At 69.2% G+C, this 54,298-nt stretch carries 58 protein-coding genes (2 of these 58 cut by a window edge); 32 read left to right on the top strand and 26 right to left on the bottom strand.

The genetic code is table 11. The features are described 5' to 3' along the window. From E2F48_RS14765 to E2F48_RS14755, 3 genes are all read right to left on the bottom strand, one after another. A protein-coding gene (locus E2F48_RS14765; protein WP_133404727.1) for a S8 family peptidase crosses the window boundary here: on the bottom strand, window positions 1-1,173 show its 5' portion. Its footprint begins 93 nt before the window's first position; only the first 1,173 of its 1,266 coding nucleotides appear in the window; its start codon is at window positions 1,171-1,173; its stop codon lies beyond the left edge, outside the window. Window positions 1,174-1,370: 197 nt separating this feature from the next. Beyond that, the gene (locus E2F48_RS14760; protein WP_133404726.1) at window positions 1,371-2,114 is read right to left on the bottom strand and encodes an alpha/beta fold hydrolase; all 744 of its coding nucleotides are present in this window, start codon (window positions 2,112-2,114) and stop codon (window positions 1,371-1,373) included. An 18-nt stretch (window positions 2,115-2,132) separates the two neighbouring features. Continuing rightward, window positions 2,133-3,026 carry a formylglycine-generating enzyme family protein gene (locus E2F48_RS14755; RefSeq protein ID WP_342772600.1) on the bottom strand — a complete coding sequence of 298 codons (894 nt, stop codon included), beginning with the start codon at window positions 3,024-3,026 and terminating at the stop codon, window positions 2,133-2,135. Window positions 3,027-3,167: 141 nt separating this feature from the next. Between E2F48_RS14755 and E2F48_RS14750 the strand changes: the two genes are divergently transcribed. Both E2F48_RS14750 and E2F48_RS14745 read left to right on the top strand, forming a co-directional pair. Further along, on the top strand, window positions 3,168-4,076 hold the full coding sequence (locus tag E2F48_RS14750; RefSeq protein ID WP_246019057.1) for a glycerophosphodiester phosphodiesterase: 909 nt from the start codon (window positions 3,168-3,170) through the stop codon (window positions 4,074-4,076). Window positions 4,077-4,283: 207 nt separating this feature from the next. Then, window positions 4,284-4,973 carry a DNA alkylation repair protein gene (locus E2F48_RS14745; RefSeq protein WP_133404725.1) on the top strand — a complete coding sequence of 230 codons (690 nt, stop codon included), beginning with the start codon at window positions 4,284-4,286 and terminating at the stop codon, window positions 4,971-4,973. A gap of 23 nt (window positions 4,974-4,996) precedes the next feature. Here E2F48_RS14745 and E2F48_RS14740 read toward each other — a convergent pair whose 3' ends face one another. Continuing rightward, the gene (locus E2F48_RS14740; protein WP_342772599.1) at window positions 4,997-5,941 is read right to left on the bottom strand and encodes a metal-dependent hydrolase; all 945 of its coding nucleotides are present in this window, start codon (window positions 5,939-5,941) and stop codon (window positions 4,997-4,999) included. Between the two features lie 88 nt (window positions 5,942-6,029). On the opposite strand from E2F48_RS14740, the gene E2F48_RS14735 reads away from it, so the two are divergent. Next, entirely contained in the window at window positions 6,030-6,356 is a 327-nt protein-coding gene (locus E2F48_RS14735) for a GYD domain-containing protein (protein ID WP_133404724.1), read from the top strand. A 54-nt stretch (window positions 6,357-6,410) separates the two neighbouring features. Then, on the top strand, window positions 6,411-7,199 hold the full coding sequence (map, locus tag E2F48_RS14730) for a type I methionyl aminopeptidase (RefSeq protein ID WP_133404723.1): 789 nt from the start codon (window positions 6,411-6,413) through the stop codon (window positions 7,197-7,199). A 9-nt stretch (window positions 7,200-7,208) separates the two neighbouring features. Here the strand turns inward: map and E2F48_RS14725 are convergent, their stop codons facing one another. Beyond that, complete coding sequence (locus E2F48_RS14725; RefSeq protein ID WP_133404722.1) at window positions 7,209-7,580, bottom strand: VOC family protein; 372 nt, start codon at window positions 7,578-7,580, stop codon at window positions 7,209-7,211. 282 nt (window positions 7,581-7,862) lie between these two features. On the opposite strand from E2F48_RS14725, the gene E2F48_RS14720 reads away from it, so the two are divergent. Beyond that, window positions 7,863-9,305 carry an APC family permease gene (locus E2F48_RS14720; protein ID WP_133404721.1) on the top strand — a complete coding sequence of 481 codons (1,443 nt, stop codon included), beginning with the start codon at window positions 7,863-7,865 and terminating at the stop codon, window positions 9,303-9,305. A gap of 154 nt (window positions 9,306-9,459) precedes the next feature. Continuing rightward, on the top strand, window positions 9,460-10,941 hold the full coding sequence (gene cycA, locus E2F48_RS14715; RefSeq protein WP_133404720.1) for a D-serine/D-alanine/glycine transporter: 1,482 nt from the start codon (window positions 9,460-9,462) through the stop codon (window positions 10,939-10,941). A 126-nt stretch (window positions 10,942-11,067) separates the two neighbouring features. On the opposite strand, the gene E2F48_RS14710 is transcribed toward cycA, so the two are convergent. Next, window positions 11,068-11,670, bottom strand: a complete 603-nt coding sequence (locus E2F48_RS14710) for a LysE/ArgO family amino acid transporter (protein WP_133404719.1) — start codon at window positions 11,668-11,670, stop codon at window positions 11,068-11,070. Window positions 11,671-11,738: 68 nt separating this feature from the next. Between E2F48_RS14710 and E2F48_RS14705 the strand changes: the two genes are divergently transcribed. Together E2F48_RS14705 and E2F48_RS14700 are read left to right on the top strand one after the other, a co-directional pair. Further along, entirely contained in the window at window positions 11,739-12,620 is an 882-nt protein-coding gene (locus E2F48_RS14705) for a LysR family transcriptional regulator ArgP (protein ID WP_133404718.1), read from the top strand. Window positions 12,621-13,012: 392 nt separating this feature from the next. Continuing rightward, window positions 13,013-13,657 carry an NAD(P)-dependent oxidoreductase gene (locus tag E2F48_RS14700; protein WP_133404717.1) on the top strand — a complete coding sequence of 215 codons (645 nt, stop codon included), beginning with the start codon at window positions 13,013-13,015 and terminating at the stop codon, window positions 13,655-13,657. A 71-nt stretch (window positions 13,658-13,728) separates the two neighbouring features. Here E2F48_RS14700 and E2F48_RS14695 read toward each other — a convergent pair whose 3' ends face one another. Continuing rightward, the gene (locus tag E2F48_RS14695; protein WP_133404716.1) at window positions 13,729-15,042 is read right to left on the bottom strand and encodes an erythromycin esterase family protein; all 1,314 of its coding nucleotides are present in this window, start codon (window positions 15,040-15,042) and stop codon (window positions 13,729-13,731) included. A 297-nt stretch (window positions 15,043-15,339) separates the two neighbouring features. Here E2F48_RS14695 and E2F48_RS14690 point away from each other — a divergent pair, with 297 nt between their 5' ends. Then, window positions 15,340-15,747 carry a four-helix bundle copper-binding protein gene (locus tag E2F48_RS14690; protein ID WP_133404715.1) on the top strand — a complete coding sequence of 136 codons (408 nt, stop codon included), beginning with the start codon at window positions 15,340-15,342 and terminating at the stop codon, window positions 15,745-15,747. Window positions 15,748-15,752: 5 nt separating this feature from the next. Here the strand turns inward: E2F48_RS14690 and E2F48_RS14685 are convergent, their stop codons facing one another. From E2F48_RS14685 to E2F48_RS14670, 4 genes are all read right to left on the bottom strand, one after another. After that, window positions 15,753-17,099, bottom strand: coding sequence for a permease prefix domain 1-containing protein (locus E2F48_RS14685; RefSeq protein ID WP_133404714.1), 1,347 nt, complete (start codon window positions 17,097-17,099; stop codon window positions 15,753-15,755). Then, complete coding sequence (locus E2F48_RS14680; protein WP_133404713.1) at window positions 17,099-17,461, bottom strand: PadR family transcriptional regulator; 363 nt, start codon at window positions 17,459-17,461, stop codon at window positions 17,099-17,101. Before E2F48_RS14680 ends, E2F48_RS14685 begins: the two co-directional genes overlap by 1 nt. Before the next feature lie 74 nt (window positions 17,462-17,535). Beyond that, window positions 17,536-18,258: a M23 family metallopeptidase gene (locus tag E2F48_RS14675; RefSeq protein WP_133404712.1), complete on the bottom strand. Its 723-nt coding sequence runs from the start codon at window positions 18,256-18,258 to the stop codon at window positions 17,536-17,538. A 71-nt stretch (window positions 18,259-18,329) separates the two neighbouring features. Then, window positions 18,330-18,833, bottom strand: a complete 504-nt coding sequence (locus tag E2F48_RS14670; RefSeq protein WP_246019056.1) for a DUF2087 domain-containing protein — start codon at window positions 18,831-18,833, stop codon at window positions 18,330-18,332. Window positions 18,834-19,141: 308 nt separating this feature from the next. Between E2F48_RS14670 and E2F48_RS14665 the strand changes: the two genes are divergently transcribed. Beyond that, window positions 19,142-19,645: a DUF2243 domain-containing protein gene (locus E2F48_RS14665; RefSeq protein ID WP_246019054.1), complete on the top strand. Its 504-nt coding sequence runs from the start codon at window positions 19,142-19,144 to the stop codon at window positions 19,643-19,645. After that, entirely contained in the window at window positions 19,638-20,534 is an 897-nt protein-coding gene (locus E2F48_RS14660; protein ID WP_133404710.1) for a cytochrome c oxidase assembly protein, read from the top strand. Before E2F48_RS14665 ends, E2F48_RS14660 begins: the two co-directional genes overlap by 8 nt. On the opposite strand, the gene E2F48_RS14655 is transcribed toward E2F48_RS14660, so the two are convergent. Together E2F48_RS14655 and E2F48_RS14650 are read right to left on the bottom strand one after the other, a co-directional pair. Next, window positions 20,428-21,282 (bottom strand): DUF427 domain-containing protein, encoded by an 855-nt coding sequence (locus tag E2F48_RS14655; RefSeq protein ID WP_221411695.1) that lies wholly within the window; start codon window positions 21,280-21,282, stop codon window positions 20,428-20,430. The genes E2F48_RS14660 and E2F48_RS14655 overlap by 107 nt on opposite strands. 104 nt (window positions 21,283-21,386) lie before the next feature. Continuing rightward, window positions 21,387-21,791 carry a hypothetical protein gene (locus E2F48_RS14650; RefSeq protein WP_133404709.1) on the bottom strand — a complete coding sequence of 135 codons (405 nt, stop codon included), beginning with the start codon at window positions 21,789-21,791 and terminating at the stop codon, window positions 21,387-21,389. Window positions 21,792-22,177: 386 nt separating this feature from the next. Between E2F48_RS14650 and E2F48_RS14645 the strand changes: the two genes are divergently transcribed. Next, window positions 22,178-23,023, top strand: coding sequence for a cation diffusion facilitator family transporter (locus E2F48_RS14645; protein ID WP_133404708.1), 846 nt, complete (start codon window positions 22,178-22,180; stop codon window positions 23,021-23,023). Continuing rightward, entirely contained in the window at window positions 23,020-23,736 is a 717-nt protein-coding gene (locus E2F48_RS14640; RefSeq protein WP_133404707.1) for an HpcH/HpaI aldolase family protein, read from the top strand. The genes E2F48_RS14645 and E2F48_RS14640 overlap by 4 nt, the downstream gene beginning before the upstream one ends. 573 nt (window positions 23,737-24,309) lie before the next feature. On the opposite strand, the gene E2F48_RS14635 is transcribed toward E2F48_RS14640, so the two are convergent. The 3 genes from E2F48_RS14635 to ypfJ form a co-directional block, all read right to left on the bottom strand. After that, the gene (locus tag E2F48_RS14635; protein ID WP_133404706.1) at window positions 24,310-25,236 is read right to left on the bottom strand and encodes an SDR family NAD(P)-dependent oxidoreductase; all 927 of its coding nucleotides are present in this window, start codon (window positions 25,234-25,236) and stop codon (window positions 24,310-24,312) included. Between the two features lie 74 nt (window positions 25,237-25,310). Then, complete coding sequence (locus E2F48_RS14630) at window positions 25,311-26,408, bottom strand: ATP-dependent DNA ligase (protein ID WP_133404705.1); 1,098 nt, start codon at window positions 26,406-26,408, stop codon at window positions 25,311-25,313. A 54-nt stretch (window positions 26,409-26,462) separates the two neighbouring features. Beyond that, entirely contained in the window at window positions 26,463-27,365 is a 903-nt protein-coding gene (gene ypfJ / locus E2F48_RS14625) for a KPN_02809 family neutral zinc metallopeptidase (protein WP_133404704.1), read from the bottom strand. 225 nt (window positions 27,366-27,590) lie between these two features. Here ypfJ and E2F48_RS14620 point away from each other — a divergent pair, with 225 nt between their 5' ends. Continuing rightward, a complete protein-coding gene (locus tag E2F48_RS14620) occupies window positions 27,591-28,466 on the top strand; it encodes a Rieske (2Fe-2S) protein (protein WP_133404703.1) in 876 nt (291 codons plus the stop codon). 8 nt (window positions 28,467-28,474) lie between these two features. Here E2F48_RS14620 and E2F48_RS14615 read toward each other — a convergent pair whose 3' ends face one another. Beyond that, window positions 28,475-29,974, bottom strand: a complete 1,500-nt coding sequence (locus tag E2F48_RS14615; protein WP_133404702.1) for an MDR family MFS transporter — start codon at window positions 29,972-29,974, stop codon at window positions 28,475-28,477. 288 nt (window positions 29,975-30,262) lie between these two features. Between E2F48_RS14615 and E2F48_RS14610 the strand changes: the two genes are divergently transcribed. The 3 genes from E2F48_RS14610 to E2F48_RS14600 all read left to right on the top strand — a co-directional run bounded on the left by E2F48_RS14610 (window position 30,263) and on the right by E2F48_RS14600 (window position 32,577). After that, window positions 30,263-31,039, top strand: coding sequence for a thioesterase family protein (locus E2F48_RS14610; protein WP_133404701.1), 777 nt, complete (start codon window positions 30,263-30,265; stop codon window positions 31,037-31,039). A gap of 84 nt (window positions 31,040-31,123) precedes the next feature. Further along, window positions 31,124-31,408 carry a DUF427 domain-containing protein gene (locus E2F48_RS14605; protein WP_133404700.1) on the top strand — a complete coding sequence of 95 codons (285 nt, stop codon included), beginning with the start codon at window positions 31,124-31,126 and terminating at the stop codon, window positions 31,406-31,408. A 137-nt stretch (window positions 31,409-31,545) separates the two neighbouring features. Continuing rightward, window positions 31,546-32,577, top strand: coding sequence for an aldo/keto reductase (locus E2F48_RS14600; protein ID WP_133404699.1), 1,032 nt, complete (start codon window positions 31,546-31,548; stop codon window positions 32,575-32,577). Window positions 32,578-32,598: 21 nt separating this feature from the next. Here E2F48_RS14600 and E2F48_RS14595 read toward each other — a convergent pair whose 3' ends face one another. After that, the gene (locus E2F48_RS14595) at window positions 32,599-33,294 is read right to left on the bottom strand and encodes a GAF and ANTAR domain-containing protein (RefSeq protein ID WP_133404698.1); all 696 of its coding nucleotides are present in this window, start codon (window positions 33,292-33,294) and stop codon (window positions 32,599-32,601) included. Between the two features lie 197 nt (window positions 33,295-33,491). Further along, the gene (locus tag E2F48_RS14590) at window positions 33,492-34,388 is read right to left on the bottom strand and encodes a diacylglycerol/lipid kinase family protein (protein ID WP_133404697.1); all 897 of its coding nucleotides are present in this window, start codon (window positions 34,386-34,388) and stop codon (window positions 33,492-33,494) included. 216 nt (window positions 34,389-34,604) lie between these two features. Here E2F48_RS14590 and E2F48_RS14585 point away from each other — a divergent pair, with 216 nt between their 5' ends. Then, the gene (locus tag E2F48_RS14585) at window positions 34,605-35,336 is read left to right on the top strand and encodes a lipoate--protein ligase family protein (protein WP_133404696.1); all 732 of its coding nucleotides are present in this window, start codon (window positions 34,605-34,607) and stop codon (window positions 35,334-35,336) included. Window positions 35,337-35,495: 159 nt separating this feature from the next. On the opposite strand, the gene E2F48_RS14580 is transcribed toward E2F48_RS14585, so the two are convergent. Together E2F48_RS14580 and E2F48_RS14575 are read right to left on the bottom strand one after the other, a co-directional pair. Beyond that, the gene (locus E2F48_RS14580; protein WP_133404695.1) at window positions 35,496-35,753 is read right to left on the bottom strand and encodes a mycoredoxin; all 258 of its coding nucleotides are present in this window, start codon (window positions 35,751-35,753) and stop codon (window positions 35,496-35,498) included. Window positions 35,754-35,842: 89 nt separating this feature from the next. Beyond that, a complete protein-coding gene (locus tag E2F48_RS14575; protein WP_133404694.1) occupies window positions 35,843-36,277 on the bottom strand; it encodes a VOC family protein in 435 nt (144 codons plus the stop codon). A gap of 180 nt (window positions 36,278-36,457) precedes the next feature. On the opposite strand from E2F48_RS14575, the gene thrS reads away from it, so the two are divergent. The 5 genes from thrS (at window position 36,458) to pdxS (ending at window position 41,758) form a co-directional block, all read left to right on the top strand. Beyond that, entirely contained in the window at window positions 36,458-38,470 is a 2,013-nt protein-coding gene (thrS, locus tag E2F48_RS14570; protein WP_133404693.1) for a threonine--tRNA ligase, read from the top strand. Next, window positions 38,470-39,099 (top strand): HIT family protein, encoded by a 630-nt coding sequence (locus E2F48_RS14565; protein ID WP_133404692.1) that lies wholly within the window; start codon window positions 38,470-38,472, stop codon window positions 39,097-39,099. The genes thrS and E2F48_RS14565 overlap by 1 nt, the downstream gene beginning before the upstream one ends. A 3-nt stretch (window positions 39,100-39,102) precedes the next feature. Beyond that, entirely contained in the window at window positions 39,103-39,729 is a 627-nt protein-coding gene (gene pgsA / locus E2F48_RS14560; protein ID WP_133404691.1) for a phosphatidylinositol phosphate synthase, read from the top strand. Window positions 39,730-39,760: 31 nt separating this feature from the next. Next, window positions 39,761-40,726, top strand: coding sequence for a diacylglycerol/lipid kinase family protein (locus E2F48_RS14555; protein ID WP_133404690.1), 966 nt, complete (start codon window positions 39,761-39,763; stop codon window positions 40,724-40,726). Between the two features lie 117 nt (window positions 40,727-40,843). Next, a complete protein-coding gene (pdxS, locus tag E2F48_RS14550; protein ID WP_120169118.1) occupies window positions 40,844-41,758 on the top strand; it encodes a pyridoxal 5'-phosphate synthase lyase subunit PdxS in 915 nt (304 codons plus the stop codon). 87 nt (window positions 41,759-41,845) lie between these two features. On the opposite strand, the gene E2F48_RS14545 is transcribed toward pdxS, so the two are convergent. Then, window positions 41,846-42,634 (bottom strand): PRC and DUF2382 domain-containing protein, encoded by a 789-nt coding sequence (locus E2F48_RS14545; RefSeq protein WP_133404689.1) that lies wholly within the window; start codon window positions 42,632-42,634, stop codon window positions 41,846-41,848. Window positions 42,635-42,879: 245 nt separating this feature from the next. On the opposite strand from E2F48_RS14545, the gene E2F48_RS14540 reads away from it, so the two are divergent. Together E2F48_RS14540 and E2F48_RS14535 are read left to right on the top strand one after the other, a co-directional pair. Next, complete coding sequence (locus E2F48_RS14540) at window positions 42,880-43,503, top strand: hypothetical protein (protein ID WP_133404688.1); 624 nt, start codon at window positions 42,880-42,882, stop codon at window positions 43,501-43,503. Between the two features lie 212 nt (window positions 43,504-43,715). Beyond that, window positions 43,716-44,180 (top strand): PGPGW domain-containing protein, encoded by a 465-nt coding sequence (locus E2F48_RS14535; protein WP_133404687.1) that lies wholly within the window; start codon window positions 43,716-43,718, stop codon window positions 44,178-44,180. 28 nt (window positions 44,181-44,208) lie between these two features. Here the strand turns inward: E2F48_RS14535 and E2F48_RS14530 are convergent, their stop codons facing one another. The 4 genes from E2F48_RS14530 to E2F48_RS14515 form a co-directional block, all read right to left on the bottom strand. Then, complete coding sequence (locus E2F48_RS14530) at window positions 44,209-44,919, bottom strand: GNAT family N-acetyltransferase (RefSeq protein WP_133404686.1); 711 nt, start codon at window positions 44,917-44,919, stop codon at window positions 44,209-44,211. Window positions 44,920-44,925: 6 nt separating this feature from the next. Further along, the gene (locus tag E2F48_RS14525; protein WP_133404685.1) at window positions 44,926-46,935 is read right to left on the bottom strand and encodes a M3 family metallopeptidase; all 2,010 of its coding nucleotides are present in this window, start codon (window positions 46,933-46,935) and stop codon (window positions 44,926-44,928) included. Window positions 46,936-47,086: 151 nt separating this feature from the next. Further along, on the bottom strand, window positions 47,087-47,809 hold the full coding sequence (locus E2F48_RS14520) for a type 1 glutamine amidotransferase (RefSeq protein WP_133404684.1): 723 nt from the start codon (window positions 47,807-47,809) through the stop codon (window positions 47,087-47,089). After that, window positions 47,809-49,080 carry a Mur ligase family protein gene (locus E2F48_RS14515; RefSeq protein ID WP_133404683.1) on the bottom strand — a complete coding sequence of 424 codons (1,272 nt, stop codon included), beginning with the start codon at window positions 49,078-49,080 and terminating at the stop codon, window positions 47,809-47,811. Before E2F48_RS14515 ends, E2F48_RS14520 begins: the two co-directional genes overlap by 1 nt. A gap of 84 nt (window positions 49,081-49,164) precedes the next feature. Here E2F48_RS14515 and pdxT point away from each other — a divergent pair, with 84 nt between their 5' ends. The 7 genes from pdxT to secD form a co-directional block, all read left to right on the top strand. Next, window positions 49,165-49,878, top strand: coding sequence for a pyridoxal 5'-phosphate synthase glutaminase subunit PdxT (gene pdxT / locus E2F48_RS14510; protein WP_133404682.1), 714 nt, complete (start codon window positions 49,165-49,167; stop codon window positions 49,876-49,878). A 2-nt stretch (window positions 49,879-49,880) separates the two neighbouring features. Then, a complete protein-coding gene (locus tag E2F48_RS14505; protein ID WP_133404681.1) occupies window positions 49,881-50,639 on the top strand; it encodes a YebC/PmpR family DNA-binding transcriptional regulator in 759 nt (252 codons plus the stop codon). A 33-nt stretch (window positions 50,640-50,672) separates the two neighbouring features. After that, the gene (gene ruvC / locus E2F48_RS14500; protein WP_133404680.1) at window positions 50,673-51,248 is read left to right on the top strand and encodes a crossover junction endodeoxyribonuclease RuvC; all 576 of its coding nucleotides are present in this window, start codon (window positions 50,673-50,675) and stop codon (window positions 51,246-51,248) included. Window positions 51,249-51,397: 149 nt separating this feature from the next. Further along, window positions 51,398-52,021, top strand: coding sequence for a Holliday junction branch migration protein RuvA (gene ruvA / locus E2F48_RS14495; protein WP_133404679.1), 624 nt, complete (start codon window positions 51,398-51,400; stop codon window positions 52,019-52,021). Further along, window positions 52,021-53,130, top strand: a complete 1,110-nt coding sequence (gene ruvB / locus E2F48_RS14490; protein ID WP_133404678.1) for a Holliday junction branch migration DNA helicase RuvB — start codon at window positions 52,021-52,023, stop codon at window positions 53,128-53,130. The genes ruvA and ruvB overlap by 1 nt, the downstream gene beginning before the upstream one ends. A gap of 114 nt (window positions 53,131-53,244) precedes the next feature. Beyond that, window positions 53,245-53,739 (top strand): preprotein translocase subunit YajC, encoded by a 495-nt coding sequence (gene yajC / locus E2F48_RS14485; RefSeq protein WP_185149828.1) that lies wholly within the window; start codon window positions 53,245-53,247, stop codon window positions 53,737-53,739. An 88-nt stretch (window positions 53,740-53,827) separates the two neighbouring features. Further along, on the top strand, window positions 53,828-54,298 hold the start of the coding sequence (secD, locus tag E2F48_RS14480) for a protein translocase subunit SecD (protein ID WP_133404677.1). It continues 1,278 nt past the right edge of the window; the window shows 471 of its 1,749 coding nt (coding positions 1-471); the start codon lies at window positions 53,828-53,830; its stop codon lies off the right edge, out of view.

Here is a 54,298-nt window from a genome sequence, read left to right as displayed (position 1 = left end):
GACCTGCTCGGGCGGAGCGCCCGGGTTGTTGGCGAGAAGCAGCGCGGCACCGCCAGCGACCAGGGGAGCGGAGAAACTTGTTCCGCTGCTCACCGCGTATTGGCTGCCAATATAGGTGGAGCTCAGGCATGTACCCGGTGCGGTGATGTCGACCGATGGACCGAAGTTTGAGAAGGATGCAAGGCTGTCGTCCGTCTCACCGGGTATGCAGGCGTCGGCGGGCCCGGTTCCGCCCGGCTGGCCGTCGGTATCGGACATCGCGGAGACGCTGATGACAGATGAGAAGGCGGCGGGTTCCACGAAGCCCGCGTCGCGGGCCTCGTTCCCTGCCGCTGCAACCACCGTGACACCGGCGGTCGTCGCTGCGCAGACGGCCTCGAGAATCAGGTTCTCGTTCGGAGGTGCGCAGTCGATGTCATATCCGCGGAGGGGTCCGCCGAGGCTGAGGTTGGCGACGTCGACGGTGGCGGCGTTGGCGGTGACCCAGTCCAGCCCGCACAGGAGGCTTGAGTCCGTGATGATTCCCTGCGGGTCGGCCACCCGGACCGCCCACAGCCGCGCGCCGGGTGCTGCACCGACCCGGCCGATCCCATTGTCAAGGGCAGCGGCAAGACCGCCGACCATCGTGCCGTGGCCGACGACATCCTCGTGTCCGTCCCCGGGCGCACAATCAGCGCCACCGACAACGTTGAGGTCGGGATGATCCGACTGAAGACCGGTGTCCAGGACCGCAATGTCGGCGTCGACCCGCTCGTCGATGCCGTCGATCTTCGCCGTCGGGCTCCCCAGCGCCCCGACCCGTTTCACGCCGTTCGACACGAGCTGGGCCGGCTGCGGCGGATTCTCGACGGCGCCGATCTGGGGAGCAGCAACGGGTCGGTCCGGCAGAATTCCGCTGACCCGGGGATCGGCCTGCAGCTGCAGGGCCTGGGCCTCGGACAGCACGGCCGAGTAGCCCTGGAAGGCCGAGCTGTAGACAATGTCGGGCTGGATTCCGGAAGCCTGCGCATGCTCCGCCGAGACCTGGTCGGCATCAACGCTCTGGTTGAGGATCACAATGACCGGCCCGGCAGGGGCCGGATCGCTGGGCTCCACACCGCCCGCCGGCCAGGGTCCAAGGGTTACGGCGAGCAGCGCCGTGAGGATAGTTCCGACAATTCGTGAAGCGTTCACAAGACGCCTTCCTGGCCTGCAGATGGGGCGAGGTTCGGGGAGGGTCGCTCACCGTTCTGCCCATCTTAGGTGCGTCGGCGCTCCGCAACAACGGCCAAAAGGCCCACCGGCTTCCCTGGACCTCCGTCGGAACGTTCCCGCGGATGGCGTGCCAGCACGCCGCCCAACCCGACGATGGGGACGTCCACGCCTAGCCCTTAGGCCGGCACGGCAAGATGCCGGGTGAAAAACCGTGCCTCGGACTCGAGCTCGAACCGCGGCACGGCGGTGTGGCCGCCGGCGTTTGCATGGAGTGACTTTTCGGTGGAGGCGAGGGCGTCATACATCCCGAGGCCGGCTGCACGGTCCACTAATTCGTCATCCCATTGCAGCAGGAATTGGACGGGCACCCGGATGCGGCGGGCCTGCTCCCTCAGCTGATCGCTGGCGGTGAGTCCCAGGACGGCAGCGGTGATCCGCCGTTCCCCTGCGACGAAGGGAAACCCGATCGCTGCCCCCAGTGACAGCCCCCAGAACCCGATGCGGACGTCTGCGCTGATCTCGTCGAGCGCCTGGACGGCGGTGAGCACCTCGGAAAATTCGGGCAGGGCCTGGGCGGCGACGTCGGCGTTGTATTCCTCAATCAGGGTGCCCACCGGGGCACCGTCGCGTCGGGCCTGCGCCAGCTGCTCGATGAACAGCGTGTCGCGCCCGCCCCGATCCCGGTCACCATGGCCCGGGGCGTCGATGGAGACGACGGCGGCATCCAGCTCCTTCAGGTACCGCCGGGCGCGGGCCGCCACGGCCGGTGCGCCCTTATGCTGGCCGCCGCCGTGGGCCAGCAGCACCAGTGCCGTCCGCTGGCCCGGCTGGTCCCGGGTCCACATCACGCCCGGTACCGCCCCGAGCCGGAAGGGGCGTTCGAGGAGTCGATCGGCGTGGGTGGTTTCAAGAAATCTCATGGCTCTCCCGTTCGGGGATCACGGTAACCCCCGGTGCGGGGTCCAGCCAACGGGGAGCGGGCCGGTGATATCGGCGCGGCGCCGGTCGGCGGCTGCCGACCAGCCCTGGGCCTGGCGGGCACCCGGTTCACCGACCGCGCCCCGCGCCACCCGGAAACCAACATCCTCAAGGACCGCGTCCGGGGCGCTGCCCCGGCGGACCGATGCGCGGGTGCTCCACGCCTTATCGGCCCACCCACCTCCCCGCAGGGTCCGGTAGTCGCCGTACCGCGCGGTGTCGGCAAAATCCCAGCACCATTCCCAGACATTGCCGATCATGTCGAACAGCCCAAAGGCGTTCGGAGCCTTCAGTGCGACTTCACGCGGTGCCTCGACCCGGTCCGCAGCCGTCCACGCAATGTCCGGGAGCGGCCCGTAGGTCGGGGTCAGCGTGCCCGCGCGGCAGGCGAACTCCCATTCCGCCTCGGTGGGGAGCCGGTAGCCGTCCGCGCCAACGTCCCAGCTGACCTCCCGGGAAGAAATGGCGTAGACCGGGCGCATCCCGGCCAGCGAGGACAGGTTGTTGCACCACCGGACGGCGTCGAACCATGTCACCGGGTGGGCGGGAAGCTGTCCCACCCGTTCGGGGGTAGCCGGTGAACCGCCGGCCTGCACCCAGTCGGCCTCCGTGATCTGTGTCCTCCCGATCGAATACGGAACCAGGTTGACCGTGCGGGAGGAGCCGGACCGGGCATCGCGCATTTCAAGAGTGCCCCCTGGAACCGATGCCAGCGATACCGTCACGGCACGTCCGGCCGGGGAGTCCGACTGCGCCGCGAGGGCGGGACGCCGGTGCAGGGCAGCGCCGTCGTCATCACTCGCCGTCGTTTTCATTTCACCGGACCCTTTGTCGCCGTGGTCCTTATTGTCCATCGGATTTCCTTTGTCCACCCGGATTCACCCACGCGTTGGTCGCCCGTCTCCGGCTGGCCACCTGGAGCCGGGAGAGTCTGGTGGGTCAGCCGTTACGGCTGACTACCACGAGAACCGGCTTGTCGACCAAGGAGATTGCCTGTGACGCATCCCACCGCAAAAGTAAGCACACCCCGGCGGAAGGAACCCTTCCGCGCCCTCCTCACCGGCGTGATGACCCTGGCGACCCTCGCCGCAGGTATCAGCGGAGCCGCCGCCGAACCCGTCAAAGAGGGCCGCACCACCGTGATCGCCCACCGCGGGGCCTCAGCAGACGCCCCGGAGAACACGCTTCCCGCCGTCGACCTCGGTGCGGCGGTGAAGGCCGACTTCGTCGAGATCGATGTCCAGCGCACCCTCGACGGCGAGCTCGTCGTCATCCACGACACCACCCTCGGCCGCACCACGGATGTGGAGACCAAGTTCCCCGGCCGGGCCCCCTACCGCGTCGCCGACTTCACCTATGCTGAAATTTCGACGCTCGATGCAGGATCCTGGTTCGGTCCGGGGTTCGCAGGGACACAGGTTCCGACCCTGCAGCAGGTCCTCGATACCCTGCATGGCAGGGCAGGGTTGCTGCTTGAGGTCAAGAGTCCCGAGCTCTACCCGGGCATCGGCGCCGACATCGCGGCCGATCTGGACTCTAAGGGGTGGCTGAACGCCGACGCGCGGGCCGGACGCCTCGTCGTCCAGTCGTTCAACTGGGATTTCATGAGGGAGTTCAACGCCCTCGCACCCGAGGTCCCGGCGGGACTGCTGGGTGGCCCTCCCGCACCGGCCGAATACGCCGAACTGTCCACCTGGGCCGATCAAATCAATCCGAGCCATACCCGGGTCACCGGCGGCTTCGTTGACCTGGTCCACCAGTACGGAATGGAAACCTGGCCGTACACCGTCGATGACCCGCAGCGCATGCGCGCCCTGACCGCCCTCGGGGTCGACGGCATCATCACGAACAAGCCCGCCCTGCTGAGTGACCTGCTGAAGACGGACGCAGCAACCACCCGTTAGGCAGGCCGCCACCGGTACGGGGACCCTGCCGCCCCGTACCGGTGGCGTCCTCCACCGGTACGGGTGCAGCCATCACCACCGCACCGGGCGCTGCCTCCACTGGACGCCCTGAGGCGCTGCCCGACCACCGCGGCGAGTGCTGCCTTCACCACCGCGGCCCGGACGGCTATCATCCGGGAAAACGGCGGATTGAGGAGGGCGTGACCAGTGAGGACTGCTGCCGACTTCGAAGCCGCACTCCGTGCGCTCGCCACCGAGGACCAGCGGGTCAAATACCGGCGGTTCTTCCCTGGGGACGACTCCTTCATCGGCGTTCGGATGGGGGACGTCTTCAACCTGGCCAAGACTGCCCTCGACCTGCCCGCGGCCGAGCTTGAGGCACTGCTTGAAAGCCCCACCCACGAAGTGCGCGTGGGCGCCTGCTCGATCATGGGAAAGGCGGCCACGGCCAGGAGGATCCAGCCCGGGCGCCACAGGGAGTTGTATGAGCTGTACCTGCGGCGGCACGACCGCATCGACACCTGGGACCTGGTGGACCTCGCCGCTCACCAGGTTCTCGGCACGTGGCTCCTCGACAAGCCCAGGACCCCGCTCGACCGCCTGGCCGAATCCGGGTTCTGGCCCGAACGGCGCAGCGCCATCGTCGCGACGGCCGCGTTCCTGAAGCGGAAGGAGGTGGATGACACGCTGAGGATCGCCGCAGCTCTCGCCGGGGATCCCGAAGAGCTCGTGCAAAAGGGGGTTGGGTGGATGCTCCGTTATGTCGGAGACATCGACCGGGCGAGGCTGCTGGCCCACCTCGACCGGTACGCAGGTGCGATGTCACGCTCAGGAGTACGGGCGGCCATCGAAAAGCTCGATACCCCAGCCCGCGGCTCCTACCTCCGATCCCGCTGACGCGGCGGGCGCCAGTCAGGCTCCTATCCGCCCCAGGCCGATATGCCCATCACACCCAACGCCTGCAGTGCCGGGTTATCGATCCGAAGCAGCGCTGCCCCGATACCGCCCACCGCATACAGCGAGACCGGCACCAGCAGGCACCACTCCCGAAGGGATCCCGCGTTGCCCAGGATGGGCACGGCGAAATGGCCGTTCCGCTTCCACATCCAGCCCACCACCGGCAGCGCCGCCACGACCCGCGGCGGTCGGATCCGAAGCGGGTAGAGGAGGTTGCAGCCACCTGTCGTCATCATGTCGCCGACGATGTGCACCACGACGCCGAGCCCGACGGCGATCGGGAACCAGAACTGCTCCTCGGGGGCGAAGGCGGTGACGAAGGCGCCGGCGGCCAGACCCACCGCCCACGGGAACTTGCGCATGGTGTCCGGGATGATCTTCAGCGCCTTGGCGGCGAAGGAGACCAGCAGGACGGTCAGTAGGCCCGCCCCAGGATAGACGGTTCCATACGCTGCGGTTTCCGCGGTCCACATGCCTGCCAGCCAGGCCACGGCCACAAAGGCCAGGACGCCGATCAGGGAGTGGGTGCCGCGGCGGTGCCCGCCGGCGATCCTGCCGATCCCGGTGCAGAGCAGGTTCGACACGGGGGGCAGTGAATTGGCGATCGTGGCGCTGCGGTGGTCCGCGTCCGGCAGCAGCGCGGCCCCCGCGGTCACCAGGGCACCCGTGACGACGCCGATGGGGCTGACGTCGAGCAGGCCGAGCCCGAGGCTGAGGGATCCGGACGGCACGGGAAGCAGCCCGGCCACCTCGATCCGGGTGGTGACAGCGACCCAGGCGGCTGCGCCGCAGGCTGCGTGGTGGGCTCCCATCATGGTGAGCGGTCCCTTCTGGAGAAACTTCGCCCGGCCCGCAGATCTGCGGGCCGGGCGTTTGAGCCTCACCATCGTTGCCGCTGCCACTGTCATTGTGCCCGGCGGGCCATTGCCGGTCGGGCGGCCGACTGGCATTCTTGAGGGAACCGCGGCCGCCAGCAGCGCACGGGAGGAACCGAGGATGCCGCTCTATCTGTCGAAATTCAGCTATACCCCCGAATCCTGGGCCCGGCTCATCGGCAACCCGGAGGACCGGCGGGAGGCCGCCCGGACCTACATCGAATCGGTTGGAGGAAGCCTCCACGGCTTCTGGTACGCCTTCGGTTCGCACGACGGCTACACTCTCTGGGAGGCACCGGACAATGTGTCGATGGCCGCGGTGGCCATGGCTCTCAGCGGAGGCGGCGCCCTCAGTTCGCTGGATACGACGGTCCTCATGACGGTCGATGAAACCCTCACGGCCCTGCAGCGGGCCGCGGAGGTCCGGTACCGCCCGCCCGGCGCCTGACCCCCGGGAACGCCCCATGGAACGCAAGCCCCGAAGCGAAGGACCACCGACGCATTGATCGAACTGCACACGGACCAGGAAGTGGCCGAAATGGCCGCCGCCGGGGAATTCGTCTCGTCGACCCTGCAGACCCTGAAGTCCTCCGCCGTAGTGGGGACCGACCTGCTTGAACTCGATGCGCTGGCGCATGACCTGATCCGCCGGCGCGGTGCCGAGTCGTGCTACCTGGATTACGCGCCCTCCTTCGGGACCGGCCCCTTCGGCTACGTCCTGTGCACGTCCGTCAATGACGCCGTCCTCCACGGCAAGCCCCACTCCTACCGCCTCCGGGACGGGGACCTGCTGAGCCTCGATTTCGCGGCCACCGTCGACGGGTGGGTCGCCGACTCCGCGCTGAGCATGGTCGTCGGCACGGCCGGAGCCGATGACCTCGAGCTGATCGAGCTTACCGAGCGCGCGCTGGAGGCCGGGATCGCCGCCGCTGTCCCCGGTAACAAGACAGGGGACATCTCCTACGCGATCGGAAACATCGCACGGGAGGCGGGCCTGTCGGTCAACCTTGAATTCGGCGGCCACGGTGTCGGCCGGACCATGCACGGCGACCCCCACATACCCAACGCGGGCCGGCCGGGCCGGGGCTTCCCGCTCAAGCCGGGCCTGGTGCTGGCCATCGAACCCTGGTTCATGCGCGGAACCGACAAGCTGCGCGTCGACCCCGATGGATGGACACTCCGCAGCGCCGACGGCAGCCGCGGTGCCCACTCCGAACACACCATCGCCGTCACGAAGGACCAGCCCATCGTGCTCACCCGGAATCGAGCCACCGGTGGGCCCGCCGCCTGAGGGGCGGAGCTACCGCTCCTGCAGCACCGACAGCACGTTTCCCGACGGGTCCTTGAACCAGGCGATGAAGGGGCCTCCGCCGCGGTGGACGCCGGCGTCGTCCTGCTCCATGCCGTCGTAGCGTTCAAGGCGCACTCCGCGCTCGGTGAGCGCGCTGACGGCGGCGTCGATGTCGTCCACCTCGAAATTCAGGACCGTGTAGCTCGCGGGAGTGGAGTCGGGTTGCTCGTAGACGAGGGTGTCCCGTCCTCCGGCGAGGTGCAGCCACATCAGGCCGTGCTCCTCGGACGTCCTGAGCCCGAGGGTGTCACCGTAGAACCGCCGGGCATCCTCAAGACTGCGCACCGCCAGACCGGGGAAGGCCTTGGTATCAGCGAACATGGTTCATCTCCTCCTCGTCGGGGCCGCCGCACGCGGCCGGTAGCCCCAGAATGGCACTGAGCGCCGCCGCGCGACAGGGGGAACTCCCTTGCGGGCCGCACTGCCGGTCCTCCGGCCCGCAATGCCGGGCCTTTCCGTGGTCCTGCCTCGCGCCCGCCATCAGCGCGGTTGCCCAATACCTGTTGCCAAGGGGCCCGCGAAGGAGTGAAGTAGGTTCTATCCGGGTCCGGACTCCGGCCGCTGTTCCCCTTCGGGGGTGCGCACCAGCAACGGGAGGTCACCATGAGCACGACTTCTGAACCAGTAACCGAGCCGGCCCGCGAGGGGGAGGAACCGGCGCTTAAGCGGGTCCTCGGACCAAAGCTCCTGCTCCTGTTCATCGTCGGAGACATTCTGGGCGCCGGCGTCTATGCCGTCACCGGCACCATGGCCGGGACGGTCGGCGGCATCGTCTGGCTTCCGTTCCTCCTGGCCTTCGTCGTCGCGACGATGACCGCGTTCTCCTACCTCGAACTGGTCACCCAGTACCCCCAGGCGGCGGGGGCGGCGCTCTACTGCCATAAGGCGTTCGGGATCCACTTCATCACCTTCCTCGTCGCTTTCGCCGTCGTCTGTTCAGGCATCACCAGCGCCTCGACCTCCGCGAACGTCCTCGCCCAGAACTTCTTCGGCGGGCTCGAAATCAACGGGTGGATGGACGTGCCCGGTCAAGGTGTCATCACCGCGGTCGCCATCGGCTTCATGCTGCTGCTCGCGTTGATCAACCTGCGCGGGGTGGGGGAGAGCGTCAAGTTCAATGTGGTGCTCACCGTGGTGGAGATGACCGCCCTGTGCATCGTGATCGGGGTTGGCTTCTTCGTCATCGCCCGGGGCGGCGGGAACCTCGAACAGATCACCGTTTTCAACGACTACGAGGACAAGGGACTGTTCCTTGCGGTCACGGCAGCCACCTCCATCGCCTTCTTTGCGATGGTCGGCTTTGAGGATTCGGTGAACATGGTCGAGGAGGTCAAGGATCCGGAGCGGATCTTTCCGCGGACCATGCTGACGGGCCTGGGCATCGCGGTGATCCTCTACATGCTGGTGGCGGTCTCCGTGGTCACTGTACTCACCCCCACGGAGCTCGAAGGGATCCGGGAGGCCGAAGGCGCCGCGCTTCTCGAGGTGGTGGAGAAAGGCTCCCCGGACTTCCCGATCGACAATATCTTCCCCTTCCTTGCCGTCTTCGCCGTGGCGAACACCGCCCTGATCAATATGCTGATGGCCAGCCGGCTCATCTACGGCATGGCCCGCCAGAACGTCCTGCCGCGGCCCCTGGGCAAGGTGCTCCCGGGACGCCGTACGCCGTGGGCCGGCATCCTGTTCTCCACGGTTCTCGCCCTGGGGCTGATCCTGTACGTCACCAGCGACCCGGACAGCAACGTCGTCGCCAACCTTTCCGGAACCACCGCGTTCCTGCTGCTGTGCGTGTTCACCGTGGTCAACGTCGCCTGCGTCATCCTGCGCCGCAAGCGGGACCCAAACCGCAAGGTATTCTTCACCTCACCGGGCCCGCTGCCCCTGATTGCGGCAGTGCTGTGTGCCTTCCTCGCCGGACCCTGGGTCGGCCGGGACGTGATCCAGTACCAGATCGCCGGCGGACTGCTGGCGATCGGCGTGGTGCTGTGGGCTATCACCTGGTTCGTCAACAAGAAGACGAACGCCGGCGCCGAACGGCAGGGGTAACCTTCCGCACGGGTCCGCGGGCCGTAGCCCCGGCAGCGTCTGATTTGACTCTCGGTCAGACAGAATGCAGGGTTTTAGGTCTGTCATGTCCGTCACAATCACGCAGTCGGTGCGGCCTGCCTCGCACCGCCCGCCTGCGGAAGGAAACCTCTTCATGCCTGAACGCACAACCAACGCTGCGCCCTTATCGGCGCCTGCCACCGCGGGCTCAAGCAGCTCCCAACCCCATCTCTCGCGGGCACTGAGCAACCGCCACATCCAGCTGCTCGCCATCGGCGGGGCAATCGGCACCGGTCTTTTCATGGGGTCGGGCAAGACCATCTCGCTCGCCGGTCCCTCGATCATCTTCGTCTACATGATCATCGGCTTCATGCTGTTCTTCGTCATGCGGGCCATGGGCGAGATCCTGCTGTCCAACCTCAGCTACAAATCCTTCAGCGACTTCGCCGGCGATCTGCTCGGCCCCTGGGCCGGGTTCTTCACCGGCTGGTCCTACTGGTTCTTCTGGGTGGTCACCGGTGTCGCGGACATCGTGGCAATCGCCAGCTACGTCGACGAGCTCGCCCCCGGAACGCCGCTGTGGATCCCGGCCCTGATCACCCCGGTGGTCCTGGTGCTCCTGAACCTCCCGACAGTGAAGGCGTTCGGCGAGGCCGAATTCTGGTTCGCCATCATCAAGGTCGTCGCAATCATCGCGCTCATCGTCACCGGCGCCATCATGATCCTGACGCACTTCACCTCGCCCAGCGGCCAGGAGGCCAGCCTGGCCAACATCTGGAACGACGGCGGCATGTTCCCGCACGGAATCTTCGGCTTCGTGCTCGGCTTCCAGATCGCCATCTTCGCCTTCGCAGGCATTGAACTCGTAGGCACCGCGGCCGCCGAGACAAAGAACCCCGAGAAGAACCTGCCCCGGGCCATCAACTCGATCCCGGTGCGCGTGCTCCTGTTCTACGTCGGTGCGCTCGTCGTCATCATGGCGGTCAACCCCTGGCGCAGCATTGACCCGGCCACCAGCCCGTTCATCGGCATGTTCTCCCTCGCCGGGCTCGGCATCGCCGCAGTGGTGATCAACCTCGTGGTTCTGACCTCAGCAGCCTCCAGCGCCAACTCCGGAATCTACTCCACCTCGCGCATGGTCTACGGGCTCGCTCAGGACGGCAACGCTCCGAAGGCCTTCGGCCGGCTCAGCCCCCGCAAGGTTCCCCAGAACGCGCTGCTGTTCTCCTGCATCTTCCTCCTGGCCGGACTCGTGCTGCTCTACGCTGGCGACTCGGTGATCGAAGCCTTCACCGTCGTCACCTCGGTGGCCTCGGTGCTGACCATGTTCGTCTGGTCGATGATCCTGATCAGCTACATCGTGTTCCGCCGCCGCCGCGCCGCGCTGCACGAAGCATCGGCCTTCAAGATGCCGGGATCGGCGTTCATGCCCTACGTCGTGCTGGGCTTCTTCGGCTTCATGCTCGTCGCCCTGGCTCAGGCGGCCGACACGCGGCTGGCCCTCGTCGTCGCGCCCGTCTGGTTCCTGATCCTCGGCGTCGCCTGGTACTTCAACCGGCAGACTCCGGTGCAGCAGGCACGGATCGAGGAGCATAAGGCGGTACGTGCCGCCGAACTCGAAACCCTCTCCCGCTAGGCGCGCGGGCGCCCGCGCCGGTCACCGGCAAGGCACCGCGCATACGAAGGACCGCTCCGGCTCTGGGGCGGTCCTTCGTCGTTTCCGGCAGCCGCCGGCGCGACCCTCACACGCGCCGGGCAGGGCCTAGATGACGAGGAACACTGCCAGTGCCGCCATGAGGACGGCGATCGCCCCGTCAAGGACGCGCCAGGCGCTGCGGCGGCGGAAGACGGGTGCGAGGAACCGGGCGCCGACGCCGAGGGCGGAGAACCACACGATGCTGCCCAGACCCGCACCGGCGGCAAACCACCAACGGCCGTCCACGCCGTGAGAGCTCGCCAACGACCCTAGGAGCAGGACCGTATCCAGATAGACGTGCGGGTTCAGCCAGGTGAGCGCCAGGCACGTTCCCAGGGCAGCCTTCCAGGTGCGCTTCTCCTGCGCACCGGGGATGTCAAGGTGCTCGCCACGGATGGCCCGGACGGCGGCAAGGACCGCGTAGCCAAGCAGGAATGCAGCGCCGGCCCACCGGACGACCTCGAGAAGCAGCGGGGCCCGCTCGATGGCCACGCCCAGCCCGCCCACCCCCAGCACGATGAGGACCAGGTCCGACAGGGCGCAGACGGCGACCACCAGCGCGACATGGGAGCGTTGCAGCCCCTGCCGCAGGACGAAGGCGTTCTGGGCGCCGATGGCAATAATGAGTGAGAGGCCGGCGGTCAGGCCGGCAGCAACAGGAAGGATCACTCTCCCACGGTAGGCACAGCACCAAAATTAGAACAGCTCATCTTCCTAAAGCCTGATAAGAAGGTCTAATGAAGGAGATTGATCCCCATCAGGCGCGGACGCTGGCCGCCATCACCTCCACCGGCAGCTTCGAGGCGGCCGCGTCCGCCCTGTCCGTGACCGCGTCCGCGGTGAGCCAGCGCATCCGGGCTCTGGAGACCGCCGTCGGGCGCCCGGTGCTCCGGCGGACCCGCCCCGTCGAACTGACCGACGCCGGCCAGGCCGTCGTGCGCTTTGCCCGACAGCTCGAACTGCTCTCCGCCGATGTCCTCACCGAGCTGGGATCGGACGATCTGGCCGCGGGCCGCGGCCTCACGATCGTCATCAACGCCGATTCGCTCAATACCTGGGCCCTGCCGGCCCTGGCGCCGCTGGCGCGGACGCTGCAGCTCGAGGTGCTTCGCGAGGACCAGGAGCACTCGCTCGAACTGCTGCGCAACGGTGCTGCCGCTGCCGCCATCACCTCCACGGGCGCGCCGATCCAGGGGTGCACGGCCCGGCCGCTGGGCGTGATGCGCTACCTGCCGGTGTGCACCACGGAGTTTCGGCGCGAGTGGTTCGCGGACGGAGTGACTCCCGGGGCGCTCGCCCGCGCCCCGGTGGTCGTCTTCGACCGGAAGGACGATCTGCAGGACCGGTACCTGCGGGACCGGGGCGTCCAGCCTGGCAGCCCGCCCCGCCACTACATTCCGGCCGCCCACGAATTCGGGGAGGCCATTGCGTTGGGCATGGGGTGGGGGCTGCTGCCGGAACCCGAGCTGGCCCGCGACCCCCGCCGACGGACCCTTGCCGCCTTTGACACCGGGGCATTCGTCGACGTTCCCCTGCACTGGCAGCAATGGCGGCACGGCTCGGCGGCGCTTGACGAAGTGGCGGCAGCCATCCGCGGGGCGGCAGCGGTACTCCGCTAAGGGGGACGGTGAGCCGCAATCCGGGTTGCGGCGCTGTCCCGGGGTGCGGTGCGGTCTTGGGGATGGCCGGGGAGGGCTGGGTGCGGCGCGATCCGGGGGTGGGGGGGGGGGGGGCGGCCGGGGAGGTTGAGGCGGTCCTGCGCCCACCCGCTTGTGCGAGTCCGCACCCGTAACAGTGCGCCGCGGTGCGGGCGGTGCTTGGGATCTCCCGGGTGGCGGCGGAGGATGGGTCCGAGAGCACGAGGTCTGGACACCGCAACCTGGTGCGGGCATGCTGGCCCACGCAGCCGGGATCACCGCAGCCGGGATCACCGCAGCCGGGATTACCGCAGCCGGAATCACCGAAACCCTGGACCACCGGAGCCCGGACAACCGACGAGAGGGAGCAGCAGATGGCGCGCATCACCGTACTTGGGGGAACCGGTTACACAGGAAGCGCCGTCGCCAGGGAGGCGCAGCGGCGCGGCCATGACGTCGTCGTAGTGAGCCGGAACCGGCCGGCGGACCCGCTTCCGGGGGTCACCTATACTCCTGGATCGGTGCTTGACCCGGATTTCCTCGAAACGGTTGTGGCCGGCAGTGATATCGTCTTCGAGAGCGTGGCCCCCCGCGGAGAGATGGCGGGCAAGGAGGAAGGCCTGGTGGAGCGCCTGATCGCCCTGACGGCCGGGACCGGGATCCGCCTCGGCGTCATGGGGGGTGCTTCCTCGCTCCTTGTCGCACCGGAGGGGCCCCGGCTCTATGATGTCGGCACGGTGCCCGAGCCTGTGCGCCTGGAGGTGGAGACCGGCATCTCGCTCCTTGAGATGCTCAAGAATTCGCCGGAAAACGTCGACTGGTTCTACGTCAGCCCCCCGGTGAGCTTCGGCGTCTGGGCCCCTGCGGAGGAAAAGGGCAGCTACCGTCTCAGTGACGACATCCTGCTCGCCGATGCGGAGGGGAAATCGACAATCTCAGCCGCCGACCTCGCCCTGGCAGTCCTCGACGAGATCGAGGAGCCCCGGTACCGCCGCCGGCGCTTCCACGCCGCCCACTGATTCCGTGGCCCCGGGATGGGCGGCTCGGGCCAGCCGGACCGCCCCAGTATCACCCCGGCAGGGGGTATCGACTAGGTGCCGCTGGGCCAGGTTTCCAACTCGCCGGCGCGGTCCGCTCCCGTCTCGGAGGGTTCCTGCAGCGGTGCCAGCGCCGTCGTCTCATCGATCCGCAGGAAGGCGTCATACCGCCGGTTCAGCACCGTCGGCACGTAGTTTCCCCACCGCTCCGCATGGGGGTGGTAAACCACACCGATGGCCCGGTGGCACCTGAAGTCCGCTGCCCATTCGGCTTCCCCGCCATCGAAAACGAAGAGGGCCGAACTGTCTGCTCCCAGGACATTGTGAAGGAGGCGTTCGACGCTTCCCCTCCGCGCCGCCGGCATGGTCATTGAACGGACGGGTGCGCCCCACCGTGAGGCGGCGAGCACGCTTCCGGAATGGGTGCCGAAACCGACGAGCACCACCTCTTCCGGTTCATGGGCCTCGCGGACCAGCTGACCGACGTTGACCATGCCTGCGTCGGCCATGTCCGTCCAGCGGGCATCACCGATATGGGTGTTGTGCTCCCACACGATGGCCTTGGCACCGGGACCGTGATGCTTCATCAGTTCCTCGAGCGTCTCCACCATGTGCCGGTCCCGCACATTCCAGGAATCGGGTTTGCCCTTCACCATCACCCGGTAGTAGGCCTCCGCCCCCGCGGCGGACCGGGCGTTCTGTTCGGCATTGAAGCGGCCGGACCGGTCACCTCCGCCGTCATCCGCGATGGAGGACCGGAGTTCAGCCAGGAGCCTCAGGACCTCGGGTTCACACCCACCGGGCACCCACTGCATGGCCCGGGCATAGGACCGGGGGTCCTCGGCGTAGGGCTCCAGACAGCGGAAGGCCGCAAGTGCACTCTCGACGTGCTGCGGGTGGTGCTCCTCAAGGTATTCAAGGGCTGCCCGCAGCGACTCCCACAGGCTGTACACATCGAGACAATAGAAGCCGACCCTCCGATCCGCCTCGCGGGCCGCATTTCCATTCCGCAGCCACCGGGTGAAGCCCGCGACATCGTCGTTGGCCCACATCCAGGTCGGCCAGCGGTCGAAGCCCCGCAGTGCCTCACGCGGGTCCTCCGGAGCCTCCGGTGCACAAGTCGCGGAGCGGTGGACTGCGTAACAGTCCGGCCAGTCGCCCTCCACTGCGACGAAGGAAAATTCCTTCTCCTCGACGAGGCGCCGGGAGAGCGCCGCCCGCCAGGCATAGAAGTCGTGCGTTCCGTGCGAGGCTTCGCCGATCAGGACGTACCGGGCATCGCCGATGCGCTCCAGCAGCGGGTCAAGGTCGGTCTCCGAGGACAGCGGCAGCGCCGCGGCCCGGATCGATGCTGCCTCTTCAGCCATGGATCTCACCTTCCCGGTAAGGGCTCCTCGAGGGTGTGCCCGGGGCTCTGACGCTACCGACCCTAGTCCTCGCGCCCACCGCGCGTACCCTCGTTTGTTGCTTGCGCGCCGGCCGGGGAGGGCCTGGCCCGAAGTCCCCGGATCCGCGATATGGGGTACGGGAATCCGTCCGCCTGCCCGCGCACGCGGTTTCCGAAATCTGCTGGCCGCGCAGGGTGCCGCTGGTTACCGTGGTGGCCACGGGCGACCGGATTCGCCGTCCGCTCCACACCGGACCCCTGCAGAAGGAGCAGACCCATGAGCACCATTGCCGCAATGCTTGAGACGTACCCCAAGGACCTGGGTGGTATCGACCGGGACCGGCTCATCGAATGCATCACGGCGTGCTTCGAATGCGCCCAGACCTGTACCGCGTGCGCCGACACGTGCCTGAGCGAGGACTCCGTGGCGCACCTCACCAAGTGCATCCGAACGGACCTCGACTGTGCCGACGTGTGCCTGGCGACCGGCAAGGTGCTGTCCCGCCACACCGCCTACGACGCCAACCTCACCCGGGCGGTCCTGGCCGCGTGCGAGGCGGCATGCCGCGCGTGCGCCGAGGAATGCGAAACCCACGCCTCAATGCACGAACACTGCAGGATCTGCGCCGAGGTCTGCCGTCGGTGCGAGAACGCGTGCCGGGAACTCGCCGCAGCGCTTGGCTGACCCGCTCAGATGAAGCCGAAGAGTGGCGGAAAGGCCAGGACCACGACGGCCGCCCAGAGGGCATACACCGGCAGGTACCGGGTCTGCCAGCGCTCCAGGGCGGTGAACGGACGGCGTCCGCGCAGGAATCCGACCGTGAGCCATCCGGTCCGGGCAAGATGGATCAGCAGCAGCAGGTTCAGCCCGAGCGCCGCGATCTTGTTGGGACTGAAGCCGAACTCCGCAATGCGCGTCAGCATCGCCGTCAGCATCACGGCGTCGACGGCGAGGGCTGCGGCGACAAGCACCAGCTGCAGCACGTCGAACACGCCGGGGTGCGCCAGTGAGTTGCGGGCCGATATCGCATAGAGGAGGAGGCAGAGCACCAGCACGAGGATCGCATCCATGAGGATCAGCAGACCGCGGTCGACTTCCGCGAGCCCGCCGACGGCGGCGAGCACGGCCAGCACCGCCACCAGCATGGCGATCGTCAGGGGGGTGAAGACCCGGGTGAGGACCGGGGCGATGTTCTCGACGACGTTCTGCTTGGCCTCCACGAGCCAGGCCGCGACGACAAGCGCCCCGGGAACGGCGAACGGCAGGATCCAGTTTTCAAGGACCGGTTCGAGGTCGGCACCGACCAGCTGCAGGACGGCGAAGGTGAGCCCGGTCAGGACGGCCCCGCCAAGGGCCAGCAGGGTGAAGTAGATGACGAGTTCGCCGGTGAACCGGGCGAAGTCCATGCGCCGTCCATCCGAGCGCCACCTGCCCCCGACGTAGGCGATTCCGGCCAGCAGCCACAGCACCACCGGGGCGTGAAGCACGGCCAGCAGTTCGGTGGAGCCACCGGAGGTGAACGGGTAGGCGTTGAGGGCGACCGCCAGGACGGCGAAGGGGACGAGGATGCCCAGCACCACCCGGGCGCTCAACCGCCGCTTCCAGGCGAAGTATCCGGTGAGGAACGGCAGGACGAGCAGCCCGAGGTTCCGGGCCAGCACTCCGCCGCCCTCGATCCACGTCAGGCCGGCCTTGACGGCGAGGCCGGCGCCGACGGCGAGCGCGAGTACGATGGCCAGTTCGCGCCACGGTGTTGCCCCGGCGTCCGCCGGGTCCTCGGGCATCAGGACCAGCTGCTTCCACAGCCGGTCGGAGTGTTCGCGGGCGAATTCGCGGGAGACGGCATCGAGGTTGCCGAGGCGCTTGATGGCCACCAAGAAGGCCTCCTCGTCGTCCAGCCCGGTGGCCTGCCGGTCGGCGACCTGTTCCCTCAGGTGGTCCTCCAGCTCATCGACGTCGGCGGGGGAGATGGCCTGGCGCCGCTGGACGTAGCCGCGCCACCTGTCGATCTGGGCTTCAAGCTCCGCGTGCTCCATCACGCCCACCCCGGCGCGACGGCGGGCGGGCGCTGCGCTGTGTGCCAGACCTGGCGCAGGGCCTCCGCTACGACGGTCCACTGCTCCTGCCGGTCGGCGAACGCCTCCCGGCCCGCGGGGGTGATGGCGTAATGCTTGCGGCGGCGTCCGGCCTCCGAGGTGCCCCACGAGGATGAAACATAGCCGAGGCGTTCGAGCCGGTGCAGCAGGGGATAGAGCATCCCGTCGGTCCACTGCATGCCCCCGCCGGACAGCTCACCAACGCGTTTCAGGATCGCGTACCCGTACAGGTCACCGTCCGACAGGATCCCCAGCACCAGTGGGGTTGCCGAAGCGGCGACCAGGTCCTTATCGATGCGCATCGCGCCTCCATACCTAGAAGTAAAGGGTATCGAACCATAGCAGTGCTAGGTATGACAAGTTGGGGCGGCTGCTCCTAGTTCCGAGCACCGTCCGGAGGCAGTGCTTCGACGACGGCACCTTCCTCCGGCAGGCCGGAATCCCGGACGCGGGAGAAACCCCGTCGGCGTGGCCATTCCCGGAAACGGGCGAATGCCATCGGAAGACCGCAGGCGGTGGAGGCGTCCGGGCCGTCCATCACCTGGAGGTGGACGTGCGGCTGGGTCGAGTTGCCCGAATTCCCGCACCCGGCGATGCGTTGGCCCGCGGTGACCTCCTCGCCGGGGGCCACGTCGATGGATCCGGCCCGCAGATGCGCCAAGGCGACGAAGGCCGGTGTGTGCCTCAGGCGGATCACGACGTGGTTGCCCGCCACCGCGGCCACCCCCTCGCGCAGGCGCGCCGGCTGGCCCAGCGCATAGGGCAGGAGCGTGAGCTGCGAGCGCCGGGCGGCGTGGTCCGGTTCGCCGTCGTGGACTCCGACGACGACGCCGCAGCCCGGAGCGAGCACGGGCTGTCCCCAGGCGACGAACCGGTCTGGGGGTTCGGTGCCAGCAAGGGTCCGCCAGTCGCTGGAGTACGCCGTCCGGTGGCGCGGGTCGACGCCGATGAAGTCGATGGCGTACCGCCCGCCCAGCAGGTCGGTACCGTGGCTGGGCACCCGCCGTGCGGGACTGTTCCGTGCCAGCCACCTTCCCTCAAAGGGCAGCAGGAGGAGTGCCGGCGCACCCGGTCCGCCCGGCGGTTTTCCCTCGTCCATGGACGGAAGTCTAGGTCCGCCGCGCCGCCGGCGCCCGTCCTCATCCGACCGGACCTGCCCGGCCGCCGGTCTCAGCGTTCGCCGGAGCCGTCGGTGACAGGGGAGTAGACGCTGCCGGCCCGGGTCCTTTCGAGGAGCTCGGCATCCACCAGGTAGCGGCGCAGCGTCACATGGTCGGAGGTGAACCTCCCGAGGCGCTCGTTGACCTCCTTCTCCGACAGTTCCTCGCCGGGCGTGAACGCCTCTCCGGCAATCCACCCCAGCAGCTCATGGCGCTGGCGCTTGTTTGCCGGATACTGGTCGATCCGGCCGGCCACGAGGAAACGCTCGATTCCCTCCCTGCGTCCGGTGCCTCCCGAGGCCTCGAGGAGCACCCGGAAGATCGAGGGATTGGGGGACCAACCGTCCTCCCGGACCGCCAGTCCGGCGGCAGCGAGCTGGTCCAGCGCTTTGGTGCGCTTCGGACCGGGCACCACGACGCCGCGTCGGCGTGCGTCCTCAAGCACCAGTTCGGCAAACACAATGCGGAGTTTCTCATTGGCCAGGGCGGCCAGGACCTGTCGCCAGCTATTCACCGTGGATGACCCGTTCCTGGAGTGCTTTTCCCGCCCGGCGGTCCGGAGCGGCGGCACCGGCCGGTTCCCCGGCGCGGTGCGTCCCGTTAAATGTCCGGCGGCCCGACGGGAAAGTAAAGCGGCGCGCCGGACGCATTGACCCTCTGCCATTGCCCGAGCCCCGCGGCAAGGGAAATCGCGTCCACCCCTGCGGCGGGACCTGAAGGCTTTCGGCGTGCGAGGCTGGGAGGGGCCGGACCCGGTAGGCGGCCGGATGGGCGTCCGGGCGGCGCGGTGCCGCACGCGGGCCCTGGAGGGAGGACAGAGGATTGCCAACCGATGCCCAGGTAGGCCGACCGCTGCGCCGCGACCATTCGATGTGGGCGGGAGCGATGATCGGGGTGGGGATGATGGCGGCCGTCGACGAGATCGTCTTTCACCAGCTGCTGGCCTGGCACCACTTCTACGACCGGGCCGGAGGCACTGTCGGCCTCGTCTCGGACGGGGTGCTGCACGCCGTCGAACTGTTCCTGCTCATCGCCGGGTTCTTCCTGCTGGCCTCGACACTCCGCCGTGGAGCGGCGTCGGCCGGCGCCGCTCTGGCCGGGCTGTTCCTTGGCGCGGGCGGGTTCCAGCTGTTCGACGGGCTCATCAACCACAAGGTGCTCCGGTTCCACCAGATCCGGTATGGCGTGGACGTGCTTCCCTACGACCTGGCCTGGAACGCGGCGGCCCTGGCGCTGCTCCTGCTCGGCGCCGTCCTTGCCGGAGCCGTTGCCCGCCGTCGGCGGAGGACCGGAAGCGGCAGGCGGGCGGCCCGGCCCGATGCATGAGCACTCCGGCGCGGGCGCCGGCGTCCTGCTGCTTGGAGCCCTCCCGTTCCTGGCCGCGCTGGTGCTCTACCTTGCGGCGGCCGCCGGTGCACGGCGCGCCGGACGGCCCTGGCCGGTGTACCGCAGCGTGCTCTGGTCGGCGGGGGTGGCCGCGGCCGCCCTCGGATTCCTCGGCCCGGCTGCCCTCGGTTTCCTCGGCCCGGCCCCGGGCAGCTTCCCGGCCCATATGGGCTCCCACCTCCTGGTGGGCATGGCCGCCCCTCTCCTGCTGGTTCTGGCCGCACCGGTTACGCTGGCCCTGCGGACGCTCGCCGTCGGGCGCGCCCGTCGGCTCTCCGGCATCCTCAGGTCCGTGCCCCTGCGCGTGCTTGCCCATCCGGTCCCGGCCGGCGTCCTGAATACCGGAGGCCTCTGGCTTCTGTACACCACCCCGGCCGCGGGGGCCCTCGGCTCCGGCGCCGGACATGCGGGGGTACAGCTCCATTTCCTCCTGGCGGGCTGTCTTTTCACCAACGCCATCATCGGCGTCGACCCCAACCCGCACCGGGCCGGGTTCCGCCTGCGGACGGCGGTGCTCCTTGCCGCGCTCGCCGGGCACGGCGTCCTCGCGAAGTACCTCTACGCGTATCCACCGCCGGGTGTTCCGGCCGGCGAGGCCGAAACCGGGGCCTACCTGATGTACTACGGCGGCGCACTGGCCGAGGCGGCCCTGATCACCGTGTTCTGCGCCCAGGAGTATGCCCGCGCCCACCGGGGCGGGCGCGGAGCTGCCGGCGGTCCCGTCAGCTCCAGGGTGTCCGGCGGCGCGGCTGCGGCACGCCGTCCAGCAGAAGATCGGCCCGTTCCTCGTAGAAGCAGACGAGCCCCTGAAGGTCAGCGGTTTCGATGAACGGCTCAGCATAGGTCCAGGCGAGGTCGGGGTAGGTCTTCTCGGGCAGCTCGACGTTCCAGTACCTGGCCCGGCCCTTGTACGGGCAGATCGAGCGGGTCTCACTCGGGACGAGCGTCACCCGGACGGCGTCGGCCGGGAAGTAATAGCGCACCGGCAGCATCGTCTCGAACACCAGCAGCGGGCGGTTCGTCGAGGCGAGCGTGTGCCCGTCGAGCCGCAGTTCGACCTCGAGGGAACTGCGGCGCCGGTCGACCCGCCAGTAGGGATCCCGCGGATGCCCGATGATCTCCTCATCCTCTTCAAGCCACGCGTCGAGCGAGTCGAAGGAAAAGATGACGTAATCCCGCAGGTCGGCATCGTCCGGGCGGAAGGCCTCGGCGGCCGCGGCGCTTCCGGGCATCCGCGCCTTCAGCGCAACGCCTGCGCCGGCGTGGACCCGGAACGGGACGGTGGGACTCAGCAGGGGAGCACTCGTTGCGACATCGGGAAGTTCAATCGGCTGGTCCGGGCCTGCCTCAGCCGGCGGAGAGGCCTCCGGCACCAGCTCGCAGGAAACGTCCCCCACCGGGACGGCATAGGTGGGAAGGACACGCCGTGGTTCCCAGACAAGCAACGCCTTCCGGCTGTCGAAAAGGGTCTGGCCATCGAGCATCCCCCGGATGCGCTTGGCTGTCGGTTCATACCGCAGCTCGCCGAGATGCCGGCCCAGGAGGTCCCTGATGCGCACGCCCATACTCGTCGCCACCCTCCGCGATGATGGTCCTGAGCCCGGAAACCGGACCGCAAATTAAGCCTACGCCGGTTCCTCCCGGCGCGCCCCCTGATGGGGTGTTCGATTCCCGGGCAGGCTCAGGGGCAGGCGTCGGCCGCGAGGGTGATCCCGAAGTCGTACGTCAGCGTGTAGCTGCGGAATCCGGTGGAGTAGGTGACCCGGGCCCCGTCGGTGACGCCGCCGCCACCGGCACCGTCGGTGACCGCGAGGACGAGGTTCCCGGTGGCCCCGGCGGGGATTTCACTACCCACGGCAGGTTCGGCGGCAGCCCACCACCGGCGGTGCTGGACATCGCGCGGAACTGTCGACCCGGCACCGAAGGTGGCTCCCGCGCCCTCCTCCACCATCAGCAGGTGCGCCTCGACGAGGTCAAGGCCCTGCGGCTCCTGCAGTTCGACCTTCTTCAACGTCACGGGGTGCCGCGAGCTGTTCACCAGGACAATCTGGCCCGCCGCCGCATAGCCCTCGGTCGGCTTCGGCATGCATACTCCAGCACCCGAGTCATGGGCCCTTCCCAACGGGCCGGGATCAAGCACCCACGCGGCGGCGGCCAGTCCCGCAACGGCGAGCCCCACTGCTGGGAGGACCCTTCGGGACAGTGCCTTTTGTGATGAGGCATTCCGGAGGGGCGGAGGAGGGGGTGCCGGTGGAGCGCCCAAGGCCCCGCCCGCCGTTGGAGCTGTGTCGGTTCCGTGCCCTGCGCTCATGGCTTCCCCTCGTGCCAGGATGAGGCGGCGGTACGTGCCGGACGGCCACCGGACCGCCTCATCCGCTGAAGCATAACGGCATGCGCGTCGAAAGCCTACGTATCCGGGCCGCCGGCCCCTGACCCGCGCTGCCGGCAGCCGGTATCGTGTGGCGGGTGGAGATGCCAACCCATCCAGCCTTCCCCGCCGGAACAGCATCCGGCAGCCGGTCGGGCGCCACTGGCGCAGCGGCACCGCTGGCGTCCGATGGCCGACGGCGGCTCCTGGCCCGGCGGATCCGGCTCCTGGTGGCGGCGACCATCACCTATAACGTCATTGAAGCGGTGGTGGCGCTCGGCGCCGGAACCGTCGCCTCGTCTGGAGCGCTGCTGGCGTTCGGGCTCGACTCGGTGGTCGAGGTGCTCTCCGCAGCGGCCGTGGCGTGGCAGTTCGCCGGACCCGATCCCGAGGCCCGCGAACCGAAGGCGCTGCGGTTCATCGCGTTCTCGTTCTTCGGCTTGGCCGCCTTCGTCACGATCGACGCGGTGCGCGCGCTCGCCGTCGGCAGCGAAGCCCAGCACTCGCCGGTCGGCATCGCCCTGGCCGCGGCCAGCCTCGTGGTCATGCCGTTCCTCTCCCTCGCGCAGCGCCGGGCAGGACGCGAGCTCGGGTCCCGCTCGGCCGTGGCCGACTCGAAACAGACCCTGCTGTGCACCTACCTCTCCGCGGTCCTGCTCGGAGGGCTGCTGCTCAACTCCACGCTGGGGTGGTCCTGGGCCGATCCGGTCGCCGCGCTGATCATTGCCGCGATTGCCGTAAAGGAGGGCCGGGAGGCGTGGAAGGGCGAGACCTGCTGCGCGCCCCCAGTGGCTGCGGCAACACCTGCCGTTCCTCCGACACCGGTTGTTGCGGCGACATCGGCGGCGGCTGCGGTCAGTTCCAGCCCGGGGGAGGGTTCGGTCCCGACAGCCCCCGGGGAGCCATCGTGCTCCTGCTGCCCCGGCACGCCGGCGGGACCCTCCCAATGACAGCCATTGGTCCCGGGTCGTCCGGAGTCTGGTGCATCCGCGACGACGTGGACACCGTTCTCGCGCTTGCCCGGTCGGGTTTCGACTGGGTGGCCCTCGACGCCCAGCACGGCAGGTTCGACCGGCGCTCGCTGATCGACAACGGGCGCGCCCTGGCCGGCGCCGGTCTCGCCTTCGCGGTCCGCACCGCGGGCCCCGACCCGGCCGGCATCGGTCTTGCCCTCGATGCCGGCGCTTCCGCGGTGATCGTGCCCCAAATCGATACCGCCGACCAGGCCCGCCAGGTGGTGGACGCCGGCAGGTATCCGCCGCAGGGCTCCCGCAGCTGGGGCCCGCTGGCACCGCTCTGGGGCCACGAGGCGGCACCGCCTGCTGCGGCTGCTCCCCAGCTCGGTGTCATGATCGAATCCGCAGCGGCGCTGGCAAACCTCGGTGCGATTGCCGAGGTGCCCGGCGTCGACCTCCTGTTCGTCGGGCCGTTCGACCTTGCCCTGTCGTTGGGCACCACCGTTGACGCCCTGCTGGCCGACGGGGACGGCCCCTTGGCCGAAATCGCCGCCGCGTCGTCCGCGGCCGGGAAGGCGGCAGGCATCTTCGCCGGCGATCCGGAGCGCGCCCGTATCCTGCGGGCCCTCGGCTTCGACCGGATCGCGGTGGCGACCGACTCCGGCATCATCGCGGCAGGGGCGCGCGCCATCCTCGGCGGACCCTGACCGGACCGCCCTGACCGGACCGCAGCGCGGCGGCGGGCCCGCATCCAAGCTATGGGCCCGGGTCGAAAGGGGCGCCTCTTCGACCAGAGGGTGCCGCGCTGCCGGCGGCCGGAAAGATGTTCCTGCCGGAGTGCGTCCTCAGGTGCAGTAGAACCAGCCGGGTGGCCGCCACCCGGAGGGGACCTCGTGTCCGCCCGCCGTCCCGCAGCGGGTGCACGTGTAGAAGGTCTGTGCCGGCTCCGTACCTCCGTCCGGCGTCTTCGCGGGCGGCAGGTAGGAGGAATAGGTCAGGAAGTTATCCGTGCCGCACTGCAGGCAGGACGGAACCCGTGGCTGCGGCGTCGGGCTTTGTCGGGTTGGGCTTTGTTGGGTGGGGCTTTGTTGGGTTGGGGCGGGCCGGGTACGGGGCGCGGTGAGCGCGCCGTTGGAGGAGGGCATGGAAGCGGCGTCCGATCCTATGGGTGTTTGGTTCTGCGGATCCGGGTAGCCCGGATCCGCACTGGAGTGTCGACCAGCGGTCCGGTATGAGACCGGACCGGTCCCCTGCATCAGTATCGTCTTCCTGGGCGGCAGTCAGGAGGGCCATTGGTCCCGATTCGCCGTCTGCCGTGCGGTGCCCTCCGGGCGGTCGAAGGGGTTGGGGAAGGCCGCCGTCGGGGCTCCCGTGATGGCCTGGCGGTTGGAGGAGGGCAGGTGGCCGTCCTCGTCGCGCACCCCGTAGGCCGCGGCCGCCTCGGCGGCGACCAGGGCAAGTCCGCTAAGGCGCAGCACGTCCGGGTCGGCGGCCAGCGCAACGACGGTTCTCCCGACGAACAGCGGAGTTTCCCGGTTGGTTTCGTGCTCAAAGTACTGAAGGTTCGCAACCACGCTCTCGGTGAGAACAAGCCCCGGGTAGAGGGCGATCGAGGAGACGCCGTGGTCCCGAAGGTCGACGGCCATGTCGGCGGCCAGGCGATCGATGGCCGCGTGGGCGACGCCATAGGGAACCGGAGGGACGAAGACCTGCCCGGCGAAGGAGGAAAGGGTGACGATCAGGCCCCTCCCGGCGCGGACCATCAGCGGCGCGGCGCGGGATGAGGCGACGAAGTGCGCCCTCAGGCCCGCCCGGTGCATCGAGTCCCACAGGCCGAGCGGCTGTTCCCAGAACGGGCCCGGGTTGAACTCACTTCCGTCGGTGAAGCGCTCGTAGCCGCCCCAGGCGGTGTTGGCGAGGACGTCGAGCCGGCCCTGCTCCGACTCGATGCGGGCGAACGCCTCCATGAGTTGGGCGTCATCGGTGACATCCAGGCGCAGCGGGATGCCGGTGCCGCCGGCCTCGGTGACGAGCCGAGCGGTTTCGGTGATGGTCCCGGGCATCCGCGAAGGCGCGGTTCCCTCCTCGGTGGTGCGCCCACCGACGTAGACGGTGGCACCGGCCTCACCGAAGGCGCGGGCGATGCCGCGCCCCACGCCGCGGCTGGCCCCCGTGACGAAGACGATCTGCCGGTCGGTGCTGGTCATGGGACTCCCTCGTCGGTGGTGCTGGCTTCCGCACCAGCATGGCGCACCTCACTCCGGGGACCAACCCGGGCGGATCAGGGTCCGGTGGTAGGGGCGGTTCCGGCCGGTGTGCCGCCGGAAAGGACGGCGGCGAGGTCGAAGCGCACGGGTTCCTCAAGCTGGCCGAAGGTGCAGGAGGCCGGATCCCGGTCCGGGCGCCAGCGGTTGAACTGGGCGGTGTGGCGGAACCGCGCGCCCTCCATGTGGTCGTAGCGGACCTCGAGGACCCGCTCAGGGCGCAGGGGAGTAAAGGACAGGTCCCGGCCGGCGGCCCAGCGGCTGCCTTCCGCGTTGAACGGAGTGCGGATTCCGTCGTCCTCCCGGGCGGCGGCCCAGGGGTGATCCTCCGGCGCGGTGACCAGGGGCTGAAGTTCCCGGAACAGCTCACGGCGGCGGGCGGCGGTGAACGCGCCGACCACCCCGACGGCCATGAGGTCACCGTCGTCGGTGTAGAGCCCCAGGAGCAGGGAACCGATGCCTTCGGCGTCGGCCTTGTGGGTGCGGTAGCCGGCTACCACGCAGTCGGCGGTGCGCTCGTGCTTGACCTTGAACATCGAGCGCTTGTTCGGCTCGTAAGGCCCGTCGAGCGGCTTGGCGACGACCCCGTCCAGGCCGGCGCCCTCGAACTGGGAGAACCATTCACCGGCCACGGCGGAGTCGGTGGAGGCGGGCGTGAGGTGCACCGGCGGACGGGCGGCAGCAAGGTGCTTCTCGAGCAGCGCCCGGCGTTCCCGGAAGGGCCTCCCCGTGAGGTCCTCGTCATCGAGGGCGAGCAGGTCGAAGGCGACGAAGTGGGCAGGGGTCTCACGGGCAAGCAGCGCGACGCGGCGCGCGGCGGGATGGATGCGCTGCTGGAGCGCTTCGAAGTCGAGCCGCGCCCCGCTGACGACGACCAGTTCGCCGTCGAGGACGCAGCGCTCCGGAAGGTTGGCCCGGACCGCCTCAACGACTTCGGGGAAGTACCGGGTCATCGGGTTGCCGTTGCGCGAGCCGATTTCGACCTCGTCCCCGTCGCGGAAGACGATCGAGCGGAAACCGTCCCACTTCGGCTCGTACAGCAGTCCGCCCTCGGGGATCCGGGCAACCGACTTGGCCAGCATCGGGGTCACCGGCGGCATCACGGGTAGGTGCATGCTGATCGTTCTCCTCGGAAGACGGTGGCGGGGCTGCGGTCCAGCGGTCTGAGGTCAGGGGCTGAGGTCCGGTGCCCGGAAAGTGTCGCAGGCGTTGATGTCGCCGGTGCGGTAGCCCTCGAGGAACCAGGCCTGGCGCTGCTCGCTGGAGCCGTGGGTCCACACCTCGGGGTTGACTTGGCCGGTCGCTGCCTCCTGGATGCGGTCATCGCCAACGGCCGACGCCGCCGACAGCGCATCGCGCAGGTCCTCTGGAGTGAATTCCCGCAGAAAAGGCTCGCCCGTCTCCGGGTCGGGGGTGCTCGAGGCGTGGGCTGCCCACAGGCCCGCATAGCAGTCGGCCTGCAGTTCGACCCGGACGGCACCGGACTCCGGCCCCTGGGGGTCCTGGCGGCCGGCCTCGAGGGTGTTGGTGAGGTTCTGGATGTGGTGCCCGAACTCGTGGGCGATCACGTACTCCTGTGCCAGCGGGCCCCCGGAGGATCCGAACCGGGTGACGAGGTCGTCGAAGAACGCGGTGTCGTAGTAGGTCTGCTGGTCCACGGGGCAGTAGAAAGGCCCCACGGCGCTGGTGGCGCTGCCGCACCCGGTGTCCGTCTGGCCGCCGAACAGGGCCACCCCGGGTGCGCTGTACTCGACGCCGTACTGGTCCAGGTAGGGCAGCCAGAAACTGTCGAGGCTTTCGGCGGTGGCGAGGATGCGGCAGTCAAGGCGTTCATTAGCGTCGGCGCCGGTCTGGCACGAGGTGATCGCCTCCGGCGTGCCGGCGCCGCTGCCCTGGCCCTGGCCGGTTCCGTCGTCGAGGCCGAGCTGGCCCACCACCTCCGGTCCGAACAGGAGGGAGAGGATCAGCACCAGCCCGCCGCCGAGACCGCCGCCCACAGCCAGACCGCGGCCGCGGCCACGCCGGTCGCTTACGCGTGAAGGGTCCAGGCGGACGTTGTCGTTGAAACTCATGAAACCAACCATAAGCCAACTGATGATTTTATGGATGGAGCTGTGCGGCTGCCGCGCCGCCGCGACGCGGCATTGTGCCAGTGCCGTTCCGTTGCTCCAAGGGAAATTTAGCTTCGGTCCGGCGGGTTGCGGCACCGCGGGCGCCGCGGACAATAAGGGTTACCGCCCTGCGGTCTCCCGGCTCCAGGGAGCCCCGCGTGGGCCGCCGACCCGAAGGAGATCCCCGTGAACCTGCTGCACTCGATGGTCGAAGCCCTTGAGAAATTCAAGCCCCTCGATACCGTCGCAGCCCCGGTCGCTTCGGCCGTTGAGAAGACCCTGAGGCCGCGCGTCCTGCGCAATGCGCTGAGTGGCACGGCTTTGGGGCACCGGCTGCATCCGGTCCTGACCGACATCCCCACCGGGGCCTGGACCATGGCGACCCTGCTCGACCTGGTGGGCGGCCGGGACTCGGAGCACTCGGCGGACCTCCTCGTGGGAGTGGGCATCGCCTCCGCCATCCCGACGGCGATCACCGGAGCGAATGACTGGGCGGACACCGTCGGCAAGGACAGCAGGGTGGGCCTTGTCCACGCTGTCGGGAACAGCACCGCCCTGACCCTCTACAGCCTGTCGGCGGTGGCCCGGCGCCGGGGCAGCCGCACCGCCGGCACCCTGCTGGGTGTCGGCGGGTGCGGGGCCCTGCTGTTCAGCGCCTACCTGGGCGGGCACCTGAGCTATGCGCGCGGCGTGAACGTCAACCGCACCGCCTGGCGCGAAGGCCCCGAGGCGTGGACGCCTGTGCTGACCGACGGGGAGCTGGCCGACGGCGAGCGCCGGGTGGTGGAGGCCGACGGCGTCTCGATCCTGCTGTACCGCGACGGGGGCACCGTCCGCGCCATGGACAGCGTGTGCAGCCACCTCGGCGGCCCGCTCGAGGAGGGCGAGATCGCCAACGGCTGCGTCACCTGTCCCTGGCACGGCAGTACCTTCCGGTTCGACGACGGAACCGTGGTCCGCGGCCCGGCGAGCAACCCGCAGCCCGTGTATGAGGCGAGGGTCGACGACGGCATGATCACCGTCCGCCGGGCCGCTGCGGAGGAGAGCATCAGCTCCTCCTAGGCCGGAGCCTAGTGCGCCGGCACGGCCTCGGGGTCCGGCGCGTTCTCGGGCTTGCGCACGAAGATGGCCGCAATCACGGCGGCCAGCGAGATGCCCGCTCCCCAGATGAAGGCCACCTGGATGCCGCCGGCCAGGGCCGCCGTCTCCGACTGCCCTGAGGCCGCCAGGTTACCCGCGACGATGGTGGTCACCGAGATGAACAGCGCCGTGCCAACGGCGCCGGCGATCTGCTGCACGGTGCCGAAGACGGCACTGGCGTGGGAGTACAGGTTCGGCTTCACCGATCCGAGCGCCGAGGTCAGCAGCGGGGTCAGCATCAGGGCAAGGCCCAGGCTCCAGATGATGTGGGCGATCAGCACGAGGTAGATCGGCGTGGTTTCCGAGGCGAAGCTCAGGGCCACGAAGGAGGCCCCGATCAGCAGCGACCCCGGCACCAGCAGGACGCGCGGTCCCCGGCGGTCGAAGACCCGTCCCGTCCACGGTCCGAGGACACCGATCAGGACGCCACCGGGAAGCAGCAGCAGACCAGCGACCAGCGGCGACTCACCCAGCACGCTCTGGACGTAGATCGGCAGGAGGATGATCGTCCCGAACAGGGCCATGAAGGCGAGGAACGTGGTCAGGATCGCGAGGGTGAAGTTGCGTGAGGTGAACGTGCGCAGGTCGAGCAGTGCACGGTCGGCGCGCTGGAGCCGGATCTGGCGCGTGATGAACAGCGCCAGGAAGACGATGCCGACCGCCAGGGGAACCCACGCGGGAACAGCGGCTTCAGCACCGGCCTCGCCGAGCCGGCTGAAGCCGTACACGATGCCGCCGAAGGCCAGGGCCGAGAGGATCACCGACAGCACGTCGATTGCACTCTTGCGGGGGGAGGTGACGTTCGTCATCTTCGTGGCGCCCAGGATGAGGGAGACCAGCGCGATGGGCAGGACAAGCCAGAACATCCAGCGCCAGTCCAGGACGCTGAGGATCGCGCCCGCGGCGGTGGGACCGACCGCGGGGGCCACGGAGATCACGATGGAAATGTTGCCCATGGTGCGCCCACGGTTGGCCGCCGGCACGAGGGTCATGACGGTGGTCATCAGCAGGGGCAGCATGATTGCGGTGCCGCTGGCCTGGATCACCCGGCCGGCCACGAGGGTGGCGAAGCCCGGTGCGAGGGCGGCCAGCAGAGTGCCGGCGCTGAAAAGCGACATGGCGACCAGGAACAGCGAGCGGGTATTGAAGCGCTGCAGGAGGTAGCCCGTGATCGGGATGACCACTGCCATCGTCAGGAGGAACGCGGTGCTGAGCCACTGCCCGGCGCTGACCGTAATGCCGAGGTCCTGCACTAGACGTGGAATGGCGACGCCGGTGATCGTTTCGTTGAGGATGACGACGAACGCCGAGACGATGAGGAGTCGGATGACCAAGCGGTCCTTTGCCGAAACCTCGGGTCCGGCCGGCAACGGTGCCGGCTCTGCCGAAGGTGGATCTTGGGACACCTGGGGTGACGTGCTGCGAGCCATGAATTCTCTTTCTGCTAAGACCGCGCCTACTTTTGCTTCTGCCGCATACCGCGGCGGCCCCACTACTCCCGGGCGGGAGCGCCGGCGCTGGGCTGGGCCTCGTTTGCGACAACCCCACGATCCGTCGCTCTATTCCGACGGGAGAAAACGGTTCTTCGAAGGCGTGGAATCCGCGCCGGGCCGTCGCCTCGGATGGCGCGGGCGGAAGGGGTGGCTGCACTAGCATGGTGCGGGTGCGCCGGAGCAGGGTCGGCGCCGTCCACCTTGAGATTCCCGAAGGAGCAGCGCATGTCCGGCTCGTACTACCGTTCGTTGGGGGAGGGCCGGTTTGAGTCGACCGGCCATGCCCAGGGAGCCTGGAATCCCGGGGAGCAGCACATGGCGCCCGTGGCGGGACTGCTTGTGCAAAGCCTGCTGGACTGCGAACCCCGCCCGGACCTGCAGCTGGCCAGGGTCGGGTTCGACATCCTGGGAATGATTCCCGGTGGCGAGTTCGAAGTTGCCACCCGCGTCCTCCGGCCGGGGCGGACGATCGAACTGCTCCAGGCCGAACTGCGCGCCCAGGGCCGCACGGCGGTCACCGCGAGGGCGTGGCGGCTGGCCCGGACCGACACCGCAGAGGTCGCCGCCCTCGAGGATGACCGGATGCCCGGGCCCGACGAGGCGGGCCCCTACGACGGCATGACGCAGTGGCCCGGCGGCTTCATCGAATCCCTCGAGTTCCGCGTGGTGCCCGGCCACCGCCCGGGCCGGGGCCGCATCTGGCTGCGGACACCGCTGGAGCTCGTCGATGACGGACCGACTCCGGACCTCGTGCGCCTGTGCGGCATGGTGGATGCGGCCAACGGGATCGCCGCCCGGGTCCGGCCGGGCACGGGCAGCTGGATGTTCCCCAACGTCGACCTCCAACTGCACTTCCACCGCCCGCCCTCCGGGTCCTGGCTCGGCCTGGACACGAGGGTGACGTTCGGGGCGGACGGGGTGGGGCTCACCTCCAGCGTCCTTCACGATCTGAACGGGCCCTTCGGCCGGTCCGAGCAGATCCTCACGGTCCGCCCGCTGTAATTCCGGAATGGTCAGTGCCGTCCGGTCGTTGGAACAAGTGGGCCGGAACGGTCCGTGCGCACGAAACCCAAAGGAACAGGAACTATGCCAAAGGCAGTCTGGAACAACCAGGTCATCGCGGAATCCGCAACTACGGTTATGGTCGAGGGCAACCACTACTTCCCGAAGGACTCCATCAGGGAGGAGTTCCTCCGGCCCAGCCCCACGCAGACCACCTGCCCATGGAAGGGCCAGGCCCACTACGTCACCCTCGAGGCGGACGGCAAGCAGAGCGTCGACGCCGGATGGTTCTACCCGCAGCCCAAGGACGCGGCCCAGAACATCAAGGACCACTACGCGTTCTGGCGGGACGTCGTCGTCACTGACTAAGGTCGGAAGCAGCGGGAACGCCCGGACACAGCCCAGGCGTGCCCTCGGCACTACAGCACCACCTGCTCCGCCCCGGCCCCATAGCCGGGGCGGCGCCGTAGTGCCGCCCGCAGGACCAGTGCAACGGAAGGGATCGCATGGAGTACCGGAGACTTGGCAGCAGCGGCACCTCAGTATCGGCGCTGGCTCTTGGCACGATGACGTTCGGGGCGGAGGCCGACGAGGCGGAGTCCCACCGCATCCTCGACGCCTACGCCTCCGCCGGCGGGAACCTGATCGACACCGCGGACGTCTACACCGCAGGGACGTCCGAGGAGATCATCGGCCGCTGGCTCGCCCGGAATCCGGCCGGGCGCGACTCGATGGTGATCGCCTCCAAGGGCCGGTTCCCCATGGGCAAGGGCGTCAATGATCTGGGCCTGTCCCGCCGGCACCTGCGCCGGGCGCTCGAGGCCTCACTGACCCGCCTCGGCGTCGACCACCTCGACCTCTACCAGGTGCACTCCTGGGACCCCTTCACTCCGCTCGAGGAAACCCTCGGGTTCCTCGATGAGGCGGTGCGCAGCGGCAAGATCTCCTACTACGGCTTCTCCAACTACACCGGATGGCAGCTGACGAAGGCCGTGATGCTCGCACGGGCCTCGGGGTACAGCGCGCCGGTCACGCTCCAGCCGCAGTACAGCCTGCTGGTGCGTGAGATCGAAGCCGAGATTGTTCCCGCCACCCTTGACGCCGGCATGGGCCTGCTGCCGTGGTCGCCGCTCGGCGGCGGCTGGCTGAGCGGAAAGTACTCGCGGGACACCCTGCCCACGGGAGCCACCCGGCTGGGGGAGAACCCCAAGCGCGGGATGGAGGCCTGGGAGCAGCGCAACGCCCAGGAGCGCACGTGGCGGATCATCGACGCCGTCGGAGAGACCGCGAAGGCCCGCGGGGTCAGCGCCTCGCAGGTGGCCCTGGCCTGGGTGGCGCGCCAGCCGGCCGTCACCTCGGTCATCCTTGGGGCACGGACCGTGGACCAGCTGAAAGACAACCTCGCCTCCGCCGGGCTGGAACTGACTCCGGAGGAGGCGGGCCGGCTCGACGCTGTCAGCGCCCCCCAGTTCAGCGACTACCCCTACGGTGGACCGGCGCTGGAGCAGCGCAGCCGAGCGCTCGACGGAGGGCGCTGAGCCGCCGCTGCGCGTTGGGGCCTACCGCGGCCCGGCCGGACCCGGTCCGCCGGCGAGCAGAGTGCGGGCGGCCGCCGCCAGGGGTGCCCGGCTCTCGCACGCCAGAGAGATCAGCCGCGGCAGCGACTCATCCTCGGTGAGGTGCAGGCGGGCCATCAGGACCCCCCGCGCCATGGCGACGGCGTCCCGGCTGCGCAGGGCCGCCGCGAGCCCGGCGCTGATCCGCTGCGGCATCTCGGTGGTCTGGATATGGCCGAGCAGGGCCGCGGCGGACGCGGCAAATCGAGTCAGCAGGGCCGCGGTGCCGGCGTCGAACGCGGCGGGGGCCGTCGAGTACACCTTGACCGCACCGATGGTAGTGCGGCCGCGCTGCAGGGGGACGCTCACGCATGACAGGATCGGGATCGCTGCGGCGGCCGCGCTCCACCGCGGCCAGCGCGGCTCCGCCCGGGTGTCGTCGACCAGCACGGGTGTGGCCCCGGCCCAGGCGGTGAGGCAGGGGCCTTCGTTCAGCCCGTACTGCAGGGCGTCGACCCGTGCCACCAGCGGGTTGGTATAGCCGGTGCTTGTGGGGGTGCCGGCGGAGATCAGCGTCACCCCCGCGCCCAAGGCTCCGGGGATGGTGTCGCGGGCCGCCTCGGCCAGGAGATCGACCGCGTGGTCGGCTGTTTCACGGGTCAGGAGCAGGCCCCTTGACGCGCCCGAAGACGACTTCAAATTCGTTCAGCGTGGGTTCTGCCACGGTTTGCCTCGCGTTCTGACGCCGGGCGCTGGGCCCGGCTTGAGAGGTCCTCTGCTGAACCTTCGGATCCGCGGAGTTCCCCGCGGACCGGTGCCTTCATCGTAGTTCCCCCGCCGCGGCGTTCTCAATGAACTTCATCAGCGCCCGTCCGCGCGCCGGGCAGGACCCCGGCTCAGCCGAGGACGGCCAGGGCGCGCGGGGCGGCCTCGACCAGAACCTTCGTCTCGGCCGGGGCCGATTTGACCTCGCCGTCGAGCTGGTAGGGCATGGGCTTGACGGTGGTGAACTCGTAACTGCTGACGCTGGGCTGCTTTCCGAGCCCCTTGGAGGCGGCGCGCAGCGCCGTCAGCAGCACCTTCCACTTGGCCATATGGGGAAAGACCACCACTTCGAACTGTCCGTCGGACGGGTGGTCCTCTGCCTCGCTGAGGGTGGCGTACTTCGCCATCTCCGGGATGTTCGCCAGCACGAGGCTGTCGAACCTGCGGTGGACCCCGTCAGTCTGGCGGATCTCGAAGGGCTTGAACTTCGCGAAGGTGCGCACCACCGTCACCATTTCCTTGAGGGCGCCCTTGCTTCCCTTTTCGAGGTCGATGGCCACCACGGGCGTAAGTCCGAAGCCGATGTAGGAGTGGGCGTAGTTTGTCTCGGCGTCCGCTCCCTCGCCGATCGTGATTTTCAGGAGGTCGAGGCGCCGCACTGCGCCCTCGGCGATCGCCTCGGGAAGGGGTTTGGTCCCGGTGGTGCGGCGGTGGTCATTGGCGTTCCCCGCGGCCATCACGGCGCAGACGGCGTCGCTGCTGCCGCTCTGCATCACCCCGTTGACCACCTCGTTGTACCCACCGTCGCCGCTGACCGAGACCACGAGGGCGTTGCCCCGCCGGGCGGCCTCCCGGGCGAGTTCCACTGCATGACCGGCGCGCTCGGTGGGCTGCAGGGTGATCTTCGGAGAGTAGGACAGGAGCCGGGCCAAGTCATCGTGGAGGTCCTTGGCGAGCCGTGGCGCGTCGCCGGTGCTGTTGGGGTTGAAGATGATTGAAACGGAGTCGAAGGTGCGCGCTGAGTCCATGAAGTGCCCCCGGTGGAGTTCGGTGCTGCGAGACGGAACCGGAGCGCCGCGGGTACTGCATCGGGGCGGCCCGGACCTTACAGCTCCAAGAGTGTCATATAGATTGGGCGCGGGGCACGCTGCCGGGCGCTGGCGGCACAGCGGCGGGTCGATCCGCCCGCTGGAGAGCCGGAGCGCAGGTGGACGACGCGGAACGAACGGACGGAGCCGGAGGCCATGGGGAACCCCTGGGAGGGAGCGGACACGCTTGAGGTGCACCAGCTGCGCCGCACGTCGGGTGCCGCCGAGGACCTCGACGCGGCCATCGGGCTCCTGAGGGAGGTGGCCGCAGGGCGGCGCGGCCCCACCCTGCGGCTGTACCGCCCGGAACCGACGGTGGCCTTCGGGCAGCGCGACGCACGGCTTCCGGGATTCCCCGAGGCCAGCGGCAAGGTACGGGCGGCGGGTTTCGAACCGGTGGTGCGCCGGGCCGGCGGAAGGGCCGCCGCATACCACCGGGGCTGCCTGGTCGTCGACCATATCGAACCGGCCTCCGATCCGGTGGCCGCCACCCGCGCGCGCTTCGAATTCTTTGGCGGCCTCCTCGCCCGGGCGCTGCGGGACGCCGGCGTCTCCGCCGCGGTGGGCGAGATCCCAGGGGAGTACTGTCCAGGGGAGTTCAGTGTCCACGGCCCGGCGGGCGGGCAGGGGCGGATCAAGCTGGTGGGAACGGCGCAGCGGGTAGTGGCCGGGGCATGGCTGTTCTCGTCGGTGCTGATCATTGAGGACGCGGCGCCCCTGCGGGCAGTGCTCACCGACACCTATTCGGCCCTTGACCTGAAGTGGGACCCGGCCACCGCGGGAGCGGCCGAGGATCTTCGCCCGGGCATCCGGGTCCGGGATCTTGAGGAAACGGTTCTCGGCGGCTACGACCGGCACGTGCGGCTCGTTCCGGCGCCGGGTCTGTAGGGCCGAACCTGTTTGGGTCGGCAGGTAGGTCCGGACCTGTTTGGCCCGGCAGGTAGGGCCCGACCTGTTTGGGCCGGCAGGCAGGGCCTGACCTGCTGGACCGGCAGCGGGGCAGTGGCCGCAGCCGGCGGAACGTGCCCGCCGGCCGGCCGCTGCGGCCTAGACGCCGAGGCGGGTCTTGACCTCCGCCACGGACGGATTCGTCGCCGTGGAGCCATCGGGGAAGATGACGGTGGGGACCGTCTGGTTTCCGCCGTTGAGCGAGGCGACCAGTTCGGCCGTGCCCTCGGTCTCCTCGATGTTGATGTCGCGGAAGCCGATGCCCTGGGCTGTGAGCTGGGACTTCAGCCGGCGGCAGTAGCCGCACCACGACGTCGAGAACATGGTGATGGTCCCGTTTTCTGGTGTGTAATCCACGGTGCTCCTCCTGGGATGGCTGCAAAAAGTGGTGCTGTTGTGGTTTCAGTACCTATAGGTGCAACGCCGGTGCACGGGTTTCGATTCCGTCAGGCGATTTCGACGATGGACACGGTGCCGTCCGGCTCCACCCTCAGGCCGGGGTTGTAGCAGACCTCCCACCGGAATCCGTCAGGATCCGCGAAGTACCCGGAATACCCGCCCCAGCTCATCTGGGTTCCCGCTGCCACGATCGTCCCACCGGCGGCTGCGGCTTCGTGGAGCACTGCATCGACCGCCTCCGGAGAGTCCACATTATGGGCGAGGGTGAACAGCTGCGGGTTCCCCGGCCCGCCTCCGCCGGCCTCCGCGGCGAGGTGGTCCATGCGGAACAGGGACAGCAGCAGCCCGTGGCCCACCTGGAAGAAGGCCACCTCCTCCGGGACGGAGAGTTTGGGCGTCCATCCCAGCCCGTCTGCGTAGAAGGCGAGGGAGGCCCCGAGGCTGCGCACCCCGAGGGTGATGACATTCACCGTTGAATCCATTCCCCGATCTTCTCACCGCCTCCGCCGGTCCGCGGACGGACGCCCGGGCGTGGCGCGGCGGTTGTTGGTCGCGCCCGAGCGCAGCGGATACGATCAGAGGACCGCGGCGACGCCCGATTCCGGGTGCGCCGGCCTTGAACGCCAGCCATAAGCTCGTACCACTTTCGCAAGGAGACCACTGTGTCAGCGCCCCTACCTATCACCCTCATCGTCGATGGCGAAGAGAACCAGGTGACCGCGGGCACGACCGGTGCCGATCTCTTCCGTGAACGCCGCGACGTCGTCGTGGTCCGGGTCAACGGTGAATTGAAGGACCTCGACCAGCCGCTGCCCGAGGGTGCGCAGGTCGAAGCCGTGACGATGGAGTCGCCCGAGGGCCTCCAGGTGCTGCGGCACTCGGCCACCCACGTGCTCGCCCAGGCGGTGCAGCAGCTGCGCCCCGGCGCGAAACTCGGCATCGGTCCCTACATCACCGACGGCTTCTACTACGACTTCGACGTCGACGAGCCGTTCACCCCCGACGAGCTGAAGCAGCTCGAGAAGATGATGCAGAAGATCGTCAACGCGAACCAGCTCTTCGTGCGCCGCGAGGTGTCCGAGGACGAGGCGCGTCAGGCCATGGCCGATGAGCCCTACAAGCTCGAACTGATCGGGCTCAAGGGCGATGCCTCCGACGAGGAGGGTGCCTCCGTGGAGGTCGGCGCCGGCGGGCTGTCGATCTACGGCAATGTCGACCGGAAGTCCGGCGACGTGATCTGGGAGGACCTGTGCCGCGGCCCCCACCTGCCTAATACGAAGCTGATCTCCAACGCCTTCGCGCTGACCCGCTCCGCGGCCGCGTACTGGCGCGGCAGCGAGAAGAACAAGCAGTTGCAGCGCATCTACGGCACCGCCTGGCCCACCAAGGAGGACCTGGTGGCCTACCGGGAGCGCCTGGCCGAGGCCGAGCGCCGCGACCACCGCCGTCTGGGCTCCGAGCTCGACCTCTTCTCCTTCCCGGACGAGCTCGGCTCGGGGCTGCCGGTGTTCCATCCCAAGGGCGGCGTCATCCGCAAGGCGATGGAGGACTACTCCCGCCAGCGCCACACCGAGGCCGGGTACGAGTTCGTCTACACCCCGCACATCACCAAGGGCCACCTCTACGAGGTGTCGGGCCACCTCGACTGGTACCGGGACGGCATGTTCCCCCCGATGCACGTTGACGCGGAGCTCAATGAGGACGGTTCGGTGCGCAAGCCCGGGCAGGACTACTACCTCAAGCCGATGAACTGCCCCATGCACAACCTGATTTACAAGTCCCGCGGGCGTTCCTACCGGGAACTGCCGCTGCGGCTCTTCGAATTCGGTTCGGTGTACCGGTACGAGAAGTCAGGCGTCATCCACGGCCTCACCCGGGTCCGCGGCATGACCCAGGACGACGCCCACATCTACTGCACGCGCGAGCAGATGAAGGAGGAGCTGACCGGGACGCTGAACTTCGTCCTCGGGCTCCTCAAGGACTACGGGCTCGATGACTTCTACCTTGAACTCTCCACCCGGAACGAGGAAAAGTTCGTCGGGGCCGACGACATCTGGGAGGAAGCGACCCGCACCCTCGCCGAGGTGGCCGAGGAGTCGGGCCTGGAGCTGGTTCCCGATCCCGGGGGAGCCGCGTTCTACGGCCCCAAGATTTCCGTCCAGGCCAAGGACGCCATCGGCCGCACCTGGCAGATGTCGACCATCCAGCTCGACTTCAACCTGCCCGAGCGCTTCGAAATGGAGTATCAGGCCGCCGACGGCACCCGCCAGCGCCCCGTGATGATCCACCGCGCCCTGTTCGGCTCGATCGAGCGGTTCATGGGCGTGCTCACCGAGCACTACGCTGGAGCCTTCCCGGCCTGGCTCGCACCGGTGCAGGTCCTCGCCGTCCCCGTGGCGGAGGCCTTCAACGACTACCTGTACGACGTCGTCGACCGGCTCAAGGCCGAAGGCATCCGCGCCCAGGTGGACGCCGGCACGGACAGGTTCCCCAAGAAGATCCGCACGGCGAGCAAGGAGAAGGTGCCTTTCGTCCTGATCGCCGGTGGTGAGGACCAGGAGGCCGGTGCTGTCTCGTTCCGCTTCCGCGACGGAAGCCAGGAAAACCAGGTGCCCGTCGAGGAGGCCGTGAAGCGTATCGTCCACGCGGTCCGGACCCGGGATAAGTCTCTCTGATGGAGCGGACCCCAGACGCCGGAGCGGACTACCCCGGGGATGCCGCGGCGACGGATGACTTCCAGCTCGCCGGCGTGCCCGATGCCTTCCAGCGCCTGTGGACCCCGCACCGCCTCGCCTACATCAAGGGCGGCCAGGACCAGGTCACCGGCGAGAACGACTGCCCGTTCTGCGTGGCCCCTACCCGCAGCGACGAGGAGTCCCTCATCGTCCACCGGGGCGAACACTGCTACGTGGTGCTCAATCTCTATCCCTACAATCCCGGTCACCTCCTCGTGGTTCCCTACCGCCACCTTCCGGACTACACCGACATCGACGGGGCTGAGACGGCGGAGTTCGCCGATCTGACCCAGACGGCGATGCGGGTGCTTCGGACGGTGTCCAACCCCACCGGGTTCAATATCGGCATGAACCAGGGCCGCACCGGGGGCGCGGGCATCGCGGCGCACCTGCACCAGCATGTCGTGCCGCGCTGGGGCGGGGACGGGAACTTCCTGCCGATCATCGCCCAGACCAAGGCGGTGACGCAGACCCTCGACGAGGTGCGCCGGCAGGTCGCCGCTGGCTGGCCCACCTCCGGGGCTGCCGCGGGTGTGCGCAACGCCAATGCTGCGGAAGGGCGTGCCTGAACCATGCTCAACAAGTACGCGAGGAACTTCTTCACGACCCTGTTCACCCCGCTGGCGGCGCTGCTGCTGCGGTGGGGGGTCAGCCCTGACGCCGTGACCATCGCCGGCACGGCGGGGGTGGCCGTCGGCGCGCTGGCCTTCTATCCGCAGGGCGAGCTCTTCTGGGGCACGCTGTTCATCACCGCCTTCGTCTTCTCCGACGTCATCGACGGCATCATGGCCCGGCTGCGGGGACCGGGCGGCCCCTGGGGCAGCTTCCTCGATTCCACGCTGGACCGGGTGGCCGACGGCGCCGTGTTCGCTGGCCTGGCCGTCTGGTACTTCACCGGCGGGGACTCCGTCCCGACGGCGGTTGCAGCCCTGCTGTGCCTCGTGCTCGGAATGCTCGTGTCCTATGCCCGGGCCAAGGCCGAGGCGCTCGGCTTCGACGCCAGCGTCGGCATCGCCGAACGCGCCGAGCGGCTCGTGTCGGTGCTCGTCACCGCAGGACTGACCGGCCTTGGCCTGCCGGGGGAGTTCCTCCTCGGCGTCCTGGTCCTGCTCGCCCTTGCCAGTGGAGTCACAGTTTTCCAGCGGGTCGCCGCCGTGCGGCGCCAGTCGATGGACCCCCGCCCCGCCGGACAGGGCTGAACCCGGTGCCCTCCAGCGGCCGGACCGCTCGATGAGCGTGCCGCCAGGCGCCGCGCCCGCCCCGCCGCGGGCCCTGCTGATCGTCAACCCCACCTCCGGCCGCGGTCGGAGCCTGAGATTTAGAGCCGGGGTCCGCAGTGCCCTGGCCGGGCAGGGCTACGATGTCGTCGAACATGTGACCCGGGACCTGGCCGACGCCCGCGCGGCCGCCGCCACGGCCGGCCCGGGCTCCCTCGTCGCCTCCCTCGGCGGTGACGGCCTGCACGGGGCCGTCGCCGCCGGCCTCCGCGGCACCTCGGCGGTGCTGCTCGCCCTTGGCGGCGGGCGGGGCAATGACACGGTCCGCAGGCTGGGGTTGCCGGTCAACCCCGTCCGGGCCGTCCGCTCGATGTCAGCCCTGTCGGTGCGTCCCCTCGACCTCGGCTGCGTGAACGGGGTCCCGTTCCTCGGCGTCGCCCACATCGGCTTCGACGGGCTCGCCGCGGAACTGGCCAACGCCGCACGGGTCGGCCTGGGTCCCCTGAGCTACCTCGCCGGGGGAGTGCGGGCACTTCTCGCCTGGAAGGGCGTCGGGTTCGAAGTCGAGGTCGACGGCGATCGGGAGGAGTTTCGCGGCTGGTTCGTCGCCGTCGGCAATGTCGGCCAGTACGGCGGAGGCATCCGCATCGCTCCCGACGCCGCCGCCGATGACGGCCTGCTCGACGTCGTCCGCCTGCGCGGCGGCGGCCGGGTCCGCCTTGTCTCCGTGTTCCTCCGCGCCTTCCGCGGCGCCCACCTCACCCAGTCGGGCGTCGCCTCCTCCCGGGGCCGGCTGGTCCGCCTGACCGCGGCGCCGGGCCTGAACGTCTACGCCGACGGGGAACTGGTCGGGCCCGTCCCCGCCGAAATTACTTTGCTGCCCTCGGCCGTCCTGGTCCTGGTGCCGCGCTCCTCTCCGGCGCTGCGGGAAAACCAGGCGGAGGCGCCCGGGCGCCCGCGCGCCGGAGCCGGCGGGTAGCCGCCCTTCCCGGACGCGGCGCCGACCCGCGGAACGGCCCGGAACGGGCGCGGTGTGCCGGCCCGTCCGGGCGTATTATGGGATGCGTTACCTTTTACCAATCTTTAGGGGCTTTCTGTGTCCACCGTTGACGACAATTCAACAACCGCCGCTTCGACCGGCGGCAGCCGCGTCAAGCGCGGAATGGCTGAAATGCTGAAGGGCGGCGTGATTATGGACGTCGTCACGCCGGAGCAGGCCCGGATCGCCGAAGACGCCGGCGCGGTGGCTGTCATGGCCCTCGAGCGGGTTCCGGCCGACATCCGCGCCCAGGGCGGGGTCTCGCGCATGAGCGACCCCGACATGATCGACGGCATCATCGACGCCGTGTCCATCCCCGTGATGGCCAAGGCCAGGATCGGTCACTTCGTCGAGGCGCAGGTGCTGCAGTCGCTCGGCGTCGACTACATCGACGAGTCCGAGGTGCTGACCCCTGCGGACTACTCAAACCACATCGACAAGTGGAAGTTCACGGTGCCCTTCGTCTGCGGCGCCACGAACCTGGGCGAGGCGCTGCGCCGCCTCAACGAGGGCGCGGCGATGATCCGCTCCAAGGGCGAGGCCGGCACCGGCGACGTCTCCAACGCGACGATGCACATGCGCAAGATCCGCTCGGAGATCGCCCGGCTCTCCTCAATGGCCGAGGACGAACTGTACGTTGCCGCCAAGGAACTGCAGGCGCCCTACGAGCTGGTCAAGGAGGTCGCCCGGGAGGGCCGCCTGCCGGTGGTGCTCTTCACCGCCGGCGGCATTGCGACCCCTGCGGACGCCGCCATGATGATGCAGCTCGGCGCCGACGGCGTGTTCGTCGGTTCGGGCATCTTCAAGGCAGGGAACCCCGCCGAGCGGGCCGCCGCCATCGTGAAGGCGACGACCTTCCACGACGACCCGGACATGGTCGCCAAGGTCTCCCGGGGCCTGGGTGAGGCCATGGTGGGCATCAACGTCGACGAGCTGCCGCAGCCGCACCGCCTCGCCGAGCGCGGCTGGTAGCAGGCGCACCGGGGGCTCAACGCACGAACAGAAGGGGCACCGCCAACAGGCGGTGCCCCTTCTGCGTTCCCTCTGGGGGCCGGTGGATCAGTGCCGGCCGCGGCCGAGGTCGCCGTCGGGTTCGATCTGCTCCTTGCGGACTTCCTCGTTGACCGTGTGCTGCTCGGTCACCGTCTCCTTGTCGAGGCGGACGCGTTCGACCGGTACGGCTTCCTTCTCGACGACGGGCCGCTCCTCGTGCAGGACGACCTCGTGCTCCTCCTCGCTGATGGCCGGGCCGGCCATTGCGGCGTCGCGGTTGGCGTCGGTGATCGGCTCACGCTCGAGGCGGACCTCTTCGTGCGACACCGGAACCGTCTGGGACACGTTCTCGGAGACCACGAACTTGCGCAGTCGCACCCGGCCGGCTTCGCGCGACTCGGTGCCCACGCGCAGCTGCTCCTCCGAACGGGTCATTGCCTCGTCGGTGGTCGGTCCGGAGGTGTCGTGGCCGACGGCTTCACGGCCGGTGGTGGTGCCGGTGGTGTCGTAGTCGACGTCGCGTGTCCCGTCGGAGCCGCCGTTGAGGCTGTAGTGCCGGTACAGGCGGTCCTCCTCCTCGGGGCTCAGGTGGCCGTCCTTGTCCACCTTGGGAGCGTCCTTGACGAGGTCCTTGCTATAGGGCACGCGGACGTCGTTGCCGTCAACCGATGCGGCCTGGAGCGGCACGAAGGACTCGGAGGTGCCGAACAGGCCGGTGTTGACCGTGACCCAGCTGGGCTGCCCGGTCTCGTCATCGACATACAGCTGGCCGATCGAGCCGAGCTTGCCGCCGTCATTGGTGTACACGTTTCCGCGGCCGGCGGCCAGGTCGTTCAGGTTTTCCTGGGTAATCATGTTTCTCCTTGGTGTTCACGAAGGTGTTCACTGGCTCCGCCGTGGTGGGCGGGGCCGTAGTGGAGGTCATGGGCACGAGGCCCCGGGCTGCTTGCACCGCCCACTCTAGGGGCCCCGGAATTAAATGGCAAGCCTGCTTACTACTAGTCGATCTAGCGGTAGGCTACTAGCGTTGAAACGGCGATCGGCACCCTGCGTGCCGATCGGATCAACCCACACGCACCGCAACGTTCGAGGAGATCTTCATGGCACAGCACAACACGTCCGGGTCGAGCACGCCGAAGGGTAGACGTGACGAGATGGTCGCCGAGGAGCGGCGGCAGTTCGGCGGGATGAAGTTCGGCTCGGCCTTCTTCGGTTGGATGACGGCCACAGGCATTGCGGTGGTCCTCACTGCACTTCTCGGCGCTGTCGGAGCAGGGGTGGGGGTCGCGAACAACGCCGACGCCGGACAGGTCGCCGACCAGGCCTCCCAGGACCTGCAGACAGTGGGCATCGTCAGTGGACTCGTGCTCGCGGCAATCCTTTTCATCGCCTACTTCTGCGGCGGATATGTCGCCGGGCGCATGGCGCGTTTCGACGGCGCCAAGCAGGGCCTGGCGGTCTGGCTGTGGGCGATTGCCGTGGCGATCCTCCTTGCCATCCTCGGCGCCGTCGCCGGGAGCCAGTTCAACGTCCTCGGCAGCCTCAACGGCTTCCCCCGCATCCCCGTTAACGAGGGTGCGCTGACCACCGGTGGGATCATCGCCCTCGTCATCGCCGTCATCGTCCCCCTGATCGGGGCCGTGCTCGGCGGCAAGGCCGGGATGCGTTTTCACCGCAAGGTCGACCAGGTCGGCGCGAACTCTGCGGCCGGCCTGAACGTTTAGCTGACAGGCCGGTGTAGACGGCCCGTCGACACGGTCCTTCAGCCCACCAACCGGCACGGCGGCCGGTCCGAGCTGCCGCTCCCGCTCCAGCGGGAGCGGCAGTTCCACCGGGTCAGGCCAATCCGGCAGCCCGGTGAAGGAAGGCCGGTGCGGGCGGGCCGGTGCTCAACCGGTGTCGGCGCAGGAGCAGGCCGATACTTTGGAGGGTTCGCATGGCGCGGTTCATAGGACGGACTCGTCCCCGGGGTGCAAAACGCGTGGCCGGGCTGGTCCTGGGCTGGCTCCTCGTGGCCATTGGGCTCGCGGCCCTCGTCCTCCCCGGCCCCGGCCTGCTGGCGCTTGTCGCCGGACTCACCATGCTCGCCCAGCAGTACGAATGGGCCCGCCGGTGGCTGCAGCCGGTCAAGACCCGGGCCTTCGCCGCCGCCGCCCATGGCGTTCGGACCCGGCGCAACATCGCCCTCAGTTTCGCAGCCGTCCTGGTGATGGCCCTCGTCGGCGTGCTCTGGGGAATTCAGCCGCCCGCGCCCGGTTGGTGGCCGCTCGAGGCGCAGTGGTGGCTGCCCGGCGGCTGGAGCGTCGGCTCGGGGCTGATCGTCTCGGCACTGCTCGCGGCTGCGTTCATCGCCTACAGCATCCGGCGGTTCCGTCCCCGCAGTGCCCCCGACGCAGCCTAGGTCCGCCGTCCGCCCTGCCGTCCAGCGCTTAGAGTGCCATCCATAAGGTCTTGCCACGGCCCACGAGGTCGAAACCCCGGGCCGCGAAGAACTCCGATCCGGAGGGCGCCGCATTGACCGCGAGATGCCGGGCACCGGATGCCGCCGCCGTCTTGGCCGCGCGGCTCAGTAGCGCGGTGCCGAGGCCACGGTGACGGTACTCCGGCAGGACTTCGAGTGAGAAGATCCCGCCGAGGCCCCGGAGCCCCGGAACCCCGGAGGGGTAGAACGCGTAGGCTGCGCCGACGACGTTCCCGCCGACCCTTGTCTCGGCGTGCCAGGCCTGCCGTGGCTGGGACCGCACCACCCGCAGTTCCCGGGCCAGCGGCCCCAGATACTCAGGCACCTCCGTCGACAGTTCGGCAGCGCCGTCCTCGTAGGCGGCCGGAACCCCGACCGGCGCGGCCATCCACCACGGCTGCCACCCCGGGGAGAACCCCAGGGACGACAGGGAGCTGCTGCGCACCGCACCGTTCAGCCAGACGCCCACCGTCCTCGCTCCGAGCCTGCTGCCCTCGGCGAGGCCCGGGCGGATGCCGGCCAGCGAGACCTCCTCCGGGAACAGGAGCAGAAGCTGGGACCGTGCCGGAAGCCACGCCCACGTGCACCCGTGGGTGGAGAAGGTCTTCCCGCCGGTGGCGGTGGCAAGCGCCGCGAACCAGGCGGTGTGCAGGCGCTGGACCTGGGCAATTGTGACCATCCGGGCTCAGGCCAGGCCCCGCCGCTTCAACAGCGGCTCCAGTTCGGCATCCCGGCCCCGGAAGTTGCGGAACGCCTGAAGCGGGTCGATGCTGTTGCCCCGCGAAAGCAGCTCGGTGCGGAAGGTGTCGCCGTTGGCGCGGGTGAGCCCGCCCGAGGACTTGAACCATTCGACGGTGTCGGCGTCGAGGACCTCGCTCCAGATATAGGCGTAGTAGGCAGCGGCATAGCCGCCGGCGAAGATGTGCTTGAAATAGCCGGTCCGGTAGCGCGGGGGAACCAGGGCGAAGTCGACGCCGGCTTCCTGGAGCGCCTGCTGCTCAAAGGCCGCAGGGTCCTCAACGGTGGTGCCGGGGGGCAGGGAATGCCAGGCGAGGTCGAGCAAGGTCGCCCCGAGGTACTCGGTGGTGGCGAAGCCTTCACCCCACGTCGACGCCGCCGTGACACGGTCGATGACCTCCTGCGGGAGGGCTTCTCCGGTCTCATGGTGGCGGGCGTAGTTGGCCACGACCTCGGGCCACAGCATCCACATCTCATTGACCTGCGAGGGATATTCGACGAAGTCGCGCGGGACGCTGGTGCCCGAGAAAGTGGGGTAGGTGACGTTGGAAAACAGGCCGTGCAGTGCGTGGCCGAACTCGTGGAAGGCGGTGACCACCTCGTCGAAGCTGAGCAGGGTCGGCTCCCCGGGCGGAGGCTTGGGGATGTTCAGGTTGTTCACGACGACCGCGCGGGTGCCCTGGAGTGCGGACTGCTCAACGAAGGAGTTCATCCAGGCGCCCCCGTTCTTCGTGTCGCGGGTGTAGTAGTCACCAAGGAACAGGCCCAGGCCGGACCCGTCCTCGTTGAAGACCTCCCACACCCGCACCTCGGGGTGGTAGCCGGTGAGGTCGGGGCGTTCGGTGAAGCGCAGCCCGTACAGCTGCCCGGCCGCGAAGAAGATGCCGTCCTTCAGGACGCGGTCCAGCTCGAAGTAGGGCCGGAGCGCGGCGAGGTCGACGTCGTACTTCGAGCGGCGGACCCGCTCCGAGTGGAAGGCCCAGTCCCACGGCTCCAGCGGGTGCCCGGCGTCGGCCTCGAGCTCGGCGGCCTCGGCCCGGGCATTGCGCACGGCGGGCCCGGCCAGGGCGGCCAGGCGCTCCCGGATGGCCCCGAGCGAGGGTGCCGTCTGGTCGTCCGTGGCGGCCGCGGCGTACGTGTCGAAGCCCAGCAGGGCGGCGCGGTCCGCGCGCAGGGCCGCCATGCGTGCGGCAAGCTCCAGGGTGTTGTCCGGGCCTTCGCGGAAGCCGCGGTTCACCGACAGTTCATACAGGCGCCGGCGCACCGCGCGGTCGGTCAGCAGGGCCATCGCCGGCTGGCTGGTGGGGAGGATCAGCGTGAGCAGGTATCGGCCGGGGTGGCCCGCCGCTTCCGCGGCAGCTTCGGCGGCGGCGATGTCATCGGCAGGGAGGCCGTCGAGCTCGGCCGCGGTGTCGAGCAGGAGCGCGGAGGCATTGGTGTCCCGCAGCAGCCGCTGCTGGTACTCGGTTGAGAGTTCGGACAGTTCGGCGTTAAGCTCCCGCAGCCGGGCCTGGGCGGCGTCGTCGAGCTCGGCGCCCGCGGCCGTGAACCGCCTACGGTACTCGGCCAGCAGCCGGGCCGGTTCGGCGTCGAGGCCGTCGGCCGGGACCGCTTTGAGGCGCTCGAAGAGGGCGCGGTTGAGGTGGATATTGTCCGAGTGCTCGGCGAGGCGCGGCGCGATGTGCGTCTCGATCTCCTGAATGGCGGCTGTGGAGTCGGCGGAGGAACGGTTGTGGAACGCGGCGGCAACCCGCTGCAGGACCTGCCCCGAACGCTCGAGGGCGGTGATGGTGTTCTCGAAGTCCGCGGGCTCCGGGTTGGCGGTGATGGCCCCGATCTCGGCAAGCTGCTCCGCGAACCCCGCCTCGAAGGCCGGCAGGTAGTGCCCGTCCTCGATGCGGTCGAAGGGCGGCAGCTGGTAGGGGAGCGTGCTCGGCTCGAGGAAGGGGTTGCTCATAAGCGTTAACTTTTGCATGCCGCGGCGCCGGCGGGGAACTGGTTCCCCTCCGGCGCCCGTGCCGGCCGGTCGGGAACCGGGTGACCTGCCCGGACGTCTCCGCTGAATGGTAGGGCGGGCCGGCCCGGACGAAGGTCCGCGCGGACTGGAGTCAGCGCGGCCGGCTGCCCGCGTGGCGCCGGGCGAGGTCGGCGAGGGTGTCGTCAACCTCGCCCGGCTCGAACGTTCCGTACTTCCGCTCGACCGCCGTCCGGATGAGGAAGTCTGCGATCGCGGGGTTCTTCGGGAGCAGGGAGCCGTGGAGGTAGCTGGCCACCACATTGTGACGGCGCGCGCCCTCGTGGTTGTCGCGGGCGTTGTTGCCCTCGCCCTTGGTGACAGTGGCCAGCGGCGTCACCCCGGCGCCCAGGAAGGTCTGCCCGCTGTGGTTCTCGTACCCGTGGATCTCGCCGAACTCCTCGCTGGTGGCGACGACATTGCCGATGAGGCGCTCCTTTCCACCGTGGGTCTCAAGGTCGAGCACCCCGATGCCCGGGATCACCGTGCCGTCCACGGTCCGAAAGAACCTGCCGAACAGCTGGTAGAGCCCGCAGATGGCGAGCATCGGCTGCCCGTCCTCGGCCAGCCCGCGCAGGCGGGGCCCGATGGCCTGCAGATCCTGCTGGATGACCAGCTGCCCGCTGTCCTGCCCGCCGCCGCCGATGATCAGGTCGGCGTCGTCGGGGAAGCTGTCACCGGCATTGTGTTCGGAGACGACCGCGTCGTACCCGTGCCAGGCAAGGCGCTGCTTGAGCACCAGGACGTTGCCCCAGTCGCCGTAGATGTTCATCTCGCGGGGGTACAGCTGAAGGATTGATATCGTGCCCTTGGACATCAGGAAACCACCTCGACGGTCGTGATCTTTGAAAGTTCCCGCCGCACGGCGAGCATCGCGGTGTAGGTGCAGAAGATGCGCTTTGGCTGGCCCGGGCTGCCGGCGATGAACGCCGTGAGCGCGGCCGGGATCTCGGGCTCGATGCCGCGGACCTCGACGTCGTCGTACTTCAGGCGCAGCGCCATGTCGTAGGCGCGCACCCCGGTCACGAGGTTGACGCCGGCGGCGCGCAGCGAGTCGAAGTCGACGTCCCACAGCCACGACATGTCCCGGCCGTCGGCGTAGTTGTCGTTGATCGCGATCATGGTGGCGTGGCCGGCCGGATCGAAGGACTTCAGCCCGAGCCGGAAGCCGCTGGGGTTCTTCACGAGCACCAGTTCAAGGGGCTGGCCGTCGACGGTGAGGCTCTCGCCGCGCCCGAAGGCCGGTTCGACGGCCGACAGCGAGGAGAACAAAGCGTCCTGGTCGGCGGTCCCGCCGAGCACGGTGCGGGCCGCGGCCAGGGCTGCGGCGGCATTGAAGATGTTGTAGACCCCGCGCAGGCGCAGGTCGGCCGGCACCGATTCCCCACCGACGCCGAACACCGCGCCGTTGCCGTCGACCTGCTCCAGCACGACGTCGGCGGGGAGGTCCGAGGGCGCCGGGACGCCGGTGGCGCCGCGGAGTTCGTCATCGTTCGGGAAGGTGCTCCGCAGCGAGGGGTCGAGGCCGAAGTAGACGACGCCGGCGTCGCGCACCGTCGGCGCGAGACCGGCCACGCGCGGGTCCTCGCGGTTGAGGATCACCGTGCCGGTGGTGGCGGCGGCGATTTTGTCCAGCAGGCGGGTAGTCGCGTCGATCTCGCCGAACCGGTCGAGCTGGTCCCTCAGGACGTTCAGCAGCAGGGAGTACTTCGGGCGGACAAGGTTCACGAAGTGCACGGCGTGGGCCTCGTCGAGTTCAAGGACGGCGATGTCGGCGTTGAGGCGTCCGCGCCAGTCGACCTCGCCCAGCAGGGCCGCCGCGACGCCCCGGGTGAAGTTGCTGCCGGTCCGGTTCGTGAAAACCCGAAGGCCCTGCCCTTCGAGCAGCTCAACGACCATCTTGGTGGTGGTGGTCTTGCCGTTGGTTCCGCTGACCACCATCACGCCGTGCTCGAGGGTCGACAGGGCCCGGCCCATGAAACCCGGATCGAGGCGTTCCACCACGAGGCCAGGCAGCGCAGACCCGCCGCCGCGCAGCCTTGAGGCGCGGCGCACCGCTTTTCCAACCAGCACGCTCAGGGGATTCATGCCTTTAAACCTAGCGCAACCGCCCGGGGGAACCGGCCAGCCAACCCGCACCCGGCGTGGAAATGGACAACCTAGAATTGGACCATGGCCTCTTCCTCACCTTCGCCCTCCTCCGGCGTGCGCATCGGCGTGCTGGCCGTTCAGGGGGACGTGCGCGAACACATCCGAACCATCGAGTCGCTCGGCGGCACCGCCACCGCTGTCCGGCGGCCCTCCGAGCTCGAGGGGATCGACGGGATCATCATCCCCGGCGGCGAATCCACGACCATCGACAAGCTCACCCGGGCCTTCGACCTCGCGGAACCGCTGCGCGCGCGGATACTGGGCGGGTTGCCCGCCTACGGTTCCTGCGCCGGCATGATTATGCTCGCCGACGTCATCGCCGATCCCTCCACAGACCGCCAGGGCAACCCCCAGCAGACCCTTGGGGGACTGGACATCGTGGTGCGGCGCAATGCCTTCGGCCGCCAGCGCGAATCCTTCGAGACCGACCTGGCCTTCACGGGGCTCGCCGACACCGCCGGCGCCGGCGGGAACGACCCGGTGCGGGCCGTTTTCATCCGGGCCCCCTGGGTGGAAAAGGTCGGGCCGTCGGTGGAGGTCCTCGCCGAGGTGCCGGCGCCCGAGACGCCCCCGCCCGGCGGGTCCTCCGACGGCGGCCCGGAGAAGTCCGGGGCGGTCGCTAGAATTGTCGCAGTGCGGTCGGGCAACCTGCTCGCGACGAGTTTCCATCCGGAAGTCACCGGCGAGCGGCGGGTCCACGAGTTGTTTATTCGAATGATCAGAGGAGAAGCGTAAGCATGTCGGGGCACTCTAAGTGGGCTACAACCAAACATAAGAAGGCCGCGATCGACGCCAAGCGCGCTAAGTCCTTCGCCAAGCTGATCAAGAACATCGAGGTGGCGGCGCGGGCCGGAGGCGCGGATCTCGCCGGCAACCCGGGCCTTGAGCTCGCGGTGTCCAAGGCGAAGAAGACCTCGGTCCCCATCGACAACATCAACCGCGCCGTCAAGCGCGGCGCCGGGCTCCTCGGCGACGCCGTCGACTACCAGACCATCATGTACGAGGCCCGCGGACCCCAGGGCTCGGCCCTGCTCATCGAGTGCCTCACCGACAATAAGAACCGGGCCGCCTCCGAGGTCCGTCTCGGCATCACCCGCAACGGCGGCAGCGTCGCCGACCCGGGCTCGGTCGCCTACCTGTTCACCCGCAAGGGCGTTGTCACACTGCCCAAGAACGGGCTGTCCGAGGACGATGTGCTGATGGCGGTGCTCGACGCCGGCGCGGAGGAGGTCAAGGAGTCGCCCGACACCTTCGAGGTTATCTCCGAGCCGCAGGATCTGCGGGCCGTGGTGGCCGCGCTCGAGGAGAACGGCATCGAGTACGACACCGACGAGGCCGAATTCGTCCCCTCAATGCAGGTCCAGCTCGACGTCGACGGCGCGAAAAAGTTCCTCAAGCTCGTTGACGCCCTCGAAGAACTCGACGACGTGCAGAACGTGTACTCCAATGCCGACCTCTCCGAAGAGGTCCTCGCCGAACTCGAGACCGACGATTAGCACCGTCCGGGCGGGCCTGCGGGACGGTGCGCCGTGACGATCCGCGTCATGGGCATCGACCCCGGGCTGACCCGGTGCGGCCTTGCCGTCGTCGACGTCGAACCGAACCGGCACTCGACCCTGGTCGCCGTCGGCGTGGTGGGCACGGAGGCCGGTCGCAGCCTCGACCAGCGGCTGCTGGTCATCGCCGAGGCCGTCGACGAGTGGCTCGACCTCCACTCCCCGCACGTGCTGGCCGTCGAACGGGTCTTCAGCCAGCTGAACGTCAGCACCGTGATGGGCACAGCCCAGGCCTCCGGCGTCGTCATCGCCGCCGCGGCCCGGCGCGGGATCCCGGTCGCGCTGCACACCCCCACCGAGGTCAAGGCCGCGGTGACCGGCAACGGGCAGTCGGATAAGGTGGCCGTCACCAAGATGGTCACCAAGATCCTGCGGCTTGACGCCCCGCCCCGGCCGGCCGACGCCGCCGACGCCCTGGCCCTGGCCATCACCCACGCCTGGCGCAGGGGAGTGGGAATGCAGGGGGCGGCCGCCGCCTCCGGTGCGGGAGCCGCCACTCCTGCCCAGCGCCTGTGGGCCGAGGCCGAGGCGAGGGCCCGGCGGCGCTGACGGGCACCGCGGAGGATCCGGGAGCGCTGACGGAGGACGGCCCGGTGTGGCGTTGCGCGTCCGGTGCCCCGGAACGGTAACGTAATAGAAAGTATGTTCGGACGCTGGTTCGGGCGATCGATCCCACCACCTCTTTGGAGCTCCCCGACATGATCAGTTCCCTCCGCGGCACGGTGGCCTCCGTGGGCCTGCAGTCCGCCGTGCTCGACGTCAACGGATTCGGTATGCAGGTCCAGGCGACGCCGCAGACCCTGGCCACGCTCCGGGTCGGCGGCGAGGCCCAGGTCTTCACCACGATGGTTGTGCGGGAAGACTCGATGACTCTTTTCGGCTTCGAAGACGCCGAGCAGCGCGAGGTCTTCGACACGCTCCTGGCGATCAGCGGCGTCGGCCCGCGGCTCGCCCTGGCCGTACTCGCCGTGCACACCCCCGAAGCCATCCGCATCGCCGCCTCCTCCGGGGACGACAAAGCCTTCAGCAAGGTGCCCGGCATCGGGCCCAAGGGCGCGCGCCGGATTGTCCTCGAACTCGCGGGCAAGCTGGTACCCCTCGAGGCGCCCGGCGTTCCGAAGAACACCTGGCAGGGCCAGGTGCTCACGGCAATGATGGGGCTCGGCTGGTCGGAAAAGGACGCCGGAGCAGCCATCGACGCGGCAGTTTCTGACGCGCCGGAGATCGCGGCCACGGGCGACGTCGGCCAGATCCTCAAACTCACGCTGCGCAGGCTTGGCTCCGACGGCGCCCGGAGCTCGGCCCGGGCGAGGACCCTCTGATGAGCCCCGCCCAGCAGCCCGAGGAAGCACCCCTCGTCTCCGCCGGTTCCGATCCCGAGGACCGGGCCGTCGAGGCCGCCCTGCGGCCGAAGAACCTCGACGACTTCGTCGGGCAGAAACGCGTGCGCCGGCAGCTGTCCCTCGTGCTCGAGGCTTCCCGGCTCCGTGGCCGCAGCGCCGACCATGTGCTGCTCTCGGGCCCGCCCGGGCTGGGCAAGACGACGCTCGCCATGATCATCGCCGCCGAGATGAACGCGCCGCTGCGCATCTCCTCGGGCCCGGCGATCCAGCACGCCGGCGACCTCGCCGCGATCCTTTCCTCGCTCACCGAGGGTGAAGTGCTGTTCCTCGACGAGATCCACCGCATGTCCCGCCCGGCGGAGGAAATGCTCTACATGGCGATGGAGGACTTCCGCGTCGACATCGTCGTCGGCAAGGGCCCCGGCGCGACGGCCATCCCGCTCGACCTTCCCCCCTTCACCCTTGTCGGGGCCACCACCCGCGCCGGGCTGCTGCCCGGGCCGCTGCGCGACCGTTTCGGCTTCACCGGCCACCTCGAGTTCTACTCCACCGAGGAGCTCGAACTGGTGCTGCGCCGCTCGGCGATGCTCATGGACATGAAGGTCAACTCGGCCGCCTTCGCCGAGATCGCCGGCCGCTCCCGGGGGACCCCGCGCATCGCCAACCGCCTGCTGCGGCGGGTGCGCGACTGGGCGCTCGTCCACGGCATCGACCTGATCGACGCCGGCAGCGCCGGGGCGGCCCTGGACATGTACGAGGTCGACGAAAAGGGCCTGGACCGGCTCGACCGCTCCGTGCTGACCGCCCTGATCACCAAGTTCAACGGCGGCCCGGTAGGCCTGTCGACGCTTGCCATCGCCGTCGGGGAGGAGCCGGAGACCGTCGAGACGGTTGCCGAACCCTACCTGGTCCGCGAGGGCATGCTTGGGCGCACCCCGCGCGGCAGGATCGCCACCGCCGCGGCCTGGCACCACCTCGGGCTGGTGATGCCGCCCTCGGTGGCCGCCGCGATGCCCGAGGATCTTTTCACCGCCGCGCAGGAGGAGGAGGTTTCCGGCGGGGACCCGGCCGAGGACTGGATGACCTGAGCCCGCCTGACCGGCCGGGGGCCGGTTTCCCTTTACACTGGGAGGACACGCGGCGTGAGCCGGCTGAACCTGCGCCGGCTGTGCCGCTCCAAGTCATAGGAACGGAACTTTTCTGTGTTCGCAAACGTAGTAGCCTCGACCGCCGCCGACACCGGTAACGCCGCCGGTGGAGGATTCGACATCTTCAACCTGATCCTGCCGCTCGCACTGGCGTTTCTGATTTTCTCCATGTTCCGCCGGCAGCGCAAGGCCAAGCAGCAGGTCACCGAGATGCGTTCGCAGATGGAGCCCGGCGCCGAGGTGATGACCCAGTTCGGCCTCTTCGGGACCATCGTGTCGATCGACCAGGAAAACAACAAGGCCGTTATCGAACTTTCCCCGGGCAACACCGCAACCGTGCACACCCAGGCCCTGAGCAAGGTTGTGAAGCAGGAGCCGGCAGGGGACCTCGCTGATGAGCCCTCGGTCGCCGCGCCGGACACCATCGCCGCGCCGGACACCATCGCCACGACCGGGACCGCCGGCGCCGCGGGAAGCACCGCCGCCGAAACCCCCGAGGAAACCGTGGCTCGGCTGAACCGCGAGAACAACAGGAACAACGACAACTAGCATGCGGTCCCGGCCCCGGGCAGCCCCGGCGGCCGGGTTCCCCCGGCACGGCGCGGACACCGCGCTCCACTCCTAAGGACAATCGACAATGCCACGTACCGGCCCCGGCACGGCAGCCAAACGAACCCTCGTCTGGCTGGGCGTACTTCTTGCTCTGCTCGCCGCGCTGCTGGGCGCCGGCTCCGCCTGGAGCAACGCGAGCTGGACCCCGAAGCTTGCCCTCGACCTCGAGGGCGGCACGCAGCTGATCCTCTCGCCCAAGCTCCAGGGCGGCGGCTCCGAGATCAGCCCCGAACAGCTGAACCAGGCGGTGGAGATCATCCGCCAGCGGGTCGACGGCAGCGGCGTGGCCGAAGCCGAAATCTCCACCCAGTCGGGCCGCAACGTCATCGTCTCCCTCCCTGGGACCCCCGACTCCGAGACCCGTGAGCTGATCCGGGCCTCGGCGCAGCTTGAATTCCGCCCCGTGCTCGCGGGCGGACCGGGCCAGGCGCCTGCCGCGGAGACCCCCACGCCCGCCGACCAGCTGCCCAAGCCCACGGCCGAGCCCACCAACGCC

It is taken from the genome of Arthrobacter crusticola (assembly GCF_004357995.1).
Classification (GTDB): domain Bacteria; phylum Actinomycetota; class Actinomycetes; order Actinomycetales; family Micrococcaceae; genus Arthrobacter_D; species Arthrobacter_D crusticola.
Note: the sequence above shows the minus strand (reverse complement) of the source record. Positions and strands in the feature narration are given on the sequence as shown.

Coding starts and splice junctions, on each gene's coding strand:
- E2F48_RS14760 (WP_133404726.1), bottom strand. CDS start 2,114: ATGAGATTTCTTGAAACCACCCACGCCGATCGACTCCTCGAACGCCCC.
- E2F48_RS14755 (WP_342772600.1), bottom strand. CDS start 3,026: ATGGACAATAAGGACCACGGCGACAAAGGGTCCGGTGAAATGAAAACG.
- E2F48_RS14740 (WP_342772599.1), bottom strand. CDS start 5,941: ATGACAGTGGCAGCGGCAACGATGGTGAGGCTCAAACGCCCGGCCCGC.
- E2F48_RS14735 (WP_133404724.1), top strand. CDS start 6,030: ATGCCGCTCTATCTGTCGAAATTCAGCTATACCCCCGAATCCTGGGCC.
- E2F48_RS14725 (WP_133404722.1), bottom strand. CDS start 7,580: ATGTTCGCTGATACCAAGGCCTTCCCCGGTCTGGCGGTGCGCAGTCTT.
- E2F48_RS14720 (WP_133404721.1), top strand. CDS start 7,863: ATGAGCACGACTTCTGAACCAGTAACCGAGCCGGCCCGCGAGGGGGAG.
- cycA (WP_133404720.1), top strand. CDS start 9,460: ATGCCTGAACGCACAACCAACGCTGCGCCCTTATCGGCGCCTGCCACC.
- E2F48_RS14705 (WP_133404718.1), top strand. CDS start 11,739: ATGAAGGAGATTGATCCCCATCAGGCGCGGACGCTGGCCGCCATCACC.
- E2F48_RS14700 (WP_133404717.1), top strand. CDS start 13,013: ATGGCGCGCATCACCGTACTTGGGGGAACCGGTTACACAGGAAGCGCC.
- E2F48_RS14695 (WP_133404716.1), bottom strand. CDS start 15,042: ATGGCTGAAGAGGCAGCATCGATCCGGGCCGCGGCGCTGCCGCTGTCC.
- E2F48_RS14690 (WP_133404715.1), top strand. CDS start 15,340: ATGAGCACCATTGCCGCAATGCTTGAGACGTACCCCAAGGACCTGGGT.
- E2F48_RS14685 (WP_133404714.1), bottom strand. CDS start 17,099: ATGGAGCACGCGGAGCTTGAAGCCCAGATCGACAGGTGGCGCGGCTAC.
- E2F48_RS14680 (WP_133404713.1), bottom strand. CDS start 17,461: ATGCGCATCGATAAGGACCTGGTCGCCGCTTCGGCAACCCCACTGGTG.
- E2F48_RS14675 (WP_133404712.1), bottom strand. CDS start 18,258: ATGGACGAGGGAAAACCGCCGGGCGGACCGGGTGCGCCGGCACTCCTC.
- E2F48_RS14660 (WP_133404710.1), top strand. CDS start 19,638: ATGCATGAGCACTCCGGCGCGGGCGCCGGCGTCCTGCTGCTTGGAGCC.
- E2F48_RS14650 (WP_133404709.1), bottom strand. CDS start 21,791: ATGCCGAAGCCGACCGAGGGCTATGCGGCGGCGGGCCAGATTGTCCTG.
- E2F48_RS14645 (WP_133404708.1), top strand. CDS start 22,178: ATGCCAACCCATCCAGCCTTCCCCGCCGGAACAGCATCCGGCAGCCGG.
- E2F48_RS14640 (WP_133404707.1), top strand. CDS start 23,020: ATGACAGCCATTGGTCCCGGGTCGTCCGGAGTCTGGTGCATCCGCGAC.
- E2F48_RS14635 (WP_133404706.1), bottom strand. CDS start 25,236: ATGACCAGCACCGACCGGCAGATCGTCTTCGTCACGGGGGCCAGCCGC.
- E2F48_RS14630 (WP_133404705.1), bottom strand. CDS start 26,408: ATGCACCTACCCGTGATGCCGCCGGTGACCCCGATGCTGGCCAAGTCG.
- ypfJ (WP_133404704.1), bottom strand. CDS start 27,365: ATGAGTTTCAACGACAACGTCCGCCTGGACCCTTCACGCGTAAGCGAC.
- E2F48_RS14615 (WP_133404702.1), bottom strand. CDS start 29,974: ATGGCTCGCAGCACGTCACCCCAGGTGTCCCAAGATCCACCTTCGGCA.
- E2F48_RS14610 (WP_133404701.1), top strand. CDS start 30,263: ATGTCCGGCTCGTACTACCGTTCGTTGGGGGAGGGCCGGTTTGAGTCG.
- E2F48_RS14605 (WP_133404700.1), top strand. CDS start 31,124: ATGCCAAAGGCAGTCTGGAACAACCAGGTCATCGCGGAATCCGCAACT.
- E2F48_RS14600 (WP_133404699.1), top strand. CDS start 31,546: ATGGAGTACCGGAGACTTGGCAGCAGCGGCACCTCAGTATCGGCGCTG.
- E2F48_RS14590 (WP_133404697.1), bottom strand. CDS start 34,388: ATGGACTCAGCGCGCACCTTCGACTCCGTTTCAATCATCTTCAACCCC.
- E2F48_RS14585 (WP_133404696.1), top strand. CDS start 34,605: ATGGGGAACCCCTGGGAGGGAGCGGACACGCTTGAGGTGCACCAGCTG.
- E2F48_RS14575 (WP_133404694.1), bottom strand. CDS start 36,277: ATGGATTCAACGGTGAATGTCATCACCCTCGGGGTGCGCAGCCTCGGG.
- E2F48_RS14565 (WP_133404692.1), top strand. CDS start 38,470: ATGGAGCGGACCCCAGACGCCGGAGCGGACTACCCCGGGGATGCCGCG.
- pgsA (WP_133404691.1), top strand. CDS start 39,103: ATGCTCAACAAGTACGCGAGGAACTTCTTCACGACCCTGTTCACCCCG.
- E2F48_RS14555 (WP_133404690.1), top strand. CDS start 39,761: ATGAGCGTGCCGCCAGGCGCCGCGCCCGCCCCGCCGCGGGCCCTGCTG.
- E2F48_RS14545 (WP_133404689.1), bottom strand. CDS start 42,634: ATGATTACCCAGGAAAACCTGAACGACCTGGCCGCCGGCCGCGGAAAC.
- E2F48_RS14540 (WP_133404688.1), top strand. CDS start 42,880: ATGGCACAGCACAACACGTCCGGGTCGAGCACGCCGAAGGGTAGACGT.
- E2F48_RS14535 (WP_133404687.1), top strand. CDS start 43,716: ATGGCGCGGTTCATAGGACGGACTCGTCCCCGGGGTGCAAAACGCGTG.
- E2F48_RS14530 (WP_133404686.1), bottom strand. CDS start 44,919: ATGGTCACAATTGCCCAGGTCCAGCGCCTGCACACCGCCTGGTTCGCG.
- E2F48_RS14525 (WP_133404685.1), bottom strand. CDS start 46,935: ATGAGCAACCCCTTCCTCGAGCCGAGCACGCTCCCCTACCAGCTGCCG.
- E2F48_RS14520 (WP_133404684.1), bottom strand. CDS start 47,809: ATGTCCAAGGGCACGATATCAATCCTTCAGCTGTACCCCCGCGAGATG.
- E2F48_RS14515 (WP_133404683.1), bottom strand. CDS start 49,080: ATGAATCCCCTGAGCGTGCTGGTTGGAAAAGCGGTGCGCCGCGCCTCA.
- pdxT (WP_133404682.1), top strand. CDS start 49,165: ATGGCCTCTTCCTCACCTTCGCCCTCCTCCGGCGTGCGCATCGGCGTG.
- E2F48_RS14505 (WP_133404681.1), top strand. CDS start 49,881: ATGTCGGGGCACTCTAAGTGGGCTACAACCAAACATAAGAAGGCCGCG.
- ruvA (WP_133404679.1), top strand. CDS start 51,398: ATGATCAGTTCCCTCCGCGGCACGGTGGCCTCCGTGGGCCTGCAGTCC.
- ruvB (WP_133404678.1), top strand. CDS start 52,021: ATGAGCCCCGCCCAGCAGCCCGAGGAAGCACCCCTCGTCTCCGCCGGT.